The sequence below is a fragment of the Streptomyces sp. ISL-1 genome (assembly GCF_018614585.1).
GTDB lineage: Bacteria > Actinomycetota > Actinomycetes > Streptomycetales > Streptomycetaceae > Streptomyces > Streptomyces maoxianensis.
The window spans coordinates 230686-287658 of sequence record NZ_JAGGOI010000007.1; the positions used below are offsets into that span (position 1 = coordinate 230686).

At 70.3% G+C, this 56973-nt stretch carries 52 protein-coding genes and 2 pseudogenes (1 of these 54 only partly in view); 29 read left to right on the top strand and 25 right to left on the bottom strand.

The genetic code is table 11. The features are described from left to right. The 11 genes from J7E87_RS06385 to J7E87_RS06435 all read left to right on the top strand — a co-directional run. A protein-coding gene (locus J7E87_RS06385; protein ID WP_215090798.1) for a carbohydrate ABC transporter permease crosses the window boundary here: on the top strand, positions 1–363 show its end. It extends 561 nt beyond the left edge of the window; 363 of the gene's 924 nt are visible here — the last part of the coding sequence; the start codon falls outside the window, past its left edge; its stop codon occupies positions 361–363. Between the two features lies 1 nt (position 364). Further along, positions 365–1282, top strand: a complete 918-nt coding sequence (locus J7E87_RS06390) for a carbohydrate ABC transporter permease (protein WP_215090800.1) — start codon at positions 365–367, stop codon at positions 1280–1282. 98 nt (positions 1283–1380) lie between these two features. Further along, positions 1381–1932, top strand: a complete 552-nt coding sequence (locus J7E87_RS06395; protein ID WP_215090802.1) for a MarR family winged helix-turn-helix transcriptional regulator — start codon at positions 1381–1383, stop codon at positions 1930–1932. Positions 1933–1934: 2 nt separating this feature from the next. Continuing rightward, complete coding sequence (locus J7E87_RS06400) at positions 1935–2387, top strand: hypothetical protein (protein WP_215090804.1); 453 nt, start codon at positions 1935–1937, stop codon at positions 2385–2387. Positions 2388–2598: 211 nt separating this feature from the next. Continuing rightward, on the top strand, positions 2599–3798 hold the full coding sequence (locus J7E87_RS06405) for an ROK family transcriptional regulator (RefSeq protein WP_215090806.1): 1200 nt from the start codon (positions 2599–2601) through the stop codon (positions 3796–3798). A 121-nt stretch (positions 3799–3919) separates the two neighbouring features. After that, positions 3920–5032, top strand: a complete 1113-nt coding sequence (locus J7E87_RS06410; RefSeq protein WP_215090808.1) for a substrate-binding domain-containing protein — start codon at positions 3920–3922, stop codon at positions 5030–5032. A 185-nt stretch (positions 5033–5217) separates the two neighbouring features. Continuing rightward, positions 5218–6006 carry an ATP-binding cassette domain-containing protein gene (locus J7E87_RS06415; protein WP_215090810.1) on the top strand — a complete coding sequence of 263 codons (789 nt, stop codon included), beginning with the start codon at positions 5218–5220 and terminating at the stop codon, positions 6004–6006. Beyond that, complete coding sequence (locus tag J7E87_RS06420) at positions 6003–7283, top strand: sugar ABC transporter permease (protein WP_215090812.1); 1281 nt, start codon at positions 6003–6005, stop codon at positions 7281–7283. Before J7E87_RS06415 ends, J7E87_RS06420 begins: the two co-directional genes overlap by 4 nt. A gap of 183 nt (positions 7284–7466) precedes the next feature. Continuing rightward, the gene (gene dxs / locus J7E87_RS06425) at positions 7467–9413 is read left to right on the top strand and encodes a 1-deoxy-D-xylulose-5-phosphate synthase (protein ID WP_215090814.1); all 1947 of its coding nucleotides are present in this window, start codon (positions 7467–7469) and stop codon (positions 9411–9413) included. A gap of 158 nt (positions 9414–9571) precedes the next feature. Continuing rightward, positions 9572–11086: an amino acid permease gene (locus J7E87_RS06430; RefSeq protein ID WP_308312867.1), complete on the top strand. Its 1515-nt coding sequence runs from the start codon at positions 9572–9574 to the stop codon at positions 11084–11086. 103 nt (positions 11087–11189) lie between these two features. After that, complete coding sequence (locus J7E87_RS06435; RefSeq protein ID WP_215090818.1) at positions 11190–12686, top strand: glycosyltransferase family 39 protein; 1497 nt, start codon at positions 11190–11192, stop codon at positions 12684–12686. Here the strand turns inward: J7E87_RS06435 and J7E87_RS06440 are convergent. Beyond that, positions 12662–13048, bottom strand: coding sequence for an NTP pyrophosphohydrolase (locus J7E87_RS06440; RefSeq protein ID WP_215090820.1), 387 nt, complete (start codon positions 13046–13048; stop codon positions 12662–12664). The genes J7E87_RS06435 and J7E87_RS06440 overlap by 25 nt on opposite strands. A gap of 113 nt (positions 13049–13161) precedes the next feature. Here J7E87_RS06440 and J7E87_RS06445 point away from each other — a divergent pair, with 113 nt between their 5' ends. Then, a complete protein-coding gene (locus tag J7E87_RS06445; protein WP_251017017.1) occupies positions 13162–14313 on the top strand; it encodes a hypothetical protein in 1152 nt (383 codons plus the stop codon). 118 nt (positions 14314–14431) lie between these two features. On the opposite strand, the gene J7E87_RS06450 is transcribed toward J7E87_RS06445, so the two are convergent. The 5 genes from J7E87_RS06450 to J7E87_RS06470 form a co-directional block, all read right to left on the bottom strand. Beyond that, entirely contained in the window at positions 14432–16558 is a 2127-nt protein-coding gene (locus J7E87_RS06450; protein ID WP_215090822.1) for a 3-hydroxyacyl-CoA dehydrogenase NAD-binding domain-containing protein, read from the bottom strand. Next, a complete protein-coding gene (locus J7E87_RS06455; protein ID WP_215090824.1) occupies positions 16555–17775 on the bottom strand; it encodes an acetyl-CoA C-acyltransferase in 1221 nt (406 codons plus the stop codon). The genes J7E87_RS06450 and J7E87_RS06455 overlap by 4 nt, the downstream gene beginning before the upstream one ends. Before the next feature lie 269 nt (positions 17776–18044). Continuing rightward, positions 18045–19319, bottom strand: a complete 1275-nt coding sequence (locus tag J7E87_RS06460; RefSeq protein ID WP_215090825.1) for a ribonuclease D — start codon at positions 19317–19319, stop codon at positions 18045–18047. A gap of 78 nt (positions 19320–19397) precedes the next feature. After that, on the bottom strand, positions 19398–20060 hold the full coding sequence (locus J7E87_RS06465; RefSeq protein ID WP_215090828.1) for a response regulator transcription factor: 663 nt from the start codon (positions 20058–20060) through the stop codon (positions 19398–19400). Positions 20061–20870: 810 nt separating this feature from the next. After that, positions 20871–21542 carry a DUF3000 domain-containing protein gene (locus tag J7E87_RS06470; protein ID WP_215090830.1) on the bottom strand — a complete coding sequence of 224 codons (672 nt, stop codon included), beginning with the start codon at positions 21540–21542 and terminating at the stop codon, positions 20871–20873. 197 nt (positions 21543–21739) lie between these two features. Between J7E87_RS06470 and hemE the strand changes: the two genes are divergently transcribed. Beyond that, positions 21740–22747: a uroporphyrinogen decarboxylase gene (gene hemE / locus J7E87_RS06475; RefSeq protein WP_215091277.1), complete on the top strand. Its 1008-nt coding sequence runs from the start codon at positions 21740–21742 to the stop codon at positions 22745–22747. Positions 22748–22783: 36 nt separating this feature from the next. Then, positions 22784–23902, top strand: coding sequence for an acyltransferase (locus J7E87_RS06480; protein ID WP_251017018.1), 1119 nt, complete (start codon positions 22784–22786; stop codon positions 23900–23902). A 36-nt stretch (positions 23903–23938) separates the two neighbouring features. On the opposite strand, the gene J7E87_RS06485 is transcribed toward J7E87_RS06480, so the two are convergent. Further along, positions 23939–25321 (bottom strand): FAD-dependent oxidoreductase, encoded by a 1383-nt coding sequence (locus J7E87_RS06485; RefSeq protein WP_215090832.1) that lies wholly within the window; start codon positions 25319–25321, stop codon positions 23939–23941. Positions 25322–25349: 28 nt separating this feature from the next. Beyond that, complete coding sequence (locus tag J7E87_RS06490) at positions 25350–26303, bottom strand: DUF4349 domain-containing protein (RefSeq protein ID WP_215090834.1); 954 nt, start codon at positions 26301–26303, stop codon at positions 25350–25352. A gap of 129 nt (positions 26304–26432) precedes the next feature. Here J7E87_RS06490 and hemG point away from each other — a divergent pair, with 129 nt between their 5' ends. After that, a complete protein-coding gene (gene hemG, locus J7E87_RS06495; protein ID WP_215090836.1) occupies positions 26433–27854 on the top strand; it encodes a protoporphyrinogen oxidase in 1422 nt (473 codons plus the stop codon). Between the two features lie 4 nt (positions 27855–27858). Continuing rightward, on the top strand, positions 27859–28578 hold the full coding sequence (hemQ, locus tag J7E87_RS06500; RefSeq protein ID WP_215090838.1) for a hydrogen peroxide-dependent heme synthase: 720 nt from the start codon (positions 27859–27861) through the stop codon (positions 28576–28578). A 72-nt stretch (positions 28579–28650) separates the two neighbouring features. On the opposite strand, the gene J7E87_RS06505 is transcribed toward hemQ, so the two are convergent. The 7 genes from J7E87_RS06505 to J7E87_RS06535 all read right to left on the bottom strand — a co-directional run bounded on the left by J7E87_RS06505 (position 28651) and on the right by J7E87_RS06535 (position 36283). Further along, positions 28651–30279: an alpha/beta hydrolase gene (locus J7E87_RS06505; protein ID WP_215090840.1), complete on the bottom strand. Its 1629-nt coding sequence runs from the start codon at positions 30277–30279 to the stop codon at positions 28651–28653. A gap of 100 nt (positions 30280–30379) precedes the next feature. Then, positions 30380–31138, bottom strand: coding sequence for a TIGR04222 domain-containing membrane protein (locus J7E87_RS06510; RefSeq protein WP_215090843.1), 759 nt, complete (start codon positions 31136–31138; stop codon positions 30380–30382). Between the two features lie 64 nt (positions 31139–31202). Further along, positions 31203–31958 carry a DUF4142 domain-containing protein gene (locus tag J7E87_RS06515; protein ID WP_215090845.1) on the bottom strand — a complete coding sequence of 252 codons (756 nt, stop codon included), beginning with the start codon at positions 31956–31958 and terminating at the stop codon, positions 31203–31205. A gap of 169 nt (positions 31959–32127) precedes the next feature. Next, positions 32128–33120, bottom strand: a complete 993-nt coding sequence (locus tag J7E87_RS06520) for a TIGR04222 domain-containing membrane protein (protein ID WP_215090847.1) — start codon at positions 33118–33120, stop codon at positions 32128–32130. Positions 33121–33125: 5 nt separating this feature from the next. Beyond that, positions 33126–34478 (bottom strand): DUF692 domain-containing protein, encoded by a 1353-nt coding sequence (locus J7E87_RS06525; RefSeq protein WP_215090849.1) that lies wholly within the window; start codon positions 34476–34478, stop codon positions 33126–33128. A gap of 171 nt (positions 34479–34649) precedes the next feature. After that, complete coding sequence (locus J7E87_RS06530) at positions 34650–35414, bottom strand: DUF4142 domain-containing protein (protein ID WP_215090851.1); 765 nt, start codon at positions 35412–35414, stop codon at positions 34650–34652. A gap of 104 nt (positions 35415–35518) precedes the next feature. Further along, entirely contained in the window at positions 35519–36283 is a 765-nt protein-coding gene (locus J7E87_RS06535) for an aminoacyl-tRNA hydrolase (RefSeq protein WP_215090854.1), read from the bottom strand. 80 nt (positions 36284–36363) lie between these two features. On the opposite strand from J7E87_RS06535, the gene J7E87_RS06540 reads away from it, so the two are divergent. Together J7E87_RS06540 and J7E87_RS06545 are read left to right on the top strand one after the other, a co-directional pair. Further along, positions 36364–37041 carry an AIM24 family protein gene (locus J7E87_RS06540; RefSeq protein ID WP_215090856.1) on the top strand — a complete coding sequence of 226 codons (678 nt, stop codon included), beginning with the start codon at positions 36364–36366 and terminating at the stop codon, positions 37039–37041. A 42-nt stretch (positions 37042–37083) separates the two neighbouring features. Further along, positions 37084–37278 (top strand): hypothetical protein, encoded by a 195-nt coding sequence (locus J7E87_RS06545; protein WP_215090858.1) that lies wholly within the window; start codon positions 37084–37086, stop codon positions 37276–37278. A 9-nt stretch (positions 37279–37287) separates the two neighbouring features. On the opposite strand, the gene J7E87_RS06550 is transcribed toward J7E87_RS06545, so the two are convergent. After that, complete coding sequence (locus tag J7E87_RS06550; RefSeq protein WP_374195148.1) at positions 37288–38079, bottom strand: polysaccharide deacetylase family protein; 792 nt, start codon at positions 38077–38079, stop codon at positions 37288–37290. 210 nt (positions 38080–38289) lie between these two features. Here J7E87_RS06550 and J7E87_RS06555 point away from each other — a divergent pair, with 210 nt between their 5' ends. Next, entirely contained in the window at positions 38290–39747 is a 1458-nt protein-coding gene (locus J7E87_RS06555; RefSeq protein WP_215090860.1) for a S1 family peptidase, read from the top strand. 76 nt (positions 39748–39823) lie between these two features. Here J7E87_RS06555 and J7E87_RS06560 read toward each other — a convergent pair whose 3' ends face one another. Then, positions 39824–40321 (bottom strand): MarR family winged helix-turn-helix transcriptional regulator, encoded by a 498-nt coding sequence (locus tag J7E87_RS06560; protein ID WP_215090862.1) that lies wholly within the window; start codon positions 40319–40321, stop codon positions 39824–39826. 109 nt (positions 40322–40430) lie between these two features. On the opposite strand from J7E87_RS06560, the gene J7E87_RS06565 reads away from it, so the two are divergent. Further along, complete coding sequence (locus J7E87_RS06565) at positions 40431–40844, top strand: organic hydroperoxide resistance protein (RefSeq protein ID WP_215090864.1); 414 nt, start codon at positions 40431–40433, stop codon at positions 40842–40844. Between the two features lie 94 nt (positions 40845–40938). Here J7E87_RS06565 and J7E87_RS06570 read toward each other — a convergent pair whose 3' ends face one another. From J7E87_RS06570 to zapE, 4 genes and pseudogenes are all read right to left on the bottom strand, one after another. Beyond that, positions 40939–42342 (bottom strand): nucleobase:cation symporter-2 family protein, encoded by a 1404-nt coding sequence (locus tag J7E87_RS06570; RefSeq protein ID WP_215090866.1) that lies wholly within the window; start codon positions 42340–42342, stop codon positions 40939–40941. A gap of 84 nt (positions 42343–42426) precedes the next feature. Then, positions 42427–42573: pseudogene (locus tag J7E87_RS06575) on the bottom strand (alkaline phosphatase PhoX); the annotation flags it as partial. Between the two features lie 240 nt (positions 42574–42813). Further along, a complete protein-coding gene (locus J7E87_RS06580; RefSeq protein ID WP_215090868.1) occupies positions 42814–43239 on the bottom strand; it encodes an OsmC family protein in 426 nt (141 codons plus the stop codon). Positions 43240–43281: 42 nt separating this feature from the next. Next, positions 43282–44391 (bottom strand): cell division protein ZapE, encoded by a 1110-nt coding sequence (gene zapE, locus J7E87_RS06585; protein ID WP_251017019.1) that lies wholly within the window; start codon positions 44389–44391, stop codon positions 43282–43284. Between zapE and J7E87_RS06590 the strand changes: the two genes are divergently transcribed. The 5 genes and pseudogenes from J7E87_RS06590 to J7E87_RS36390 all read left to right on the top strand — a co-directional run. After that, positions 44390–45226 carry a pyrimidine reductase family protein gene (locus J7E87_RS06590; RefSeq protein ID WP_215090872.1) on the top strand — a complete coding sequence of 279 codons (837 nt, stop codon included), beginning with the start codon at positions 44390–44392 and terminating at the stop codon, positions 45224–45226. The two genes, zapE and J7E87_RS06590, sit on opposite strands and share 2 nt — an antisense overlap. A gap of 118 nt (positions 45227–45344) precedes the next feature. Beyond that, on the top strand, positions 45345–45815 hold the full coding sequence (locus tag J7E87_RS06595) for an indole-3-glycerol phosphate synthase (protein ID WP_215090874.1): 471 nt from the start codon (positions 45345–45347) through the stop codon (positions 45813–45815). A 93-nt stretch (positions 45816–45908) separates the two neighbouring features. After that, entirely contained in the window at positions 45909–47318 is a 1410-nt protein-coding gene (murC, locus tag J7E87_RS06600) for a UDP-N-acetylmuramate--L-alanine ligase (RefSeq protein WP_215090876.1), read from the top strand. Positions 47319–47331: 13 nt separating this feature from the next. Continuing rightward, positions 47332–47739: a peptide-methionine (R)-S-oxide reductase MsrB gene (gene msrB / locus J7E87_RS06605; protein ID WP_215090878.1), complete on the top strand. Its 408-nt coding sequence runs from the start codon at positions 47332–47334 to the stop codon at positions 47737–47739. Positions 47740–47854: 115 nt separating this feature from the next. Continuing rightward, positions 47855–47986, top strand: a pseudogene (locus J7E87_RS36390) (transcriptional regulator); the annotation flags it as partial. A gap of 167 nt (positions 47987–48153) precedes the next feature. Here the strand turns inward: J7E87_RS36390 and J7E87_RS06610 are convergent. Next, positions 48154–48540 carry a VOC family protein gene (locus J7E87_RS06610; RefSeq protein WP_215090880.1) on the bottom strand — a complete coding sequence of 129 codons (387 nt, stop codon included), beginning with the start codon at positions 48538–48540 and terminating at the stop codon, positions 48154–48156. A gap of 56 nt (positions 48541–48596) precedes the next feature. On the opposite strand from J7E87_RS06610, the gene J7E87_RS06615 reads away from it, so the two are divergent. The 3 genes from J7E87_RS06615 to J7E87_RS06625 all read left to right on the top strand — a co-directional run bounded on the left by J7E87_RS06615 (position 48597) and on the right by J7E87_RS06625 (position 51451). After that, on the top strand, positions 48597–49238 hold the full coding sequence (locus J7E87_RS06615; RefSeq protein WP_374195149.1) for a nucleoside/nucleotide kinase family protein: 642 nt from the start codon (positions 48597–48599) through the stop codon (positions 49236–49238). Between the two features lie 100 nt (positions 49239–49338). After that, positions 49339–50292, top strand: a complete 954-nt coding sequence (locus tag J7E87_RS06620; protein WP_215090883.1) for a hypothetical protein — start codon at positions 49339–49341, stop codon at positions 50290–50292. Positions 50293–50329: 37 nt separating this feature from the next. After that, positions 50330–51451 (top strand): aminopeptidase P family protein, encoded by a 1122-nt coding sequence (locus tag J7E87_RS06625; RefSeq protein WP_215090886.1) that lies wholly within the window; start codon positions 50330–50332, stop codon positions 51449–51451. Positions 51452–51482: 31 nt separating this feature from the next. Here the strand turns inward: J7E87_RS06625 and J7E87_RS06630 are convergent, their stop codons facing one another. Together J7E87_RS06630 and treZ are read right to left on the bottom strand one after the other, a co-directional pair. Beyond that, complete coding sequence (locus J7E87_RS06630) at positions 51483–52487, bottom strand: aldo/keto reductase (protein WP_215090887.1); 1005 nt, start codon at positions 52485–52487, stop codon at positions 51483–51485. 43 nt (positions 52488–52530) lie between these two features. Next, positions 52531–54276, bottom strand: coding sequence for a malto-oligosyltrehalose trehalohydrolase (treZ, locus tag J7E87_RS06635; RefSeq protein ID WP_215090889.1), 1746 nt, complete (start codon positions 54274–54276; stop codon positions 52531–52533). Positions 54277–54366: 90 nt separating this feature from the next. On the opposite strand from treZ, the gene J7E87_RS06640 reads away from it, so the two are divergent. Next, positions 54367–55728, top strand: a complete 1362-nt coding sequence (locus tag J7E87_RS06640; RefSeq protein WP_215090891.1) for a GH1 family beta-glucosidase — start codon at positions 54367–54369, stop codon at positions 55726–55728. 54 nt (positions 55729–55782) lie between these two features. Here the strand turns inward: J7E87_RS06640 and J7E87_RS06645 are convergent, their stop codons facing one another. Further along, entirely contained in the window at positions 55783–56679 is an 897-nt protein-coding gene (locus J7E87_RS06645; protein ID WP_215090893.1) for a GNAT family N-acetyltransferase, read from the bottom strand. Positions 56680–56973: the final 294 nt, after the last annotated feature.

Below are 56973 nucleotides of genomic sequence, written 5' to 3' on the forward strand. Positions count from 1 at the left end.
GCGGGCATGGCGTCCATTCCAAGGGACTTCTACGAGGCGGCGCTGCTGGACGGCGCGAACCGGTTCACCACCTTCTTCCGGATCACCCTGCCGCTGCTGTGGGACACCGTGCAGTCGGGCTGGGTCTACATGGGAATCCTGGCCCTGGGCGCGGAGTCCTTCGCGGTCGTCCAGATCATGACTGTGGGTCCCGGTGGACCCGACTACTCGACGACGGTGCTCACGCTGTACGTCTACCAAACGGCGTTCCGCGACGGCCAGGCGGCATACGCGACAACGATCGGTGTCGCCCTGCTCGTCGTCACGCTGGCCTTCGCGGCCGTCGTGATGCGGCTCGGTCGGCGCGAGCGGCTGGAGTTCTGACATGAAGACGACTGACACACCGCCCGCCGGCATCGCCGAGGACCGCCCGCAGGTGGTGAAGACGACGATCCCGCCCGCCAGGAAGAAGAAGACTGAGGGGGGCGTCCTCAACGTCTTCTCGCACGGTGTGCTCGTCATCTGGGCGATCATGGTCGTGCTGCCGCTGCTCTGGGCGGTGATGACCTCGTTCAAGACCGACAAGGCCATCTTCACCTCGCCGTGGTCCCTGCCCGACTCGCTGCACTTCGAGAACTGGTCGCGCGCCTGGAGCCAGGCGCACATGAGCGACTATTTCCTCAACACCGTTCTGGTGGTGGGCGGTTCGCTGGTCGGCACGCTGCTGTTCGGCTCGATGGCCGCGTACGTCCTGGCACGCTTCGACTTCCCCGGGAACCGCTTCATCTACTTCCTCTTCATCGGAGGAATGAGTTTCCCCATCATGCTGGCGCTGGTGCCGCTGTTCTACGTACTGAACAACGTCGCCCTGCTGAACACGCTGCACGGCCTGATCCTGGTGTACATCGCCTACTCGCTGCCGTTCACCGTCTTCTTCCTCACCGCCTTCTTCCGTACGCTGCCGAGCTCGGTGGCCGAGGCGGCGCTGATCGACGGGGCCTCGCACACCCGGACGTTCTTCCAGGTGATGCTGCCGATGGCGAAGCCGGGACTGATCAGCGTCGCCATCTTCAACTTTCTCGGGCAGTGGAACCAGTACATGCTGCCGACCGTGCTCAACACCGACCCGGAGAAGAAGGTGCTCTCCCAGGGCCTTGTCGAACTGGCCGTCAGCCAGGGCTACAAGGGCGACTGGTCCGGTCTCTTCGCCGGCCTGGTGATGGCGATGCTGCCGGTGCTCGCGGCGTACATCATCTTCCAGCGGCAGGTGGTCGCCGGTCTGACCGCGGGCGCGCTGAAGTAGGAGCCGCCACGACGAAACCCCGGTCCCCTCTCGCGAGGGCCGGGGTTTCATTTTCCATAACAGTAGCCATGTACATAGTAGCTATGTACTGTATTTTCATGAGCGCGACATACGAGGGCCCCACGCCCGGCTTCCTGGTCTGGCGACTGTCGATGAAGTGGCGGGTCGCCGTGGACCGGGCCGTCGTGCCGCTGGGCCTGACCCACGCGCAGTACTCGCTGGTCGCGTCACTGTTGGGTATGGAGCGCTCGGGAGTTCGGCCCAGCCAGCGACAGCTCGCCGACCACACCGGCCTCGAACCGCTCTATGTGTCGAAGCTGGCCCGCGCCCTGGAGGCAGCCGGTCTGGTCGAGCGCGCCCCGGACCCCGCCGACACGCGCGCGGTCCAGCTGTCGCTCACCGCCCATGGGCGTGCGGTCACCCGGCGCGCGATCACCGTCGTCCAGCGGCTCCTCGATCAGCTTCTGGAGCCGATGGGCGGTCTGGACGGGCCGCGTACTGAAGTGCTCACGCGCGAACTGGCGATCCTGCTCGACACACCACTCGACACACCACTCGATATACCACCCGTCGACATACCTCCCCACTCACCCCACTCACCCGACTCGCCCGACCAGGTCGGCTCACCGGACTTCCCGACAGAGGAGTAGTCATGTCCACCGCACCCACCCTCAACGGCCAGGTCATAGGCCAGGCCCACTACGCGACCCGGGCCGTGCTGGAAGGCACGCTGGCCCGGACCGGCATCACGTTCCTTCAGGTGGTGGCGCTCAACGTCACCGCGGACAACGGCGGCGCCGTCGAGCGCGACCGGCTGGTCGGCCGGATGACCGGCACGCTGAAGATCGACGAGCCGGCGGTACTGGCGACGATCGCCGAGCTGAGATCCGCCGGGCTGCTGGAAGCCCTGCCCGCCGAGGCCGGCGAGGACGCTCGCGTCGGATTCACGGACGAGGGCCTGGCGCTGCACGGCCGTATCGCCGCCGCCGTCGCCGAGATCACCGAGCGGCTCTACGGTGATCTCCCCGCCGACGACCTGGCGACCGCGGGCCGCCTGTTGTCCCTGGTCACGGCCCGTGCCAACGCCGAGCTGGCGGGAACCTAGGCGCCTGAAAACGCCCCTGTGCCGACCGGTGCCCCGACTGTTCCCCTGCCTTGCTCATCCGTGGTTGCCCCGCTCAAGGTCTTGACGGAATAAGGCCCGAGAGTTGAGCTTAGAGTTCACAAGTTGGAGAAACGTCGGGGCCGCTTCGCTGTGGCACCCGGCCGGGGGCGGCCGTCGCGCCGCCCACCGGGGGTCAGGAGTGGATGAGTCAATGGAGACTCCGGGGTCGCAGACATCTCTGCACCGGGCCAACCTGGAGCGAGTCGTGCGCGCCGTACGTATGGCGGGCTCGCTCACGCAGGCGGAGATCGCGAGGAGCACAGGGCTCTCCGCGGCAACGGTCTCCAATATCGTTCGCGAACTGAAGGACGGCGGAACCGTCGAGGTCACCCCCACCTCGGCCGGCGGTCGCCGGGCCCGCAGCGTCGCTCTCAGCGGCGACGCGGGCATCGTCATCGGCGTCGACTTCGGCCACACCCATCTACGCGTCGCCATCGGCAACCTCGCCCACCAGGTGCTCGCCGAGGAGTCCGAGCCGCTCGACGTGGACGCCTCGTCTGCGCAGGGCTTCGACCGGGCCGAACAACTGGTCAACCGGCTCATCGCGGCGACCGGGATAGGCCAGGACAAGGTGATCGGGGTCGGTCTCGGCGTACCGGGCCCCATCGATGTGGAGTCCGGCACCCTCGGCTCCACCTCGATCCTGCCGGGCTGGACCGGGATCAACCCCAAAGAGGAGCTCTCCGGGCGGCTCGGCGTGCCTGTGTACGTCGACAACGACGCCAACCTCGGCGCCCTGGGCGAGCTGGTCTGGGGCAGCGGCCGCGGGGTCCGGGATCTCGCGTACATCAAGGTCGCCAGCGGCGTCGGCGCCGGTCTGGTGATCGACGGCCAGATCTACCGCGGCCCGGGCGGTACGGCCGGCGAGATCGGCCACATCACGCTGGACGAGGCGGGGCCGGTCTGCCGCTGTGGCAACCGCGGCTGCCTGGAGACGTTCGCCGCCGCCCGCTACGTACTGCCGCTGCTGCAGTCCAGTCACGGACCCGATCTGACCATGGAGCGCGTGGTGCAGCTGGCGCGCGAGGGCGACCCCGGCTGCCGCCGTGTCGTCGCCGACGTGGGACGGCACATCGGCAGCGGCGTGGCCAATCTGTGCAACCTGCTCAACCCCAGTCGCGTCGTGCTGGGCGGAAATCTCGCGGAAGCGGGAGAATTGGTCCTCGGACCGATCCGGGAGTCGGTCTCCCGTTACGCGATTCCCAGCGCGGCGCGTCAGCTGTCCGTCCTTCCGGGGGCGCTCGGAGCGCGTGCCGAAGTGCTGGGCTCGCTTGCCTTGGTACTCAGCGAAATGGGCGATTCGACCCTTCTGGACAGCCCGCTCCCTGCCGGAGCACCTGCCTTCACTTAGATAACGAATGGCACCGTTGTCATCTCGTTAAGGATTTACTCCTTGACGCTGGCAGCGGGGCCGAGTTGACTTCCAGCCACCTCGGCCGCAACGACGCGGCCTCGTCAGGGAGGTTTCGAGAATGAACATGCGTATGCGTCGTGCCGCCGTTGCCGTAGCAGCCACCACGATGGCTGTTTCCCTCGCCGCGTGTGGCAGCGCCAAGGAGTCCGGCGACCAGACCAAGGAGACCGGCGCCGGTAAGGGCGACGCGATCAAGATCGGTCTGCTGCTGCCGGAGAACCAGACGGCGCGCTACGAGAAGTTCGACAAGCCGCTCATCGAGAAGAAGATCAGCGAGCTGACCAACGGCAAGGCCGAGGTGATCTACGCCAACGCCAAGCAGGACGCGACGCTGCAGAACCAGCAGGTCGACACGATGATCACCAACAAGGTGAACGCTCTGATCGTCGACGCTGTGGACTCCAAGGCCATCGCCGGCTCGGTCAAGAAGGCCAAGGAGGCGGGCATCCCGGTCGTCGCCTTCGACCGCCTGGCCGAGGGTCCGATCGACGCCTACACCTCGTTCGACAACGAGGAAGTCGGCCACGTCCAGGGCAAGGCGCTGCTCGAGGCCCTTGGCGCCAAGGCCAAGGACGGCCAGATAGTCATGATGAACGGCGCCGTCACCGACCCGAACGCGGCCCTGTTCAAGAAGGGCGCGCACGCCGAGCTCGACGGCAAGGTGAACATCGGCAAGGAGTACGACACCAAGGAGTGGAAGCCGGAGAACGCCAACGCCAACATGGAGGCCGCGATCTCGGCCCTCGGCAAGGACAAGATCATCGGCGTCTACTCCGCCAACGACGGCATGGCGGGCGGCATCATCACCGCCCTGAAGGCCGGCGGCTTCGCCAAGCTCCCGCCGGTCACCGGCCAGGACGCCGAGCTCGCCGGTGTGCAGCGGATCGTCGCGGGTGAGCAGTTCGCGAGCGTCTACAAGCCGTACGCCCCGGAGGCCGCTGCCGCCGCCGAGATGGCCGTCGCGCTCGCCAAGGGCGAGAAGCTCGACTCCATCGCCAAGGAGAAGGTCGACAGCCCCACCAACAAGGGCATCCCGACGGTGCTGGTCCCGGTTGTCTCGCTGACCAAGGCCAACATCAATGACACGGTCATCAAGGACGGCGTGTACACGGTCGCCGAGATCTGCACCCCGAAGTACAAGGCCGCCTGCGACGCACTCGGTCTGAAGTAAGTCCCCCAAGCCTTACGGGACTTAACCTCCCTGGAAGCGTGTACCGGCGCTCCGCCCCTCATCCGGCCCCCGCCATCGGGGGCGGGGCGCCGTACAGGAACGCTTCTGCCCTTCTGTTCGCTTCTGCTCAACCCACCGCGCCCGTTCCCCGGTGCGGTATCCCCGCCGGTCAGGCGGCGAAGGAGATGGTTCACGTGTCCGCTACGCCCGTGCTGGCGTTGCGCGGGGTCTCCAAGCGATTCGGTGCCGTCCAGGCGCTCACCGATGTAGAGCTTGAGGTCCACGGCGGCGAGGTGGTCGCCCTCGTAGGCGACAACGGCGCCGGAAAGTCCACGCTGGTCAAGACGATCGCCGGCGTGCATCCCATCGATGAAGGCGTCATCGAGTGGGAAGGCAGGTCCGTATCGATCGACAGGCCGCACGACGCCCAGAACCTGGGCATCGCGACCGTCTACCAGGACCTCGCGCTGTGCGACAACATCGATGTCGTCGGCAACCTCTACCTCGGCCGGGAGATCCGCAAGCGCGGCATCCTCAACGAGGTCGAGATGGAGCGCCGCGCCCGCGAGCTGCTCGACACGCTGTCGATCCGCATTCCCAGCGTGCGCATCCCGATCGCCTCGCTCTCCGGCGGCCAGCGCCAGACCGTGGCCATCGCCCGGTCCATGCTCGGTGAGCCGCAGCTCGTCATCCTCGACGAGCCCACCGCCGCCCTCGGCGTCGAGCAGACCGCCCAGGTCCTCGACCTCGTCGAGCGGCTGCGCGAGCGCGGCCACGCGGTAATCCTCATCAGCCACAACATGGCCGATGTGAAGGCCGTCGCGGACAAGGTGGCAGTCCTCCGGCTCGGCCGGAACAACGGCGTCTTCGACGTCAAGGTCACCTCGCAGGAAGAGATCATCTCCGCCATCACCGGCGCCACGGACAACGCTGTGACCCGGCGTGCGGCGCGCACCACGGAGGTTCAGAAGTGAACACCGAAAAGACCTCCACTCCGCCCGTGGTCAACCCCGAGGCCGCTCACGACGCGGTCACCGCGGTCGACCCCCGGCTGCTGGTCCGCGAGCAGGGCTTCGCCGGATACCTCACGGAGTTCAAGCGCAAGCTGCACTCCGGTGACCTGGGCTCGATCCCGGTGATCATCGGCCTGGTCATCATCGCCGTTGTCTTCCAGAGCCTGAACTCGAACTTCCTCTCCGCGCAGAACCTCAGCAACATCGCGGTGACGATGGTCGCCACCGGCATGATGGCCGTCGGCATCATCTTCGTGCTGCTGCTCGGCGAGATCGACCTGTCGGTCGGCTCGGTCAGCGGCGTCGCCGGAGCAATCGCCGCCGTCCTGAGCGTCACCCACGGCGTCAACGAGTGGCTCGCCGTGATCATCGCGATCGTCAGCGGCGCGGTCATCGGCGCGCTCCACGGCTTCTTCTTCGCCCGGATCGGCGCACCCGCGTTCGCCGTCACTCTGGCCGGCCTGCTCTTCTGGCTGGGCTTCATGCTCCAGCTCCTCGGCGACCAGGGCACGATCAACCTGGACGGCGAAGGCGTGATCGGCAAGCTGACCACGTACTACTTCACGGACGTGGCGGCCGCCTACGGCCTCGCGGCGGTCGCGGTGGCCGCGTTCTTCCTCTCGGCCTTCTTCGACGCGCGCCGCCGTGAGGCCGCCGGCGTCCCGTCCCGGCCGCTCGTCGACATCGTCGTGCGTACGGTTCTGCTCGCCGTGGTGGCCTTCGCCGCCGCGGCCATGTTCAACCAGTACAAGGGCCTGCCGCTGGCGCTGGTCCTCTTCCTGGTGGTGCTGGTCGCGACGGACTTCGTGCTCCGGCGCACCACGTACGGCCGCAAGATCTTCGCGCTCGGCGGCAGCGTCGAGGCCTCCCGCCGCGCCGGTATCAACGTCACGGCGGTCCGGATCTCGGTCTTCTCGATCGCGGGCACCTTCGCCGCCATCGGCGGTCTGTTCTGGGCGTCCAAGATCGCGGCGGCCAACCAGAGCGCCGGCGCCGGTGACCTCCTGATGAACGTCATCGCGGCGGCCGTCATCGGCGGCACCAGCCTGTTCGGCGGACGCGGCAGGACCTGGAACGCGCTGCTCGGCGTCATGGTGATCGTCTCGATCCAGTACGGACTCGCGCTGGAAGGCATCGCCACCCCGATCCAGTACATGATCACCGGTGGTGTGCTGCTGGCGACCGTGGTGATCGACTCCCTCACCCGCAAGACACAGAAGACCGCGGGCCGCGCCTGACCGCGGCTGCGTAGGAGTGCCCGGCGCCGTTCGCGGTGCCGGGCACCTCTGCGTATGCCTGCAGCTCTGCGTGTTCACCCGAATGCGTGATGTAGATCGCACCGCCCGGCGACCGGCGCCGCAGCCGGAACATTAGACTCGACGAACCGGCAAGCTAGACCGTTCAACTGCAAGGAGGCACGGGTGGCGCTGCTGACCCGCATTACGGGACCGCGCGATCTGGACCGGCTCAGCCCGGAGCAGCTGGACCAGCTGGCTGCCGAGATCCGGATCTTCCTGGTGGACGCCGTCTCCAAGACCGGCGGTCATCTCGGTCCCAATCTGGGCGTGGTCGAGCTGACCATCGCACTGCACCGTGTCTTCGACTCCCCGAAGGACAAGGTCCTCTGGGACACCGGCCACCAGAGCTATGTCCACAAGCTGCTGACCGGCCGTCAGGACTTCTCCAGGCTCAAGATGAAGGGCGGCCTCTCCGGCTACCCCGCGCGTGCCGAGTCCGAGCACGACATCATCGAGAACTCCCACGCATCGACCGTCCTCGGCTGGGCCGACGGCCTCGCCAAGGCCAACGAGGTGCTGAAGAAGGACGACCACGTCGTCGCCGTCATCGGCGACGGAGCCCTCACCGGCGGCATGGCCTGGGAGGCGTTGAACAACATCGCGGCCGCCAAGGACCGCCCTCTGGTGATCGTCGTCAACGACAACGAGCGCTCCTACGCCCCCACCATCGGCGGCCTCGCCAACCACCTGGCCACCCTGCGCACCACCGATGGCTACGAGCGGTTCCTGGCCCGCGGCAAGGACATCCTGGAGCGCACCCCCGTCGTCGGGAAGCCGCTCTACGAGACCCTGCACGGCGCCAAGAAGGGCCTCAAGGACTTCATCGCCCCGCAGGGCATGTTCGAGGACCTGGGCCTCAAGTACGTCGGCCCCATCGACGGTCACGACATCGAGGCCCTCGAGTCCGCCCTCGCCCGCGCCAAGCGCTTCGGCGGCCCCGTCATCGTCCACTGCCTCACCGAGAAGGGCCGCGGCTACCAGCCGGCCCTGCAGGACGAGGCGGACCGCTTCCACGCCGTCGGCAAGATCCACCCCGACACCGGCCTGCCGATTGCCAGCTCCGGCCTCGACTGGACCTCGGTCTTCGGCGAGGAGATGGTCGAACTCGGCAAGGAGCGCGAGGACATCGTCGCGATCACCGCGGCGATGCTGCAGCCGGTGGGCCTCGACAGGTTCGCCAAGGCCTTCCCGGACCGCGTCTACGACGTCGGCATCGCCGAGCAGCACGGCGCGGTCTCCGCCGCCGGCCTCGCCACCGGCGGACTGCACCCCGTCTTCGCCGTGTACGCCACCTTCCTCAACCGCGCCTTCGACCAGGTGCTGATGGACGTCGCCCTGCACAAGTGCGGCGTGACGTTCGTACTCGACCGGGCGGGCGTCACCGGCACCGACGGCGCCTCGCACAACGGCATGTGGGACATGTCGATCCTGCAGTGCGTGCCCGGCTTGCGGATCGCCGCCCCGCGCGATGCCGACCAGGTCCGCGCCCAGCTGCGCGAGGCCGTCGAAGTCGACGACGCGCCGACCGTGGTGCGCTTCTCCAAGGGTGCGGTCGGCCCGGCCGTGAAGGCTCTGGGCAGGGTCGGCGGCATGGACATCCTGCGCGACGCGGGCACCGACCTCCCCCATCGCCCTGCGGGCATGGGAGGCGCCCCCGTGGACGTCCTCCTTGTCTCCGTCGGCGCGCTCGCGCCGATGTGCCTGGAGATCGCCGATCTCCTCGACGCCCAGGGCATCACGACCACCGTCGTCGACCCACGCTGGGTCAAGCCGGTCGACGAGGCCCTCGCGCCGCTCGCCGAGCAGCATCGCGTCGTCGTCACCGTCGAGGACAACAGCCGTGCGGGCGGCGTCGGTTCGGCCGTCGCCCAGGCCCTGCGCGACGCGGGCGTGGACGTACCGCTGCGCGACTTCGGCATCCCGCCGCGCTTCCTGGACCATGCCTCCCGCAAGGAGGTCATGGCGGAAATCGGCCTGACCGCGCCGGACATCGCCCGCCAGGTCACCGGGCTCGTCTCCAGGCTGGACGGCCGGTACGACAGTGAAGCGGTGGAACCCGCCCGCGACTGATCCCTCTCGCCGCTGATCCGTGTCGCCGATGGGCCGGCCGGTCACCCTGTATGGGTGGTCCGACCGGCCCATTCGCGTGAAATCCACCCGTACGGAGCTGTTCCGGGCCGCCGATGTCCCAATCATGGCGTTCACGACGAGTGCGTGGAGGTGCGCCGGTGAGTACGCAGCAGGACACAGGCCCGGACAAAGACGGGCTGTTCCGGACCAAGACGGTCGAACAGTCGATCCGCGACACCGAGGAGCCCGAGCACGCGCTGAAGAAGTCCCTGTCCGCATGGGATCTGACGGTCTTTGGCGTCGGCGTCATCATCGGTACCGGCATCTTCGTCCTCACCGGCATCGCGGCCCGGAACAACGCCGGACCCGCCACCGCCCTCTCCTTCGTGGCCGCGGGCATCGTCTGCGCCCTCGCGGCGCTCTGCTACGCCGAGTTCGCGTCCACGGTGCCGGTGGCCGGCTCGGCGTACACCTTCTCCTACGCTTCGATCGGGGAACTGCCCGCCTGGATCATCGGCTGGGACCTGGTCCTCGAATTCGCTCTCGGCACCGCCGTGGTGGCGGTCGGCTGGTCCGGGTACGTGCGCAACCTCATGAGCACCAACCTCGGCTGGGACATGCCCGTCGCGCTGTCCGGGCCCGACGAAGGAGGACACTTCGACCTGCTGGCCTTCCTGCTCGTCCTGGTGCTGACCGCCATCCTGGTCGTCGGGACGAAGCTCTCGGCCCGGATCACCGCGATCGTGGTCGCCATCAAGGTCACCGTCGTGCTGATGGTCATCATCGCGGGCCTGTTCTTCATCAAGGCCGACAACTACTCTCCGTTCATTCCCCCGGCCGAGCCGCAGCCCGTCGGCAGTGGCCTCCACGCGCCGCTGATCCAGGTGCTCTTCGGATTCGATCCCACCAACTTCGGCGTCATGGGCATCTTCACCGCGGCCTCTCTCGTCTTCTTCGCCTTCATCGGCTTCGATGTCGTGGCCACGGCCGCCGAGGAGACCCGGAACCCTCAGCGGGACATGCCGCGCGGCATCCTCGGCTCGCTGCTTGTCTGCACGGTGCTCTACGTGGCCGTGACGCTGGTGGTCACCGGCATGCAGTACTACAAGGAGATGTCGGCGACCGCCCCGCTCGCCGAAGCCTTCAAGTCCGTGGACCAGCCCTTCTTCGCGGGTGCCATCAGCCTTGGCGCGGCCGTCGGCCTCATCACCGTCTCCATGATCCTTCTGCTCGGCCAGACCCGGGTGTTCTTCGCGATGAGCCGTGACGGACTGCTGCCGCGCTTCTTCTCCATCACCCACCCGAAGTTCCGCACCCCCTACCGGGCGACCGTTGTGCTCGGTGTGGTGATCGCCGTCATCGCGGGCTTCACCAGCCTCGAGAAGCTCGCGGAACTGGTCAACATCGGAACACTCTTCGCCTTCGTCGTCGTGGCGCTCGGCGTCATCGTCCTCCGCCGCACCCGGCCCGACCTGCACCGCGCCTTCCGCACCCCCTGGGTGCCGGTGATCCCGATCCTGTCGATTGCGGCGTCGCTCTGGCTCATGCTCAACCTGCCGACCGAGACGTGGTTGCGGTTCGCCATCTGGATGGCGCTGGGCTTCGTGGTGTACTTCGTGTACGGGCGCGGGCACAGCCGCCTGGGCCGCGAGGGCAGCAAGGCCGAGTACTAGGGCGTGTGTTAAGAGTCCCGCCTGCCCCGCAGTCCCGCCGCGACGGGACTGCGGGGCAGGAAACTGTGCCGCTCCGGGTGAGCCCGGAGCCCGAAAGGCAGGCATGCCCGTCGAGCCGCCGTCATCGCTACGGCATGTATCCGCACAGTCGTTGCCCCGTCAGCGAGGCCGTGCCCCCTCCGCCGTTCCCGCGCCCGGCTACTGGCGGCGGCTGCTCCCGGCGCTGGCGGTGCTCGCCCTCGTCACCCGCATCCCCTCCTTCGGACGCCGGCTGTGGAACCCGGACGAGGGCTATCTCGCCGTCCAGGCACGGATACTGGCCGACGGGGGAGCGCTGTACGACACGGTGGTCGACCGCAAACCGCCGCTGCTGCCCCTGCTGTACCAGGCCTCGTTCGCGGTGTTCGGCGACGAATCCCTGCGCTCCGTCAAGGTCCTGGCGGTCGTCGCCCAACTGATCACCGCCGCCCTGCTCGCGGGCATCGCCCGCCGCCGCTGGGGCGACCGGGCCGGACGCACCGCGGGGGTCCTCTATCTGCTGGTCTCCATCGGCCTCAACCCACAGGACGCGCAGGCGGCCACCTTCGAGGTCTTCATGCTGCCGTTCACCGCGGCCGCCCTCTGGTGCGCGGACCGGGGCCGCTGGGGCGCGGCCGGCCTCGCGGTGGCGGGGGCCTTCCTCACCAAACAGACCGGCGGAGCAGTCCTGGTCCCCGTCCTGTGGCTGCTCTGGCAGACGTCACCCACCCGAACAGCGCTGCTGCGTACGGGAGTCGGCTTCGGCCTCCCGGTGCTCTGCGCCGCCTGGCTGACCACTCCGTACGGCTTTGTGTTCTGGACGGTGACAGGCTCGGGTGCGTACGCCTCCTTCACCGGCTCCGAACTTCACGTCCTGTTCCGGGCCTTGGCCAACACCGCTCTGCTCGGCTGCGCCTGCGCCGGGCTGATCCCGCCGATCGTGCGGGTGCTGCGCATCGCCAGGACGGGCGTCGGCGACCTGTGGCTGTGGCTGGCGGCTTCGGCGGGCGCCGTGCTGCTCGGCTTCCACTTCTTCGGTCACTACTACCTGCAACTGATCCCGCCGCTGGCCCTGTTGGCGACCGCAGCGCTGCAGATCCTGCCCCGCGACCGGCTCGCTTCGGCGCTGCTCACCTCGGCCTGCGGGTGCGCGCTGTTCCTCGCCTGGGGGATGCTGGCGCCGCGTCCGGAGCTGGCCCATGCGGAGCGGATCGCCGCGGCCGTACAGGCCCGTACAGGCCCGTCGGAGTCGGTTCTGGTGTGGGGGATACACCCCGAGACCTACTGGCTTGCCGACCGGGCACCCGCCAGCCGGTATCTGACCGCCGGTCTGCTCACCAACTACAGCGGCGGGCGCAACGGTCCGCAGGTCGGTGAGAAGTACGCGATGGCGGGCACCTGGCCGGTCTTCGCCGGGGAGATGCGGACCCGCAGACCGGCCCTGATCGTGGACGACTCCCGCGGCAAACCGTTCGCCCCCGAGAGGGTCCCCACCCTGCACAGGCTGCTGTCCCGGGACTATGAGGCGCTGCCCGACGAGGTCGACGGCGCGGTGCTCTACGTACGCTCGCGACGGGGCTGAACCGTCCGCGGTCCCACGGTCTCGCAGCCGTGCGCCTCGACCCGCCGTCTGAGCTCCCGGTCGGCCGTGACAACGACGCAGGGCGCGCCCGCCGGACGCTCGGACGCCAGCTCCACGACTTCGTCGTCCCCGCTGCCGGGCGCGGACACGACCCGCACGTGGGGCACGCTCTTCACTCCGCGGGCGGCCCCCTCCACCACGAGCACCAACTCGACGGGACCGGGATGCCCGGGGACCCCGGCTTCCGCGACACCGACCAGCTGGTCCCGCAGGCGTTCGGCCGCCCCGCGGCGGTCGCGCCACCAGCCGTCGGGCACTGAACCGACCACGTTCGCCGCATCGACGATCACAAGCGTTCGCATCAGAAATCCCCAAAAATTCGGCGACTCGATGGGTGTTATTGTCGCAGCACTTCATGGAGCGTTGTCTTTGGCCGCTCAGTGCGGTTCTCGTCAGGAAAGGTGGCCGGTGAGCCATGGCGTTGGGGCCTGCGCGAAGAACGAAGCAGCAGGCGGACAGGGTTCGCGAGGTTCCCGGCGCACAGCGGGACCACGCACCGGTCAGCACTGCGGAAGACGGCAGTCCGACGGCCACCGGCTGGCTGCTGCGCGGCAAGGACGACCGGCTCACGGCGTACGCACCCACCTCAGCCGGTGTGCTCCGGTGGACCGAGAACCGGCCCGCCGGGCCCGAGTGGTCCGGCCCCGAGTTGGTGGCCCCGGCCCACGGTCTGCTGCCCTACCTCTCCTTCGCGCAGGGATCCGACGGCTATGTGCACCTCTTCGGCCTGCGGCAGACCCCGGCGGGCGGTGACGAGGTCCACACGGACGTCGTCCACGCGATCCAGTACCAGACGGGCCGTCCGGTGAAGGACTGGCAGCCGCTGGGCACGCCGTATCCGAACGACTGGAAGCTCGCCGGGCAGATAGGCCGTCCGGCGCCGGTCGTGGACGGGGCGGGCAATGTCCATGTATTCGTACGCAACGCAGGCGGCGGGGTGTGCGCTCGCAGCCAGCTCTTCTCCGGAGCCTGGCGGCCGTGGGCCGATCTCAAGGGCAGCGGAGCCCACGGCAGGCTCGCTGTCGCCGCGACCGGCAGCGGCCGCGCGGAGATTCTTGCGCCCGCGCGGGGCGGCATCATGCACTGGCTGCAGGACGGCGACGAGCCCCTGTTCACCAGGGACGAGGACATCCCCGCGCAGGTCCTGGACGGTTCCGTATCGGGTGTGGCGACCGGCGATGACCGGCTCACGTTCTTCTGGCGCGACGAGAAGTCCGCCGAGGTGCACGCCTGGCGTCAGGACAGCGTGCCCGAGCCGCTGGGAGGCGGGACGGGCGCCGGACCGGTGGCCGTGCTGCGGGCCTCCGTGGACGGCCACGACTGCACGCTCATGGCGCAGCGCGACGCCGACGGACGGCCCGCTCTCGCCGCGTATCCGACGGAGGACGAGTCCGCCGGTGCGGTCTGGACCGGCACCGGAGAAGCGTGCGTGGGCGCCCCCGCACTGGCTATGGATGCCGACGGCCGCGTCGTGCTCGCCGCGTTCGCCCCGGACGGCAGCCTCCGGATCACCCGGCAGAAGACGACGGAGTCCGGTCTGGCCATGGAGGCATGGACCCGGATCTGACGGCTGTGCGCCGAAGCCTCGACAAGCCTCGACAATCGACAAGCCTCGACAACGCAGACTGCCCCGGCACCGAAGGACGGTGCCGGGGCAGTTGCTTGCTGCTTGTCCGTGACAGGCGTTACGCCGGGACGCTCGCCACGCCCTGCGCCAGGAACGGCTTGCCGTTCACGCGCTCGGAGACACCCTCGCGGTCCAGGTACGGCGTGATGCCGCCCAGGTGGAAGGGCCAGCCGGCGCCCGTGATCAGGCAGAGGTCGATGTCCTGCGCCTCGGCGACGACACCCTCCTCCAGCATCAGCCCGATCTCCTGCGCCACCGCGTCCAGGACGCGGTTACGGGTCTGCTCCTCGGTGAGGACGGTGTCGCCCTGCTTGAGGAGGGCGGCGACCTCCGGGTCCAGCTCCGGCTTGCCGGAATCGTAGACGTAGAAGCCACGCTTGCCGGCCTTGACCACCGCGGCCAGGTTCTCGGAGACCGTGAAGCGGTCCGGGAAGGACCGGTTGAGGGTCTCGGAGACATGCAGACCGATCGCCGGGCCGACCAGCTCCAGGAGCACCAGCGGGGACATCGGCAGTCCGAGCGGCTCGATGGCCTTCTCGGCGGTGGCCACCGGGGTGCCCTCGTCGATGACGTTCTGGATCTCGCCCATGAAGCGGGTCAGGATGCGGTTCACGACGAACGCCGGGGCGTCCTTCGTCAGTACGGCCGTCTTCTTCAGCTTCTTAACCACACCGAACGCCGTCGCGAGCGACGCGTCGTCGGTCTGCTCACCGCGGACGATCTCCAGGAGCGGCAGGATCGCCACCGGGTTGAAGAAGTGGAAGCCGACTACCCGCTCGGGGTGCTTCAGCTTCGACGCCATCTCGGAGACCGAGAGCGAGGAGGTGTTGGTGGCGAGGATCGCGTGCGCCGGGGCGACCGCCTCGACCTCCGCGAACACCTGCTGCTTGACGCCCATCTCCTCGAAGACGGCCTCGATGATGAAGTCGGCGTCGGCGAAGCCCTCGGCCTTGTCCAGTACACCGGAGACCAGGCCCTTGAGGCGATTGGCCTTGTCCTGGTTGATGCGGCCCTTGCCGAGCAGCTTCTCGATCTCGGCGTGGACGTAGCCCACACCCTTGTCGACGCGCTCCTGGTCGATGTCGGTCAGCACGACCGGTACCTCGAGGCGGCGCAGGAAGAGAAGCGCCAGCTGCGAGGCCATCAGGCCCGCGCCGACGACGCCGACCTTGGTGACCGGGCGGGCCAGCGACTTGTCCGGCGCACCGGCCGGGCGCTTGCCGCGCTTCTGGACCAGGTTGAAGGCGTAGATGCCGGAGCGCAGCTCGCCGCCCATGATCAGGTCCGCGAGAGCGATGTCCTCGGCGTCGAAGCCCGCCTGCAGGTCACCGCTCTTGGCCGCCTCGATGATCTCCAGCGCGCGGTAGGCGGCCGGGGCCGCGCCGTGCACCTTGGAGTCGGCGATGAAGCGGCCGCGTGCGACGGCCTGGTCCCAGGCCTCGCCGCGGTCGATCTCCGCGCGCTCGACGGCGATCTCGCCCTTGAGGACGGACGCGGTCCAGATGAGGGACTGCTCCAGGAAGTCCGCGCCCTCGAAGATCGCGTCGGCGATCCCGAGTTCGTAGACCTGGACGCCCTTGAGCTGCTTGTTCTGGTTGAGCGAGTTCTCGATGATCACCGAGACCGCGCGGTCCGCGCCGATCAGGTTCGGAAGCAGCGCGCAGCCGCCCCAGCCCGGGACGAGACCGAGGAAGACCTCGGGCAGCGAGAAGGCGGGGATCGCCTGGGAGACGGTGCGGTACGAGCAGTGCAGACCGACCTCGACACCGCCGCCCATCGCCGCGCCGTTGTAGTACGCGAACGTCGGGACCGCGAGCCCGGACAGCCGCTTGAATACGTCGTGGCCGCCCTTGCCGATCGCCAGCGCGTCCTCGTGGCGCTTCAGCAGCTCCACGCCCTTGAGGTCGGCGCCGACCGCGAAGATGAACGGCTTGCCGGTGATGCCGACGCCGACGATCGTGCCCTCGGACGCTTCCTTCTCGACCTGGTCCACGGCGGCGTTGAGGTTCGCCAGCGACTGCGGCCCGAAGGTGGTCGGCTTGGTGTGGTCCAGGCCGTTGTCCAGCGTGATGAGCGCGAACTTGCCCGCCGCGCCGGGGAGGTCGAGGTGGCGCACATGCGCCTGCGTGACGACCTCGTCCGGGAACAGCTCGGCCGCGCCCTTCAGGAGTTCAGCGGTACTCACTTGTTGCCTCCGTCGAAGTGCGGGTTCTCCCAGATGACCGTCGCGCCCATGCCGAAGCCGACGCACATGGTGGTCAGGCCGTAGCGGACGTGCGGCTGCTCCTCGAACTGCCGGGCCAGCTGCGTCATCAGGCGTACGCCGGAGGAGGCCAGCGGGTGGCCGTAGGCGATGGCGCCGCCGTACTGGTTGACGCGCGCGTCGTCGTCCGCGATGCCGTAGTGCTCGAGGAAGGCCAGCACCTGGACGGCGAAGGCCTCGTTGATCTCGAACAGGCCGATGTCGTCGATCGACAGGTCCGCCTTGGCCAGCGCCTTCTCGGTCGACGGGATCGGGCCGTAGCCCATGACCTCGGGCTCGACACCGGCGTACGCGAACGAGACGAGCCGCATCTTGACCGGCAGGCCCAGCTCGCGAGCGACGTCCTCGGAGGCGAGGAGGGAGGCGGTGGCACCGTCGTTGAGACCGGCGGCGTTTCCGGCGGTGACCCGGCCGTGCGCGCGGAACGGCGTCTTCAGCCCGGCCAGCGACTCCAGGGTGGTGCCCGGACGCATCGGCTCGTCGGCGGTGGCAAGGCCCCAGCCGGTCTCGCCTGCTTCAGCGTTGGTACGACGCACGGAGACCGGCACCAGGTCCTGCTGGATCTTGCCGTTGGCGTACGCCTTCGCGGCCTTCTCCTGCGAGCGCACGGCGTACTCGTCGGCGCGCTGCTTGGTGATGGTGGGGTAGCGGTCGTGCAGGTTCTCGGCGGTCATGCCCATGAAAAGGGCGGACTCGTCGACGAGCTTCTCGCTCACGAACCGCGGGTTCGGGTCGACGCCCTCGCCCATCGGGTGACGGCCCATGTGCTCGACACCGCCGGCCACGACGATGTCGTACGCGCCGAAGGCGATGGAGCCGGCGGTCGCCGTCACGGCGGTCATCGCGCCCGCACACATGCGGTCGATGGAGTAGCCGGGGACGGACTGCGGCAGACCCGCGAGGATGCCGGCGGTGCGGCCGAGGGTGAGGCCCTGGTCGCCGATCTGCGTGGTGGCGGCGATCGCCACCTCGTCGATGCGGGCGGGGTCGAGGTCCGGGTTGCGGCGCAGCAGCTCCCGGATCGCCTTCACAACGAGATCGTCGGCACGGGTCTCGTGGTAAATGCCCTTCGGGCCCGCCTTGCCGAACGGGGTGCGGACGCCGTCGACGAAGACGACATCCCTGACGGTACGAGGCACGATGGCTCTCCTCCAGGGTGCGGGGTGGCACTGCTGCGGGCACGCGCCTAAGCGCGCGCTTCCTCCCTCATGCTACTTGCGGGTAACCACCCTGCCCACCCCCTGCGGCGGGAGCGGCGAACGTCACACGAGGCCGCGTCCCGGCGCTCGCCCCCGGCCCTGCTCCTCAAACGGCCGGAGGGGCTGAATGTTCAGCCCCTCCGGCGATTGAGGGCACTCCCCCTATGCCCCGGTTCGGGAAGGGGCGGGGGCAAAGCCTCCAGCAAGCGTCAGTCCGTCGCGGTCAGCGCGCTCGTCAGCAGCGGCGCCACCTGCTCGATCTGCCATGGGCGCGCCCCGTACCCGGCCAGCGCCTCGGACACCGCGGCCACCGTGGGCTCGGCCGGCGGCTCCCAGCAGACCCGGCGCACCGAGTCAGGGGTGATCAGGTTCTCCTGCGGCAGATTGAGCTCCTCCGCGAGCGCCGAGACCGCCGCGCGCGCAGCGGAGAGCCGGGCCGCGGCCGCCGGGTCCTTGTCCGCCCACGAACGCGGCGGGGGCGGGCCGTTCAGCGGCTGGCCCGGCTGCGGGAGCTCGGCGTCGGGCAGTGCCTTGGCTCGGTCGACCGCCGTCTGCCACTGCTCGAGCTGCCGCCGTCCCATCCGGTGGCCGAAACCGGGCAGCGCGGTGAGCGCCTGCACGTTCTCCGGCACGGCGAGGGCCGCCTCGACGATCGCCGAGTCGCTCAGCACCTTGCCCGGCGAAACATCGCGCCGCTGTGCCACCTTGTCGCGGGCTGTCCACAACTCCCGTACGACCGCCATCTGACGGCGGCGGCGCACCTTGTGCATCCCGGACGTACGACGCCAGGGGTCCTTGCGCGGGGGAGCGGGCGGAGCCGACGCGATCGCCTCGAACTCCTGCCAGGCCCACTCCAGCTTTCCCTGCCGGTCCAGTTCCTTCTCCAGCGCGTCGCGCAGATCGACCAGCAGCTCCACATCGAGCGCGGCATAGCGCAGCCACGGCTCGGGCAGCGGGCGGGTCGACCAGTCCACCGCGGAGTGGCCCTTCTCCAGCGCGTAGCCGAGGACGGACTCGACCATCGCGCCGAGGCCGACCCGGGGGAAGCCCGCGAGCCGCCCGGCCAGTTCCGTGTCGAAGAGCCGGGTGGGGATCATGCCTATTTCGCGCAGGCAGGGGAGGTCCTGGGTGGCCGCGTGCAGAATCCACTCCGTACCGGCCAGGGCCTCGCCGAGCCCGGAGAGGTCGGGGCAGCCGACCGGATCGATCAGCGCACTGCCCGCGCCTTCGCGGCGCAGCTGTACGAGATAGGCCCGCTGGCCGTAGCGGTAGCCGGACGCGCGCTCGGCGTCGACGGCGACGGGGCCGGATCCCCTGGCGAACGCGGCGATCACTTCGGCGAGTGCCGTCTCGTCGGCGACCACGGGCGGAATGCCTTCGCGGGGCTCCAGCAAGGGGATCGGCGCCGGTTCGACGTCGTCCGGGGGAGCGCCCCCGGTGGTTCGCAGTGCGGTCTCTGCTGCGGTCTCTTGGGCGTCGGTCACGTGTCAAGGGTATCTGTCAACGGAGAGCGCCCGCCGACGGAACGTTCCGTCGGCGGGCGCGAAGAATTTATGGAGCGGTCAGTGGATGATGCCGGTCCGCAGGGCGACGGCCACCATTCCGGCCCGATCACCCGTGCCCAGCTTGCGTGCGATACGGGCGAGGTGGCTTTTGACGGTCAGCGCGGACAGGCCCATCGAGACGCCGATCGCCTTGTTGGACTGGCCTTCCGCGACCAGGCGGAGCACCTCGACCTCACGGCCGGAGAGCTCGCGGTAGCCGCCCGGGTGGCTCGGGGCGCCCGGGGGGCGGCGGTGCATCCGGCCGGCCACGGCGCCGATGGGGGCGGCGCCGGGTCGGGTCGGGTGCCCGATGTTCGTACGTGTGCCGGTGACGACATAGCCCTTGACGCCGCCCGCGAGGGCGTTGCGGACGGCACCGATGTCGTCGGCGGCGGAGAGGGCGAGGCCATTGGGCCAGCCCGCGGCTCGGGTCTCGGACAGGAGGGTCAGCCCGGAACCGTCGGGCAGGTGGACGTCGGCAACGCAGATGTCGCGCGGGTTGCCGACGCGGGGACGGGCCTCCGCGATGGACGACGCTTCGATGACGTCACGCACTCCGAGGGCCCACAGGTGGCGGGTGACGGTGGAGCGGACGCGCGGGTCGGCCACGACGACCATGGCCGTCGGCTTGTTCGGGCGGTAGGCGACCAGGCTTGCGGGCTGCTCGAGAAGAACGGACACCAGGCCTCCTGGGAAGGTGCGGAACGGTGCCGGCTCGGGGGGAAGAAGCCGGGGCGGACCGTGCAGTTAGGGTCACAGACCTCTTCGGCACCGAACCCGTCCGCCTTTAGACAATGATCACGATTTAGTGAGTAACAATTGGGGCAATTCGGACGGGTGATCGATCATCCTACGAGCGAACTGACCGGGGAGGGGGCGTGTGCGTCCGGACGCATATCACGCTCCGACTGCCGGGCCGGGGGGCTCGCCGACGCGTCCCGCGTGTCAGGCCGGCGGCTGCGGCTCGGAGTGCGTCCGTGCGCTCGATCTGCCGGGCCCGGCTGCCGTGGTGTGCCTGAGCGTCAGTCTCGCGGCTGCGGCTCGGAGTGCGTTCGCGCTGAGCCCGCGGGGCGTGGGCTGCCCCGGCGTGTCCCGCGGGTCAGCCTGGCGGCTGCGGCCCGGCCGAGCGCTCGGGGGCGCGATCTGCCCCGGCGTGTCCCGCGCTTCAGTCTCGCGGCTGCGGTCCCCAGCACGTTTCGCGGTAAGCCTCCTCCCGATCCGTGCCCGGTCTTCCGTACGCGGTCCGGATGCATCCCGTGCTCGAACTGTCGGCCACGGTCCCGGCGGTCCTGTGCACGATCTTCCGGCCACGGTCCCGGCGGTCCTGTGCACGAACTGTCGGCCACGGTCCCGGCGGTCCTGTGCACGATCTCTCGGGCACGGTCCGGCGGTCCCGTGCACGTTCCTCCGGGCGCGTGCGCGCCAAGTCTCCCGCGCCCGCTCCGGGCAACTCCCGTGCTCAGTCTCCCTGGTGTCGCCCTGCGCGCGCCGTCACGGCTGCTGCGGGCCCCGCCGCTGTGGAAGCGAGACGACGCCCGTCGCCGCGTCCACCGGACCGGACGGCGACGGCGGCAGCCCGGCGACCTGGCAGAGCAGATCGCACCAGGCCGCGAGATGTGCCGCCGAGTCCGGAACGCCGTCCAGACCCTCGCGCGGGGTCCACGACGCGCGGATCTCGATCTGCGTCGCCGGCCGCCGGTCGGAGAGTCCACCGAAATAGTGAGAACCCGCGCGGGTGACGGTCCCGCTCGCCTCCCCGTACGAAAGCCCGCGCGCCTCCAGCGCGCCCGTCAGCCACGACCAGCAGACCTCGGGCAGGAGCGGATCGGCCGCCATCTCCGGCTCCAGCTCGGCGCGTACCAGCGTCACCAGCCGGAAGGTGCCCTGCCAGGCGTCATGACCGGCCGGATCGTGCAGCAGCACAAGCCGGCCGTCCGCCAGGTCGTCGTCGCCGTCGACGACCGCCGCCTCCAGCGCGTAGGCATGCGGCGCCAGCCGCTGCGGCGGGCGCGTCGGGTCCGCTTCGATCTCGGGGCGCAGCCGCGCGGCCCGCAGCGCTTCGACCGCCAGCCGGAACGCGCGCGGGACGGCATCCCCCTCCGCGCTGTCCTCGTCGTCAGCGCTGTTGGAATGATCGGAAAAATGTCCCTGAGCCGCAGCCATGCGGGGAAGAGTAGGCGGAACGGGGGCTTCGCGCAGGTAGGGACACCCGACCCGGAGCGGCCACTTCAGGTGTACGTGCGAAGATTCTGGGCGTGAGTGCCAATGACCTTCCCCTCGCTCGAGGCTTCGCCCGAGCTGGGGATGCCCCATCCTCGGGCCAGCCGACGCAGACAAACGCGGTCGAAGAATCAGCCTTTCTGAAGGCGTGCAGGCGTGAGCCGGTGCCGCACACGCCGGTCTGGTTCATGCGACAGGCGGGGCGCTCACTGCCCGAGTACCTGAAGGTCCGCGAGGGCATCGGGATGCTCGAGTCCTGCATGCGGCCCGAGCTCGTCGCCGAGATCACGCTGCAGCCGGTACGCCGTCACAAGGTCGACGCGGCGATCTACTTCAGCGACATCGTCGTACCGCTCAAGGCCATCGGCATCGACCTCGACATCAAGCCGGGCGTCGGCCCGGTCGTCGCCGAGCCGATCCGCACCCGCGCCGCCCTGGCACGGCTGCGCGACCTCACGCCCGAGGACGTCTGGTACGTCACCGAGGCGATCGGGCTGCTCACCGGCGAGCTCGGGGCCACCCCGCTCATCGGCTTCGCCGGCGCGCCCTTCACGCTCGCGAGCTACCTCGTCGAGGGCGGGCCCTCGCGCAACCACGAGCACACCAAGGCCCTGATGTACGGCGACCCGCAGCTGTGGGCCGACCTGCTCGACCGGCTCGCGGAGATCACCTCGGCCTTCCTCAAGGTGCAGATCGAGGCCGGTGCCTCGGCGGTGCAGCTCTTCGACTCGTGGGTGGGCGCGCTCGCCCCCGCCGACTACCGGCGCTCGGTGATGCCGGCCTCCGCCAAGGTGCTCGACGCGGTGGCCTCGTACGGCGTGCCGCGAATCCACTTCGGCGTCGGCACCGGCGAACTCCTCGGCCTGATGGGCGAGGCGGGCGCGGACGTCGTCGGCGTCGACTGGCGGGTGCCGCTGGACGAGGCCGCGCGCCGGGTCGGCCCGGGCAAGGCGCTCCAGGGCAACCTCGACCCGGCAGTCCTGTTCTCCACGCAGGAGGCGGTCCGGACGAAGACCCGCGAGGTGCTGGACGCCGCCGCGGGCCTGGAAGGCCATGTGTTCAACCTGGGTCACGGCGTGCTTCCGACGACCGACCCCGACGCCCTGACCCACCTCGTGGAGTACGTGCACGCGCAGACCGCGCGCTGAGGGGAAGAACCCTTGCTTGTTCAAGACCCCCCGGCGTTGACGCTGCCGCGTGCGTCGCCCACCACGACGCCCCAGCGTGCCGGCCGGATATCCGCGCTCGACGGCCTGCGGCTGCTGGCCGCGCTGATGGTGGTGGCCTACCACTACACGGCGCTCTACGGAGGCTGGACGACCCGCGGGGAAGTGCACTTCCCCGCGGCGTTCCCCTTCACCGCCTACGGCTGGCTGGGTGTGGAGTTCTTCTTCCTGATCAGCGGCTTCGTCATCTGCATGAGCTGCTGGGGCAGGTCGCTGGGGGACTTCTTCGTATCCCGGGTGAGCCGGCTGTACCCCGCGTACTGGTTCGCCGTCCTGGCCACCACCGCCGTACTGCTGCTCATACCAGGTGGCCAGAATCCGCTGCCCGTGGCGGACGTGCTGACCAACCTCACCATGCTTCAGGTGCCGCTCGGCGTCCCCAAGGTCGACGGGGTGTACTGGACGCTCTTCGCCGAGCTGCGCTTCTATCTCCTGTTCGCGCTGATGGCGTGGTGGGGGCTGACCTACCGACGCGTGCTGGCCTTCTGCTGCGTCTGGGCCGCGGCGGGCATGCTCTTTGCCAAGTCAGGCGATTCGGTGCTCCAGCTGCTGATCATGCCGGACTACTGCTGGTACTTCATCGCCGGAATGGCCTTCTTCCTGATGTACCGCTTCGGGCCCAACCTGATGCTCACCGGCGTTGTGCTGCTGTGCTTCGGAGCTGCCCTGCCCTCCGCGCACGACACCTGGAGCCGAAGCCTCGGCTACTTCAAGCAGAGCATTCCCTTCTGGCCGGTCGTCGCCGTACTTGCCGTCTGTTTCGGGGCGATGGCCCTGGTCGCGACCGGGAAGCTGGGCTGGATGAAGTGGCGCTGGCTCCCGTATGCCGGGGCGGTCACCTACCCGCTCTACCTGCTGCACCAGGGCATCGGCTGGGAACTCATCAGAGCCGTGGGGGACCGGCTGCCGCCGTACACCGTGCTCGCGTTGGTGACCGGCGGCATGCTGGTGGCCTCCTGGCTGGTGCACCTGCTGATCGAACGACCGGTGACCCGCCTGCTGCGCCGCCGGCTCTCCGGCGCGCTGTCCGAGGCGGTCGCGCGGGGCGAGGGGCGGCTGGGCCCGGCCCGGCGCTGAACCGGAGGCGGGTGCGGTGCCCCGGCCCTGAGGTCTCTACCGGGAGCCCGCCTCGCGGACCGCCGTCGTCGCCTTTCGCGCCGCCACAAGCACCGGGTCCCAGACCGGGGAGAACGGCGGGGCGTAGCCGAGATCCAGGGTCGTCATCTGCTCCACCGTCATCCCCGCGGTCAAGGCGACGGCGGCGATGTCGACGCGCTTGGCCGCGCCCTCGCGGCCGACGATCTGGACGCCGAGGAGCCGGCCCGTACGGCGTTCCGCGAGCATCTTCACCGTCATCCGCGAGGCGTCGGGGTAGTAGCCGGCGCTGCTCGTCGACTCGATCGTGGCCGTGACGTACTGCAGGCCGACCGCGCGGGCGTCCTTCTCGCGCAGGCCGGTGCGGGCGATCTCCAGATCGCAGACCTTGCTGACCGCCGTGCCGACGACGCCGGGGAAGGTCGCGTACCCGCCGCCCGCGTTCGTGCCGATGATCTGGCCGTGCTTGTTGGCGTGCGTGCCCAGCGCGATATGGCGCTCGCGGCCGGAGACCAGGTCGAGCACCTCCACACAGTCACCGCCGGCCCAGATGTTCTCGTAGCCGCGCACCCGCATCGCGAGATCGGTGAGCAGTCCGTCGTACGCACCGAGCGGCAGACCCGCGGCGCGGGCGAGGGTGGTCTCCGGCTCGACGCCGATGCCGAGGATCACCACGTCCGCCGGGTACTCCGCGTTCTCGGTCGCGACGGCGCGGACCCGGCCGTCCCCGCCCGTGAGGATCTTGGTGACCCCGGCGCCGTTCACCGTCGTGATGCCCATCGAGTCCATGGCGGCGTGGACCAGGCGGCCCATGTCGGGATCGAGGGTGGCCATCGGCTGCTCGCCGCGATTGAGGACCGTCACCTCGTAGCCGCGCTTGAGCATCGCCTCCGCCATCTCGACGCCGATGTAGCCGGCTCCCATCACGACCGCGCGCCGCCCACTGGTGCGCGCCAGCGTGTCCAGCAGGGCCTGGCCGTCGTCGAGGGTCTGCACGCCGTGGACGCCCGGCGCGTCGACGCCCGGCAGCGGCGGCCGGACCGGCCGGGCGCCGGTCGCGATCACCAGCTTGTCGAAGCCCGTCCGCGACTCGGCGCCGCTCTCCAGGTCACGGGAGCGAACCCGCCCGCCCGCGACGTCGATCTCCGTCACCTGCGTACGCATCCGCAGCTCGATGCCGCGCTCCCGGTGCTCGGCCGGTGTACGGGCGATCAGGTCGTCGCGCTCGGGCACATCACCGCCGACCCAGTACGGAATCCCGCATGCCGAGAACGAGCTGAAGTGGCCGCGCTCGAACGCGACGATCTCCAGCTCGTCCGGGCCCTTGAGCCTGCGTGCCTGCGATGCGGCGGACATGCCCGCCGCATCGCCCCCGATGACCACCAGTCGCTCCATTGCCATGGGGACACGCTACGGCGCGGGCGGCCGTTCAGTCCTGGCCGGGACCCGGGCCGGCGCCGGCCGCGGGAGCGGGCGCGGCCACCGCGGGCTCAGCCACCGGCCGCCTGGCGAGCCGCGGCCGCAGCACCCAGCGCCACAGCGCGTACAGCACACCGAGGACCGCGGCGAACGGAGCCACCGCGCCCACCGCCACCGCGATCCACCGCCCCGTGGCCACGAGCGCGTCCCAGCCGCCGCCGAGCGCGTCCAGGAAGCTCGGGTCGTCGTCCTTCTCCTTCTGCCCCTTGTCCTCCTTCTCGGAGAGGACCAAGGTGATGGTCGCCAGGGTCGTACGGTCCTTGAGCGCGGCATGCTGGGCGAGCAGCGACTCCAACTGGGCCTGGCGGCTGCTCAGTTGACCCTCCAGCGTGACCACATCGCTGAGTTTCTCGGCCCGGTCCATCAGCGCCCGCACGCGCGCGACGCTCGCCCGCTGCGTCGCGATGCGGCTCTCCACGTCGACGACCTGGTCGGTGACGTCCTTGGCGTCCGCCTTGCGGGAGAGCAACTTTCCGGCGCCCGCCAGCTCCGCCAGGACCGCGTCGTACTTCTCCTGCGGGACGCGCAGGACGACGCGCGAAGCCACATGGGTGTCGTCGATCCGCTCGGTGCTCTCGTTGGAGACATGCCCGCCGGCGCTCGCGGTGGTCCCACGGGCCGCGGCGAGGGCCTTCGGGGCGTCCTCGACCTCCACAGCGAGCTCCGCGGTGCGGATGATGTGGGTCGGCGCCAGGGCGACCGGGTCCTTCGGTTTCGTCTGCTCGGCGCCGGACGACTGCCGGTCGGACTCGTAGCCGGCGCCGGCGCCGGCGTCCTGCGCCGCGGGTTTCGCGATGCCCCCGGCCTTGTCGTCTCCGCTGGACGCGGAGTCGATCCCACTGCATCCCGCAAGAGCGAGTGAAGCAGTGAGAAACAGTGCAGCGACCGTACGGCGTGCACGCATGTCAGCCCCCCAGGGACGGGTGATGAGTCTTGCCCGTTCGACGGACGAGGCCGCGGTGCGGGTTGCCCTTTTCCGGTTCCGAAGCGGTCACGGTCGGGACTCGGTAAGGGATTTGAGAGAGTGGGGGACATGGACACACGTACGGGTCATGTCGTCGTCATCGGTGGCGGCATCGCCGGTCTCGCCGCCGCGCACCGGCTCATCGAGTCGGGGGCGCGCGTCACTCTCCTGGAGGCCACCGACCGCCTCGGCGGCAAGCTCCAGGCGGGCGAGATCGAGGGCGCCCCCGTCGATCTCGGCGCCGAGTCGATGCTCGCCCGCCGCCCCGAAGCGGTCGAACTGGCCCGTGCCGTCGGCCTCGCCGACCGGCTTCAACCGCCCGCCACCGCCTCCGCCTCGGTGTGGACGCGCGATGCGCTGCGCCCGATGCCCAAGGGCCATGTGATGGGCGTGCCGGGCGACCCGGCGGCGCTCGCGGGACTGCTCTCGGCGGAGGGCATCGCCCGTATCGAGCGGGAACGCGACCTCGCGCCGGCGGAGCTCGGTGACGATGTCGCGGTCGGCGCGTACGTCGCCGAGCGCCTCGGCCGCGAGGTCGTGGACCGGCTGGTGGAGCCGCTGCTCGGCGGGGTGTACGCGGGTGACGCGTACCGCATCTCGATGCGCGCCGCCGTCCCCCAGCTCTTCGAGGCGGCGAAGACCCATGACTCGCTGCTCGCAGCCGTACGCGATGTCCAGGCGACGGCCGCCGGGCAGCAGGCCGCCGGGCCGGTCTTCATGGGCATCGAGGGCGGAGTGGGGCAGCTGCCGCGCGCCGTCGCCGACGTCGTACGCGCGGGGGGCGGCGAGATTCTCATGGAGACGCCCGTCCTCGGGCTGACCCGTAGGGCCGACGGCTGGCAGATCCGCACCGACCAGCGCGTCATCGCCGCCGACGGCGTGGTGCTCGCGGCCCCCGCCTGGTCCGCGTCCGCGCTGCTCGCCGCCGAATCCCCGGCCGCCGCCGCGGAGCTCGGACGCATCGAGTACGCCTCGATGGCGCTGGTGACCATGGCCTTCCGGCGTACGGACCTGGCCGGCATGCCGGAAGGCAGCGGCTTCCTGGTGCCGCCCGTGGACGGCCGCACGATCAAGGCGTCCACCTTCTCCACCCGCAAGTGGGGGTGGGTCGACAAGGGTTCCCCCGGCCTCTTTGTGCTGCGCACCTCGATCGGACGCTACGGCGAGGAGGAACACCTGCACCGCGAGGACGCCGAGCTCGTCGACGTATCCCTGCGCGACCTGGGCGAAGCCACCGGACTCGCGGCCCGGCCCGTCGCCACCGAGGTGACCCGGTGGATCGGCGGACTGCCGCAGTACCCCGTGGGGCATCTCGCGCGGGTCGACCGGATCCGCGACGAGGTCGCCAAACTGCCCGGCCTCAGGGTCTGCGGGGCGGCCTACGACGGCGTCGGTATCCCCGCCTGCATCGCCAGTGCCCGGCGCGCGGCCGACGAGATCCTCGCCACGCCCACCCTGGCGCGGGGCACTGATCGCGGCGCGGGAGAATAGCCCTATGAGTGCGCCCGAAAAGATTCCGAACGCAGGCAAGAAGGCCAAGGACCTCAATGAGGTCATCCGGTACACGCTGTGGTCCGTCTTCAAACTGCGCGATGTGCTCCCCGGTGACGCGGACCGTGCCGGCTACGCCGACGAGGTCCAGGAGCTGTTCGACCAGCTCGCCGCCAAGGACGTCACCGTGCGCGGCACGTACGACGTGTCCGGGCTCCGCGCCGACGCCGACGTCATGATCTGGTGGCACGCCGAGACCGCGGACGAGCTGCAGGAGGCGTACAACCTCTTCCGCCGTACCAGGCTCGGCCGCGCGCTGGAGCCGGTCTGGTCGAACATGGCGCTGCACCGCCCCGCCGAGTTCAACAAGTCGCACATCCCGGCCTTCCTGGCCGACGAGACGGCACGCAACTATGTCTCGGTCTACCCCTTCGTGCGCTCCTACGACTGGTACCTGCTGCCCGACGAGGACCGCCGCAGGATGCTCGCCGACCACGGCAAGATGGCCCGCGGCTACCCGGACGTCCGCGCCAACACGGTGGCGTCGTTCTCGCTCGGCGACTACGAGTGGCTGCTCGCCTTCGAGGCCGACGAGCTCTACCGCATCGTCGACCTGATGCGTCATCTGCGCGCCTCCGAGGCGCGTATGTACGTCCGCGAAGAGGTCCCGTTCTACACGGGCCGCCGCAAGTCGGTCGCGGAGCTGGTGGCGGGGCTCGCGTAAAGCGGGCTCGGTCACAAAGCCCGATGGCCGGGTCCGCGTGATGCGGACCCGGCCGACCCCCGACCCGGAAGATCAGACGACGTGCGGCAGCCGCGGGGTTGCCGCGTGCCGTTCCAGCGACACCGGGTCCGGCTCCGGGTGCGGCGCGCACGATGCGCGCCGCACCGGCGTCTCGCCGTGCAGCAGGTAGTTCTCCAGGTAGGCGTTGACGCACTGGTTGTTGCCGCCGCCGATGCCGTGTGTGCCGGCGTCCTCCTCGGTGATCAGCACGGAGCCTTTCAGCCGCCGCTGCAGTTCACGCGCCCCTTCGTACGGCGTCGCCGCGTCCCGCTCGGCGGCCAGGATGAGCGTCGGCGGCAGCGCACCCCGCTTGGTACGCACGTCCAGCGGCTGCTGCCGGGGCGCCGGCCAGTAGGCGCACGGCAGGTTCATCCAGACGTTGTCCCAGGTCTCGAAGGGCGCGATGCGCGCGAGCTTGGTGTTGTCGCGGTCCCACACCTCCCAGTCGGTGGGCCAGGGTGCGTCATTGCACTCGACCGCGGTGTACACGGCGTTGCCGTTCTCCGCCTTGTCCGCCTGCTCCGGCCGCGGCGCGGCCTGCTCGACCAGCGGCTTCTCGTCGCCCTTCAGATACGCGGCCAGCGCGCCGGCGCGAAGCGGCCAGTAGTCGTCGTGGTAGCCGGTCGCCAGGAATGCCGCGTGGAGCTGGCCGGGGCCGACTTTGCCGCCCGCCGGCTCCAGGGCGAGCTGGGCGCGTGCCTGCTCGTAACTCCTTGCCACCTCCTCGGGCGTGGCGCCCAGATGGTACGTCTGGTCGTGCTTGGCGACCCAGGCCCGGAAGTCCGCCCAGCGGCTCTCGAAGGCGAACGACTGGGCGAGGTTGCTGCGGTACCAGATCCGGCCCGGGTCCGGGTTGACCGCCGAGTCGAAGACCATGCGGCGCACATGGGAGGGGAAGAGGGTCGCGTACAGCGCGCCGAAGTACGTGCCGTACGAGGCGCCCATGAAGGTCAGCTGTGGCTGGCGCAGCGCCGCCCGCAGCACATCCAGGTCGCGGGCGTTGTTCAGCGAGGTGTAGTGCCGCAGCGCCGGGCCCGCGTTGCGAGCGCAGCCCTGCGCATACGCCTGCGCCTGCGCGATCCGCTCCTTCTTGTACGAGGGGGAGGGGTGCACCGGCGCCAGGGTGGGCGCCCTGGTGAAGTCGGCCGAGTCCTGGCAGGACAGCGGGGCGGAGCGGCCGACCCCGCGCGGGGAGTAACCGACGATGTCGTACGCCTGGGCGATCCGCTTCCACTCGGGGAGCTCGGCGGCCAGCGGGAAGTACATGCTGGAGGCGCCGGGGCCACCGGGGTTGTAGACGAACGCGCCCTGGTGCTCGGCCGGCTTGCCGCTCGCCTTCACGCGGCTGACGGTCAGGGAGATCTGCCGGCCCAGGGGATCGGCGTAGTCGAGCGGGACTTTGACCGTGCCGCACTGGATGGGGGAGGGCAGCATCTCGGCCTTGGGGCAGTGTCCGAAGGAGATCCCGGCGGCGGCCGCGCGCTCGGCGGCGACGGTCGTGCCGTACGACTCGGCTTCGGCGGTCGTGCCGTACGACTCGGCTTCGGCGGTGGTGGTGCCGCCTGCCGGGGCGATGGCCAGCGCGGAGATGACCAAGGAACTGAGGCTCGTGACGGCCCCGTACATCGCAACTGCTCGCATCGCGTTCCCTTCGTGCGGAAGGCGGCCGTGAGGCCACGGGACGAAAGGGATCCTTGGTGGGGCAATTGACGATGTAAAGGACCAATGTTCGGTGTCGGGGTCAATGACTCCGATGCGCCATGCGGTGGCTCCTCAGCGCCGCCCGCAGGTCCGGATCGTCGAGCGCGCCGACGCCGTGCACGGCGACGGCGGTGAGCGTGTCCTTGGTGGAGAGCGCGCCGAGGAGACGCCGGCCGTCGGGCGAGGCCCAACGCGTGTACGGATGCACCTCGATCCGCGCGATGGCCAGACAGCCCAGGGTGAGCAGGAGGGGGAGCGCGAACCAGGCGAGGACCGGGCCGCTCCCGCCCTGCTCCTGAGGGAGCGTCAGAACAGTGGCGGCCGCCAGCGCGACGGTGAGCACGGTCGCGCCCTGGACGGCCCGCACGGCGGCGGCGACGCCCGATCTGGCCGCGTCCGGGACGGCGAGGCCGGCGCTGACGAGCCGGTCGGCCAGGGCCCGCACCGCGTCGGCGGCGGACGCGGCGGCCCGCACCGCTGCTGTCCGGGCCTGGCCCGCGGGTCCTATCGCGCCGATGACCGAGCGCTCCAGGTCGTCCTCGCCCTCCGGGTCGACGACCGTGGCCCAGCCGGTGCGCGCGAGCAGCAGTCTGCGGCCGCGGTGCATCGAGACGAGCGTGAGCTCCGTGACCCGGTGCGGGCCGCCGGCCAGGAAGGCGGCCTCGTACAGGCTCAACTCCCCCTTCGCGCTTGTTCCTTCGGGTACGGGGCGAGCGGCTTCGACGGCGGCGAGGCAGAGCCGGCCGCAGCTGATGCCCGCCGCGGCCCAGGCCACCAGTAGGAAGAGGACCCAGAACATGGCCGAGTTCTACGCGAGACGGCCGCCGTCGCGCCATGGGTTGTTCACGATACGGAACGTGGCGTTATCGGTTCGTGACGTCGGCGCGGGGGCGGGAGGCCGCGGGCGGCAGCGGGAACGACGGTGCAGGGGTGGGGGTGACGGGATCCGCGGGCGGCGGTGTCACGCCCGGGGCGGGCGGCGGCGGTCCGGTGGGACTCGCGGTCGCCGTCGCGGCGGAGTCGTCGGCGATGGCGTCGTAGTCGACCAGGCCGGTCGCCTCCAGGACCTTGATGTGGTCGAGGACAGTGGTGTTGGCGTCGTTCGCGAGTTCGCGCACCAGGGTGTTGCGGGTGCTGTTGCGGATGTCGGCGACGAGGGAGAAGACCTTGCCGTGGGCGCGGCGAAGGATGTTGGCGAACTTGGTCTCGTACTCCCGGCCCCGGGCCTCGGTGAACTCCTTGAGCCAGCCCTGCTGTTGGGCGGTTGGCTGGTTCGGCAGCTCCATGCTGAGCCGGGCCGCGACCTCGCGGACGCGGGCGTCGAGATAGGTGTGGCCCTCGACGAGATGCTCGCCGGCCACCTTGACCGCGGTGGTGGGTGCGCGGCCGACGGCCTGCTGACCCGCGGGGAGCTCCCACAGCCCGGCGAGTCTGACCCGGACGACGAAGTCCCGGTCGGCGGCGGTGAGCGGGCCCCACTGTGTGGGGACGGAACCGGCTCTGAGGTTGGCCCGGCCCGTGCCGGAGCGGTCGTCGTACGACCAGATCGGGAAGAGGATCGCGGCGATGGTCGCCGTCAGGGCGACGACGACCAGGCCGGTGCCGGTGAGGGAACGCATGGGGCCTCCTGCGTGCGGTCCAGCACGCTAGTCGGCCCCGGCGTGATCCTGTGGGGTGTTGCGGGAAGTGTGAGGTGGGCGGTCCGGCAAGAGGCTTGAGGCGGTGTCGCGGTGGCCTTGCGGTGGCCTTGCGCGGGGGAGGGTTTGCGGTTGCCTTGCCTTGCGGCGGTCAGGAGCTGCTGCTGCCGCCTCCGCAACTGGAGCCGCCCGAGGATCCGCCGCAGCTGGAACCTCCTGACGACCCACCGCAGCTGGAGCCGCCGGACGAACCACCGCAGCTCGATCCCCCGCCCGATCCACCGCCTGTGCCGCAACTGGAGCTGCCGCAGCCGGATCCCGGGCTCGACCCGGCGCACCACACCGCCGCAGAGCCCGAGTAGGACGACGAGTAGCTGTCCGTGCGGGCCACCGGGATCCTGGCCGCCGCGGTCAGCTGTGCCTGGAGCGCCGGATCCGGCACTCCGCGCAGACCCCGCGCCGCGACGAGATGAGCCGCCGAGTACACCTGGGCGTAGTGCGCCAGGTACGAGCGCAGGGCGTGCTGCCCGGCCGTGGTGATCCGCCGCCGGGCGCGGCCCCCCATCATCAACCCGATCACGATGCCCGCGATCAGGGCCGGCAGAACCATCGCGATGAACGGCGGGCCAAAGTCCGCCGGTGCGTCGTCCTGGACGAAGCTGAAGATGGTCAGACCGAAGGAGATGGGCAGCCCGACGAAGCAGAGGAAGCCCTGGGTGTAGCCCCACACCGTCAGCCCCCGGTTCAGCCCGGGCGGCGTCATCAGCCCGCGGGCGGCGAGTCCGTCGCCGATCTCCTGCACGGCGGGGTGACGCATCACCGCGAGGCGCACGGTGTGCAGCGCGCCGCTCGGGGCGGCGGCCAGCTGCTCGAACACCGCCCGCTCCACCGGGTCGTGGGCGAGGGCATGTCGTACGGAGACGATGCCCGGGCCGCCGATGACCAGCCGGCCGTCCGCGTGCATGGCGGCGAGCGCGGCGTCGGCGACGCGGGCGGGTCCGCCGCCGAGGAAGGCCGCCTCGTAGACGTGGTGGATCTGTCCGGCGCCGGCCGGGTGGCGGGGCCGGGACGCGGAGGCCCGGACGATCAGCGCGGCGGACGAGGCTCCGATGGCGAGGTACACGAAAACGGCGAGAAGAACCATGCCGCTCACCGCCTGACGAGCGCGGCGCGGGCCGCACGGACGAGCCGGGTGCCCCGGCGCGGTGGATGGGCTGCGGCGCGCTCCTCCCACCAACAGGTGAGCAGGCGGCGGGTGTTGTCGTCATCGGGACGCCCGGCGACGAGCAGCTGCTCGGCGAAGTCGAGGGCGTCGCGGCGGTAACCGGCGTGCATGGGGCGGCCCTTGGCGTACGCGAGAAACGCGGGGCGGTAACCGTCGCCGAGGATCTCGGGCAGCTCCGGGGCGACCTTGGCCACGACGTCGGCGCGCTTGGCGGCCAGCGCGCGGCTCTGGACGTGCAGGCGCTGTGAGTCGAAGCCTTCGGGAGCGGGGGTGCCGGCGACGAGAGCGGAAAGAAGGGCGGCTTGTGAGAGCGCGACGCCCTCGCGGGCGTCGGGTGAGCCGCTCTCCGTCGGCGCGTGCACCACCGGGGCGGTGTGCGGCCGGGCGGGCGCGCCCGCGATCCGGGGCCGGGCGCCCGGCCCTTCTGGCACGCGGGCTTCTCCGCCCCGAACGCCCCGCTGCCCCGCTACCCTCCCTCGGATCGTCGTCAACTCCGCCGCCAGCTCCTCCTCGGCCGGGAAGTCGTCGTCGCGCTCCAGCAGCACCCCGGGCGGGGACACCCGTGCCCGCAGGTCCGAGAGGATGTCCAGGATCGGCTCCGTGACCGGGTGCGCGTGGGTGTCGTGCCAGATGCCGTCGCGTTCGGTGCCGCCCGCCACGTGGACGTACGCGATCGCCTCGACCGGGAGTTCGTCGAGTGCCGTCGCCGGGTTCTCGCCGCGGTTGACATGGTTCGTGTGGAGGTTGGCCACGTCGATCAGGAGGCCCACGCCCGTCCGCTCGACCAGCTCCGCCAGGAACTGGCCCTCCGTGAGCTCCTCGCCGGGCCAGCAGATCAGCGCCGCGATGTTCTCCAGTGCCAGCGGCACCGGCAGGGAGTCCTGTGCGATGCGGACGTTCTCGCAGAGCACCTTCAGTGCGTCCCAGGTGCGCGGCACCGGCAGCAGGTGGCCCGCCTCCAGCTGCGGGGACGCGGTGAGCACGCCGCCTGCCCGTACGAACGCGATGTGTTCGGTGACCAGGGGCGCGCCCAGCGCGGTCGCCCGCTCCGCCAGGTCCGCGAGCCGCTGGGCGGAGGGGCGGTCCGCGCCGCCCAGGCCCAGTGAGACGCCGTGCGGGACGATCCGCGTGCCGCGTGAGCGCAGCCGGCTCAGCGCGGCGGGCAGATGGCCCGGGCAGATGTTCTCCGCGACGACCTCGACCCAGTCGACGCCTGGCAGCTCCTCCACCGCGTCAGCGATTTCCGGACGCCAGCCGATGCCGATACCGAGTTCCATCGGTTTCCCCCTCCTCTGCGCCGTTTGACGGTGCGTGCAGAGCTCATGGCCCCGTCGGACAGCGGCGAACCCAGAGGAGGGGACGTTCAGAGCTTGATTTGAGGTTCCGGCGCGGCTGCGGCGGTCCCGGCCGGTTGCGGCGGTCCCGGAAAGGATCCGGGACCGCCGGCGTTACGGACGGTTCGTGTTGATCGCCGTCGGCGGTCCCGGCTGCGTGGACGGCCGCGAGGTGAAGGACTGGTCCTGTCCGGACGGCGACGCCGGCACCGGCTGCGGCGGCAGGTTGCCGTTCGGCGGCGGCGGACCCGTCGGGCTGGCCGTCGCCCCGCCCGCCGCCTCGTTGGCGATCGCGTCGAAGTCGACCATCCCGGTCCCCTCCAGCATGGTGATGTGGTCCAGCACCGTCTGGTTCGCGTCGCTCGCCAGCTGACGTATCAGCGTGTTCCGGGTGGTGTGCCGGACCTGCGCGATGGCCGAGAAGACCTTGCCGTGCGCGTTGCGCAGGAGATTGGCGAACTTCCGCTCGTACTCCTGCCCGCTCGCCGCCGACAGCTCCCGCAGCCACGCCTGCTGCTGCTCGGTCGGCTGGTTCGGCAGCTCGACGCCCAGCTTCGCCGCCACATCGCGCGCCCGCTTGTCGAGGTCGGTGTGGCCCACCACGAGGTGGTCGCCCGCGTCCTTGATCGCCTTGCTGGGCGCGCGCTCGATCGCCTGCTGCCCGGCGGGCAGCTCCCATAGCCCGGCCAGCCTGACCTTCACCAGCAGATCGCGGTCCGCCGCGGACAGCGGACCCCACTGCGTCGCCACGCTCGAGGCGTTGAGATTGTCCTGACCGGTGCCGGAACGGTCCGCGTACGACCACATGGGGAACGCGAGTGCGCCTACCGTGGCGACCAGAGCCGCGATGATGAGAGCCGTCCCGTTGATGCGCCGCAACAAAGTGCCTCCAGAACCGATGAGTTTTGGCAACCAACCGCCAACCAAATAAGCGACAACCTACTCGGCGGTACTGAGAGGTACGTAGCGTGGGTCCCCAGCGTTCAACCGCGCAGCGAAGGATGATCGGCGACCACCGTGCACGACCCCGGAGCGATCTCCGTGAACCCGGCGTCCCGAACCACCGGCAGGCCGCTGACCGTGAGTTTCCGCCAGCGCGCGGGATCCGCGGTGCGCACGGAGAGCGGGAAACCGGCCTCGCGCCACGCCTTGCGGTCCGCCTCCGACAGCTCCCACCAGGCCAGTTGGGCGCCGTGTCCGGCCTGCGCCATCGCCTTGCCCGCCGACATGCCCACATCCGGGCTCAGCCACAGCACGGGGCCCGCGAGGTCGGGCGCGGCCGGCGGCTCGGGGTCGTCCAGATCCGTGCCCGAGACCTGGAGCTTGGCCAGCTCCTTGGGCCAGCCGTCCAGCGGGACGGGCGGAAAGACCCGTACCTCGGCGGTGTCGCCCGTCATCGTGATGCCGGGCAGCGCCCCGGCCTTGCGCCACTCCGCGCCGCGCGCCCGCCGCACCACCTTGCGGATCCGGGCGTCCTGCCAGTCCCGCATCGACTGCGCCCACTCGCCGTCGCCCGCCGACCGCTCGTCGCTCAGGATGTCGAGCACGGCGCGGGCCGCGGTTTCCAGCGCGTCGGTACGGGACGGGGGTTCGGCCTTCTCGATGCGCACCACCAGCGGAAGCACGAACTGCGGGGCTTCGTCGCGTGCGGTGTTCTCGTGCCGGAACGGACCCTCGGCGGGACTGTCGGCGGGACAGTCGGCGGGACTGTCGGCGAGACTGGCGGGGCGGGTTTCTTCGCTGCTCACACCGCAAGTCTGCCAGCGCTGCCGTCCTGGCCGGTCCGGGCTGTTGGCGGAACGGGTGCCTCCGGGACACGATGCACACCATGAAAAGTGATCTCTTCGCCACCGAGAACATGGCGCAGCCGGCCACCGTGCCCGGCATGACGCTGCAGAACGCCAAGTCGATCAAGTACGCCGTCAATGGCGAAATGCACGCGCGACAGGGATCGATGATCGCCTTCCGCGGCAATCTTCAGTTCGAGCGCAAGGGCCAGGGCATAGGCGGCATGCTCAAGCGCGCCGTCACCGGTGAGGGCCTGGCGCTGATGGCGGTGCGTGGCCAGGGCGAGGCATGGTTCGCCCACGAGGCCGCCAACTGCTTCATCGTCGACATCGACCAGGGCGACTCGCTCACCATCAACGGCCGCAACGTCCTGTGTTTCGACGCCACCCTCTCGTACGAGATCAAGACGGTGAAGGGCGCCGGCATGTCCGGCGGCGGTCTCTTCAACAGCCTCTTCACCGGCTACGGAAAGCTCGGCGTCATCTGCGAGGGCAACCCCATCGTGATACCCGTCACCGCCGCGCAGCCGGTGTACGTCGACACGGACGCGGTCGTCGGCTGGAGCGCCCAGCTGAACACCTCCCTGCACCGCTCCCAGTCCGTGGGCTCGATGATCCGCGGCGGCTCGGGCGAGGCGGTCCAGCTGATGCTCCAGGGCGAGGGATTCGTGATCGTACGACCCAGCGAGCTCACGCCGCAGAAGGCGTCGGCCAGCTGAGACCGCGATGTGGCGCGGGCGGCGCCGGTTAACCTCGGACGTATGGACGAGTCGAACGGGTCGCACGAGCCGTACTGCGGGCCGCCGGCCCCCGCGCCGAGGGAGGCCGACGGCCCGCGCTTTGCCAACTGCGTGCTGTGCCGGAAGCCGACGGAGTATCCGGAGTCGGTCAAGGGCCCAACGCTCTGCCCGGTATGCGAATGGCAGGAGGCCCAGCGCACCGCGTGCTCCGGCTGAGTCCTGTTCCTAGCCGCGCATGAGGTCGGAGACCTTCACAAAGCGGTAGCCGCGCCGCCGCAGCTCGGGGACGATCCGGCGGACCGCCTGCTCGGTGACGGGGGCCGCGCTGCGCGTGCAGTGCATCACCACCAGGGACCCCGGCCGCACTCCCGCGAGCACCTGCTCGGCCACCGCGTCCGCGTTCGTCGCGAAGGCGTCGCCACTGACGACGTCCCACTGGACAGCGGTCACCTTCGCCGGAGCGATGGCGCGCAGGGCCGCGTCGTTGTAACAGCCGCCGGGGAAGCGGAAGTACGGCACCACTTTGCGCACCCCGGCCTTCTTGAACGCGGCGAAGGCCCGGTCCAACTCGGTCCGCATGTCGTTCTTGGCGACCACCGGCAGGCCGTAGCAGGGGGATTTGAAGGCGTAGTGGCTGTACGAGTGGTTGGCGACCTCGAAGAGCGGGTCGCTGCCGATCGACTTCGCCTGGCCGGGGTACTCCTCGGCCCAGCGGCCTGTCATGAAGACCGTCGACGGTACTTTCAGTTTCCGCAGCGAGGCGATCAGAGCGGGGTTGTCGAAGTGCTCGCCGCGGGCGGCTCGCGGCCCCTGATCGGCCGTCATGTCGGCGTCGAAGGTGAGCGCGACAGTCTTGGACTTCGCTCTTGGTGCGCGCTCGAAAACGGGCGTCAGGGCGGGAGTCTTCTCTTCGGCCTTGTCGACCGGCTTCCCGGGCCTGGGCGAGACGGGCGCGGCCGTCCTGCCGGGAGAGGCCTTCTCCGAACCGTTGTCACAGCCGACGAGCAGGGTGCCCATGGCGGCTACGGCCATGAGTCTTCGTACGAAAGTTGTCACTGGCGGAAGCTATCCGATCGAGCGCCGACGACCTCGATGACAGGCCGTCAGAAAACTTGTTCCGCACGGTGGATGAGTACAACTCGCGCCCCATCCGTATCAAAGGCCGGACGCGTCCCCCGGTTTCCGATCGGCAACCGGACTCCGTACCCCCCTTCAGGAGGCGACGAGTTGAGTCACAGGCGAATACCCAAGCGGAAGGCCATTCTCGCGGGAGCTGGGGCGGTGGGAATCGCCGCAGCGGCCATCCTGCTGCCCCACGCCAACGCTTCGCAGTCGGAATCCGACTCCGAGGCGCGGTCGGCCCCCAGGACGATGAGCGCCGCATCGGCCGCGGAGCTCGTCTCCGAACTGGGCGAGAAGCTTGGCGAGGCCTACGGCGGCGCGTACTACGACGCCGAGAAGCAGCAGGTCGTCGTCAACGTGGTGGGCAGCAACAACAACGTCGTTGTCGAGGTCAAAAAGGCCGGCGCCGTGGCGCGGAGTGTCCAGAACAGCACGGGCGAACTCAAGTCCGCCGCGAGCACCTTGGCCGACAAGGCCACCATCCCGGGAACGGCGTGGGCCGTCGACCCGAAGAGCAACCAGATCCTCGTCACGGCGGACCGCACGGTCTCGGGCGAGCGGTGGGACAGACTGGAGACGACCGTAAAGTCCCTGGGCACGGGCATGGCCCGGATCCAGAAGTCCGCCGGCGAGTTCAAGCCCTTCGTGGAGGGTGGCGACGCCATCTTCGGCGGCGGCGCGCGCTGCTCGCTCGGCTTCAATGTCACCACTCAGGACGGCAGTCCCGGCTTCCTGACCGCGGGCCACTGCGGTGTCGCCGCCGAGCAGTGGTCGGAGGAAGCGAACGGCGAGCCCATCGGCACGGTCGAGGCGGCGACGTTCCCCGGCGACGGTGACTTCGCGCTCGTCACGTACGACGACCCGGCGACGCAAGCCGCGAGCGAGGTCGATCTGGGCAACGGACAGACCGTGCCGATCACGCAGGCGGCCGACGCGGCGGTCGGCCAGGCAGTGTTCCGTATGGGCAGCACCACCGGGCTGAAGGACGGCGCGGTCACCGGCCTCGACGCCACCGTGAATTACCCGGAGGGCACGGTCACCGGGCTCATCCAGACCGATGTCTGCGCCGAGCCGGGCGACAGCGGCGGTTCGCTCTTCACCCAGGACGGGAACGCGATCGGCCTCACCTCGGGCGGCAGCGGAGACTGCACCGCGGGCGGCGAGACGTTCTTCCAGCCCGTGACGACGGCCTTGGCCGCGGTCGGCGCCCAGATCGGCGACGGCGGCGCGGCCGACGGTGGCGCGGCGAACGGTGGCGCTGAGGCCGACGGCGGTGCGGCTGGTGACGGCGGCGCTGAGGCCGACGGTGGCGCGGAAGCCGACGGCGGTGCTCAGGCGAACGGCGGTGCTGAGGCCGACGGTGGCGCGGCTGGTGACGGTGGCGCTCAGGCCGACGGTGGCGCGGCTGGTGACGGTGGCGCTCAGGCCGACGGTGGCGCGGCTGGTGACGGCGGCGCTGAGGCCGACGGCGGTGCGGCAGGTGACGGTGGCGCGGCTGGTGACGGCGGCGCGGCCGACGACATCGGCGGCGACGCGCACGACGGCCTCGGTCAGACCGGCTGACGCCTCCACGTAAAGGCCCCGGGTGTCGGCGGATGCCCGGGGCCACAGCCCTGCCCGGCCATCAGTGACCGGGACCTCAGCCGTCGGCGGCCGCGCAGTCGGCCGCGTCCGGGTCCGCGGTGTCCAGCCTCGCGGTCAGCGCGTTGAGATCGTCGCGCAGTCGGCGGATGCGCTCCAGGGGCATCCCGGTGGCCGCCGCGATCCGGCGCGGTACATCGAGCGCCTGCTCGCGGAGCGCGGCGCCCTCGGCCGTGGGGCGGACGGTGACCGAGCGCTCGTCCTCCGGGCTGCGCCTGCGCTCCACGTAACCCGCCGCCTCAAGGCGCTTGAGCAGCGGTGACAGGGTGCCCGAGTCCAGCCTCAGATACTCGCCGATCCGCTTCACCGGCAGCTCGCCGTGCTCCCAGAGCACCAGCATCACCAGGTACTGCGGGTAGGTGAGGTTCAGATCCTTCAGCGCGGTCCGGTAGACGCCGTTGAAGGCGCGGGACGCGGCGTGCAGCGAGAAGCAGATCTGGTTGTCGAGGCGCAGGAAGTCCTCGTCCGGCACGGTCGTCAACGTCGTCTTCTCCATGGAGTCAGCATACCCGATCGTCGTTCGTACGCCATTTAGTTGCGCACAACTAAATTGCGTGCCACTATCGTGCTCAACGGTTCCCCACAGACGAAGAGGGATGCAACTCATGGACGCGATCTACACCGCTGTCGCCACCGCCAACGGCCGCGAGGGCCGCGCCGTCAGCTCCGACGGCCAGGTCGATCTGCCGTTGGCCCACCCCAAGGCCCTTGGCGGCAACGGCGAGGGGACCAACCCCGAGCAGCTCTTCGCCGCCGGTTACGCCGCCTGTTTCGCGAGCGCCATGGGTGTCATCGGCCGTATGGAGAAGATCGACGTCAAGGACGTCTCGGTGACGGCCGAGGTCAGCATCGGCAAGGACACCGACGGCGGCTTCGCACTCTCCGTCGTCATGCGCGCGGAGCTGCCCGATCACCTCCAGGGCGAGGCGGGCCGCGACCTCCTGGAGAAGACCCACGCCTTCTGCCCCTACTCCAAGGCGACTCGCGGCAACCTGCCGGTCGAGCTCGTCATCGAGTAGTCACGCGGCCCGGGGGCGGGCCCGCGGGCGAATCCGGGCGGCTGCCCGCAGGTCGGTCAAGGCCGGGCCTGCGGGCAGCCGCTTGCGCGTTCCGTCATGTCGAAGTCGCCGCTTCCTTGCTTCCTTCCCCGCCACCGCGCGCGTCTTCCCGGTCCGGTCCGCCGACTCGATCGTGCGACGGATCGGCCGCGCCCGGGAGCGTGGTGTGGTGGAAGAGGAGATTCAGCGCGAACGCGGTCACCGCGGCGCTGGTGATGCCGCTGCCGGTGATGATCTGCGCCCAGGACGGGAAACCGTCGTAGATGCCGTCGGCGACCTCCGGCAGCAGGCCAACGCCCAGTGAGACCGACGCGATGGTCATGTTGTGGCCGTCGCCGAGGTCGACGCGGCGCAGCGTATTGATGCCGACCATCGTGACCGTGGCGAACAGCACGAGCCCCGCGGCGCCGACGACGGGCCCCGGCAGCGCGGCGACCACCTCGCCCAGCTTGGGCACCAGGCCGAGCGCGATCAGAATGCCGCCCGCCACCGCGGTGACGTACCGGCTTACGACCTTCGTCATGCCGATCAGCCCGACGTTCTGGCTGAAGACGGTGTCCATGAAGGAGTTCATCGCCCCGCCGAGGACACCGGAGAGACCGTCGGCGGCCAGGCCCCGCGCCAAGTCCTTGTCGCTGACCGGCCGTCCGGCCGCCTCGCCCACCGCGAGCATCGACGCCGTCGACTCGGTGAAGATCACCAGCATCACCACGCACATCGCGACGACGGCGGTCGGCGGAAACTGCGGGGCACCGAAGTGGAACGGCGCTGCCAGCCCCAGCCAGTTCGCGCCCGAGACTCCGGAGAAGTCGGTCAGATCCATCGGTACGGCCGCCAGCGTGCCGAAGACCAGCGCGAGCAGGACTCCTATCTGCCCCAGATAGCCGCGGGCGAACCTGGCGAAGATCACGATGAATGCCAGCACCCCGCCCGCCAGGGCGAGTCGGGAACCCGATGCGTAGTCGGCGGCCTTCGGGTCATTGCCGGTGATCAGCCCGGCGGCGACGCCGATCAGGGAGAGCCCGATGACCGTGATCACCGTCCCGCTCACCAGTGGCGGGAAGAACCGCACCAGCCGCGCGAACGGCACGGCGATCAGCAGTCCGAAGAAGCCGGCCGCGAGCATGGAGCCGTACACGGCCTGCATGCCGTACTCCTGCTCGATCAGGATCATCGGGGTCACCCCGGCGAACGTCGCGCCGGTGACGATGGGGAGCCTGATGCCGAGTATCTTGCCGATGCCCAGGCTCTGGACCAGCGTGACCAGACCCGCGACGAGCAGATCCGCGTTGATGAGCAGGGCGATGGCCGAGGAGTCCAGACCGGCCGCCGCGCCGAAGACCAGCGGCACGGTGACACAGCCGGTGTACATGATCAGCACATGCTGGATACCCAGCGCGGCCAGCCGGGCGGCCGGCGGCCGGCGGTCGACGGGGTGGCGGGACACTGCGGCATCCATGGGCAGACCTTCCGGTGCGGGGACTGCCCGGCATTGACGCAGGTGATCTTTTGCTGAGCACGGCGATCGCGTTACGCGCGTGTATCAGCGCCAGGGTTCACTCACCGCGAACGTCTTGCCGGACGTATAGCAATTGACGTACATGGTCTCCCCGTCCGGCGAGAAAGTAACTCGCGCGAACTCGCACCACTCCGGAGCCTTTGGCCTGCCGATGTTCTGCCGCCCACGCGCGTGGATGAGTTCTCAGCACGTGCCTGCGAAGGCGATCCCGGCGCTCAACGCACCGGCGTAGCCCCGGGATCTGACGGTGTGTCGCGGATACGAGGCAACTCCCTTGACGGGGCACCCTTCATGCCGAAGGCCAAGGAGGAGGACAGGAGATGTGACCCGCACGTGTGCACCACGCGTATTGCTCACACGTGAACCGTGCGGGCCACGGCGCCTCTATCCGTCGCTCAAAGGAACGTCGAGTCAGGCGAGCGAAGCGCTCAGCGTGATCGTCGTACCCGTCAGCGCCTGGCTGACCGGGCAGTTCGCCTTCGCGTCCTCGGCAGCCTTGACGAAGCCGGCCTCGTCGAGACCCTCCACCTCACCCTCCACCGTGAGGTGGATACCGGTGATGCCGGTGCCGGGCTGGAAGGTCACCTCCGCCTGGGTGTTCAGCCGGGTCGGCGGGGTGCCGGCCTGGGCGAGTCCGTGCGAGAGAGCCATGGAGAAGCAGCTGGAATGGGCGGCTGCGATCAGTTCCTCGGGACTGGTCTTGCCGTTTGCCTGCTCGGCACGCGACGGCCAGGAGACCGCATAGTCGCCGATGCCTGAGGAGTCGAAGGTCACGGTGCCCGTGCCCTCGGTGAGGTTGCCCTCCCAGACCGTGTGCGCCTGACGCTTGGTGGCCATGATGCGAATCCCCTCTACGAAAGGTGAGTTACGCACCCGAACCTACTGGTCCACCAAGCCCTTCGCGTCCCGAGCCAGCGCGGTGAGACGCGAGATCGCCCGGAAGTACTTCTTGCGGTAGCCGCCGTTCAGCATCTCTTCGCTGAACAGTCGGTCGAAAGGCATTCCCGAAGCGAGCACCGGAACCTCACGGTCGTACAGCCGGTCGGCGAGCACGACCAGCCGCAGCGCCGTCGACTGGTCCGCGATGGGCTGCACATCCGTGAGGCAGACGGCGCGCAGACCGTCGGCGAGCGCCCCGTACCGGCTCGGATGCACCTTCGCGAGGTGCTCCAGCAGACGCGGGAAGTCGTCCAGGGACGCGCCGTTGGTCGCGTACGCGGTCTTGGCGACCTGTTCCTCGGAGTACGGGGGAGGGGCCTTTGGCAGTCCGCGGTGGCGGTAGTCCTCGCCGTCGATGCGCAGCGGGCGGAAGTGCGCGGAGAGGCCCTGGATCTCGCGGAGGAAGTCGGCGGCGGCGAACCGGCCCTCGCCGAGCTTGCCGGGCAGTGTGTTCGAGGTGGCCGCCAGCGCCACGCCCGCGTCGACCAGCTTGCCGAGCAGCGTCGAAACGAGAACGGTGTCGCCCGGGTCGTCCAGCTCGAACTCGTCGATGCACAGCAGCCGGTGCCCGCTCAGGGTCCGCACGGTCTGCTGGAAGCCGAGCGCGCCGACGAGGTTCGTCAGCTCCACGAAGGTGCCGAAGGCCTTCAGTGACGGTTCCGCCGGGGTGGCGTGCCACAGGGAGGCGAGCAGATGCGTCTTGCCGACGCCGTAGCCGCCGTCGAGGTAGACGCCGCGCGGTCCGGTGGGCGCCGCGGGCTTCCTGGCGAACCACCTGCGCCGGCCCGAGCCGCTCGCGTGCGCCCCGCCGAGGCCCGCCGCGAACGAGGCGAGGACCGTGACCGCCTCGCTCTGGCTGGGCTGGTTCGGGTCGGGGACATACGTATCGAAGCGCACCGAGTCGAAGCGCGGCGGCGGCACCATCTCCGCGACCAGCCGGTCGGCGGGGACATGCGGCTCGCGGGCGCACAGGGACAGCGGGGCCGCTTCGGTTATGGCACTGGTCGACACAGTTCCCAACTGTAAGGGTCGTGCCAGACTGCACGGCATGCGACGTCTGCTCCCTGTGACCGACCAGACAGCCGCCGTGGACCGGGAGTGGTCCCTGGACGAGCTGGCCGAGGCCTATGCCTATCCGGCCGACGGGACCGTAGCCGGAACCGAGACCGGGAGCGGGCCCGGAGGCGGGACGGGTTCCGGAGGAGGCGTCCGTGCCACGGGCCGGGCCTGGCTGCGGGCGAACATGGTCTCCTCGCTGGACGGTGCCGCCCAGCACGAGGGCCGCTCGCAGGCCATCTCGTCCGACACCGACATGCGGATCTTCGGCACGCTGCGGGGGCTCGCCGATGCGGTGGTGGTGGGCGCGGAAACGGTACGCCTGGAGGGCTACCGCCCGGCCCGCGCCCGGGAGGCCTTCGCCGAGCGGCGGGCCGCTGCCGGTCAGAGCCCCGCGCCCGCGATCGCCGTGGTCAGCGCCTCGCTCGACCTCGACTACTCGCTCCCGCTGTTCGCCGAGCCGTTGGTCCCGACGATGGTGCTGACCGGGGCCGCCGCGCCCCCGGACCGTATCCGCGCGGCGGAGAAGGCGGGCGCCGAGGTGGTGATCGCCGGGGACGGGCCCGGGGTGGAGCCCGTCAGGGCGGTACGAGCACTGGCCGAGCGCGGTCTGGTGCGGTTGCTCACAGAGGGAGGGCCGAGGTTGCTGGGTCAATTCGTGGCGGCCGGGGTACTCGACGAGCTGTGCCTGACCCTGTCGCCGACGATGACGGCGGGGGACGCGCAGCGGATCGCGGGTGGACCGGCGCTGGCCGTTCCGGAGAGGTTCGCCCTCGCCTCTGTACTGGAGGAGGCGGGGTTCCTGTTCACCCGCTACCGTCACATCTGACAATTGGCGGAAGTCGTCGTTCCGGTTCGCGTCGGCCGGTGATCCGGCTGGGCGCACTTAGTCTCGCAAAACCCCGTGCGGGCACGGGGAAGGATGGTTTCCGCAGAAGGGCCCGGAAGTGTTCACAAGCGTATTGATGATCGAGAAGCCCCTGACGTCCGAAGACGTGGAATTCGTCACCACCCTGCACGGTGACGAGGCTGTCTCGTTCTTTGTACTGATGCAGCCCCGCGGCGACCAGGCCGACGTGCTGCTGCGGGCCATCGACGACGTGGCTATCGGCGAACTGAAGGAAGCCGTCCGCGAGGGCGAGGAGCCGGAGGGCCAGGATGCCAAGCCCCTCGCCGAGCGCGCCCTGGACCACTCGCTCGCCGCGCTGCGGGCCGCCGGCTGCGAGGCCGTGGGCCAGGTCGTCGAGGACCATCCGCTGGACAGGCTGAAGGCGGCCGTCGACGAGTCGAGCGCCGACGAAGTGATCGTGCTGACCGCGCCGCACTATGTGGAGGAGTTCTTCCACCGCGACTGGGCCTCCAGGGCCCGCCACAAGGTCGGCGTACCGGTGCTCAAGCTATTCGCGCACAGCGAATAGGGTGGACCCTCGCACATATCGCATATCGCGAGCACACCTCGCTCGCTGATCTCGCACGCTGATCCAGCTCGTACATCTTGGGGAGACACACGCATGGCACCCGCCGTCCCTAGCGCCATGGAACGCCCGCACTTCATCGGCATCGGCGGAGCCGGAATGTCGGGCATCGCGAAGATCCTCGCCCAGCGCGGCGCGAAGGTGGCGGGCAGCGACGCCAAGGAGTCGGCGACGGCCGAGGCCCTGCGGGCGCTGGGCGCCACCGTCCACATCGGGCATGCGGCCTCGCACCTCGCGGACGACGCGACCTGCGTGGTCGTCTCCAGTGCCATCCGCGCCGACAACCCCGAGCTGGCGCGCGCCGCCGAGCTGTCCATCCCGGTCGTGCACCGTTCCGACGCGCTGGCCTCGCTGATGACGGGCCTGCGCTCGATCGCCGTCGCCGGCACGCACGGCAAAACCACCACCACGTCGATGCTGGCCGTGGCCCTGACCGAGCTGGGCCTCGACCCCGCGTACGCCATCGGCGGCGACCTCGACGGACCGGGGACGAACGCCCGCCACGGCGAGGGCGACATCTTCGTGGCGGAGGCCGACGAGAGCGACCGCAGCTTCCAGAAGTACGACCCCGAGGTCGCGATCGTCCTCAATGTGGAGCTCGACCACCACGCCAACTACGCCTCGATGGACGAGATCTATGACTCCTTCGAGACGTTCGTCGGCAAGGTCGTCCCGGGCGGCACGCTGGTGGTCTCCGCCGACCAGCCCGGCGCCGTCGAGCTCACCTCCCGTATCCGCGACCTGTCCACGCTGAAGGTCGTCACCTACGGCGAGGCATCGTCCGCGGACGTCCGCGTCCACAAGGTCACCCCGCGCGGCCTCACCAGCGAGGTCACGGTCTTGCTGAACGGCAAGTTCCTCACCTTCATGGTCTCGGTCCCCGGCCGTCACTACGCGAACAACGCCGTGGCCGCACTCGCCGCCGGCGTCGCCCTCGGCATCCCGGCGCACAACCTCGCATCGGCGATCGGCAAGTACACCGGCGTCAAGCGCCGCCTCCAGCTCAAGGGCGAGGCCGCGGGCGTCCAGGTCATCGACTCGTACGCCCACCACCCGACGGAGATGACCGCCGACCTCGAAGCGATGCGCGGCGCGGCGACGGACGCCCGGCTGCTGGTCGTCTTCCAGCCGCACCTGTTCTCCCGCACCCAGGAACTCGGCACGGAGATGGGCCAGGCCCTCGCGCTGGCCGACGCGTCCGTGGTCCTCGACATCTACCCGGCCCGCGAAGACCCGATCCCGGGCATCACCAGCGCCCTGATCATCGACGCGGCGCGCGCGGCGGGCGCGGAAGTGACGGCCGTCCAGGACAAGGCGACCGTGCCCGACGTGGTCGCGGGAATGGCGAGGCCCGGTGATCTGGTTCTCACCATGGGCGCGGGCGACGTCACGGACCTCGGTCCGGACATCCTGAAGAAGCTCGACCCGGCCCGCCTGTCGAACTGAGGGAGCCGTTCTCATGTCGTACGACGTTGACAAGCCGGACGAGCAGTGGCGCGCGGAGCTGTCCCCCGCGGAGTACCAGGTACTGCGGAAGGCCGGCACGGAGCCCGCCTTCGTCGGTGAGTACACGGACACCAAGACGGAGGGCGTGTACTCCTGCCGGGCGTGCGGCGCCGAGCTCTTCCGCTCGGACACGAAGTTCGAGTCGCACTGCGGCTGGCCGAGCTTCTACGACCCGAAGGACACGGACGCGGTCGAGCTGATCGAGGACCGCTCGCACGGGATGGCGCGCACGGAGGTGCGGTGCGCGCGGTGCGGATCGCACCTTGGGCATGTGTTCGAGGGGGAGGGGTATCCGACCCCGACCGACCAGCGGTACTGCATCAACAGCATCTCGCTGCGGCTGACGGCTGACGAGGGCTGACGGCGGCCGACGAGGGCTGAGCGGGCGCGGCTCCCGAACGACGGGGCAGGTACCTCTTGCGGGGACACATCAGTGATTCCGGTCCTGCGGGTTAATGCTTGCATTAACTTCGCGGCCAGTATCGGCGATCGAGCATGGCGACGCGGACCGCACCGAAGTCGCGACCCTGCGGTCGTACGTGGAGGCGCTGGGTGGCAGGCTTCGGGTCGTGGCCGACTTCGGGGACACGAATAACACGGTTGCCTGAGCCCTCCAGGTGGCGCGGCAGAGGAGTCTCCGCCTCCCGTGCGGCGCCCGAGGCGAGCCGGACGTCCTCGCCGTGGGCGGCCGTTCCAGGTCGAAGTTGAAGGCGAACGCCGCGAGTTCGGCGAGGCGCTGCCGCCGGTGCAGGGCATGTCCGTCATGCGGCCGGAGTTACCTGGGCTGCAGCAGGTCCCAGCGGTTGCCGTAGAGATCCTCGAAGACCGCGACCGAGCCGTAGCACTCGTGCCGCGGCTCCTCCAGGAAGCGCACGCCCGCCGCCGTCATCCTCGCGTGGTCGGCCGCGAAGTCCTCGGTGTGCAGGAAGAAGCCGACCCGGCCGCCCGTCTGCGCGCCCACACTGGCGCGCTGGCGCTCGTCCTTGGCGCGGGCCAGCAGCAGGGCGGTGGCGTCGCCCGACCCGCGCGGGCGGACCACCACCCAGCGACTGCCGTCCCCGCGGTCGGTGTCCTCGACCAGCTCGAAGCCGAGCGCGCCGGTGTAGAAGGCGATGGCCTCGTCGTAGTCACGGACGACAAGGGTGACCAGGGCGATGTACATGCGCTCAAGTTATACGTATGACGAAGATCGTTCAACACGATGGAACAATGCGGACCATGCATGCGCCGCCACCCCCTTCGTACCCACCGCACGTCCTGTACCGCGCCCGCGCCCTCGCCGTCCCCGGACGTCGCCTCGTCCTCGGCATCGCGGGAGCCCCGGGCGCCGGTAAGTCGACCCTCGCCGCCCATCTCGTCGACGCCCTCGACGGACTCGCCGTCCTCGTACCCATGGACGGCTTCCACCTCGCCAAGGCCGAGCTCGAACGCCTCGGCCGGGCCGGCCGCAAGGGCGCCCCCGACACCTTCGACGCCGCCGGATACGCCGCGCTGCTCGCCCGGCTGCGCGCCCCCGCCCCGGACGGCACGGTCTACGCCCCCGCCTTCGACCGCGTCCTGGAGGAGCCGGTCGCCGGCAGCATCCCGGTCGCCCCCGACGTGCCGCTCATCGTCACCGAAGGGAACTACCTCCTCCACGACGAAGGCCCCTGGGCGCAGGTCCGTCCCCTCCTCGACGAGGTCTGGTACCTGGAGATCGACGACGCCGTGCGCGTACGCCGCCTTGTCGACCGGCATGTGCGGTTCGGCAAGCAACGGCAGTACGCCGAGCGCTGGGTCCACGACTCCGACGAGCCCAACGCCCGGCTGGTCGCCCGCGGCCGCAACCGCGCCGACTTCGTCGTCACGCAGTCCCCGTAGCCCCCGGGGCCCCGCACGCCCCAGCCCGTGGCGAATGAGCCGGACGGGGTCGGTACGCTCGAATCCCTGGCACGCTGGCGAACGAGCGAAGGCGGTTGACGTGGGGTTGTTCCGGCGAGGGCCGAAGCGTGACGGACGCGATGCACCCCGGGACCCCGAGTTCTCCTTCTTCTCGGCCGACGAGGGCACACGCTTCCGCGCCCAGGTGCGGGAAGCCTTCGCCGAATCGGGCCTGGAGGTGACCGTCTACGCCGACGTGGTGACCGACAGCGCGGGCCGCCAGTTCGGCCTCGCCAACCTCGCCGCCGTCTGCCACAACGACGACCGCGGGCCGCGGGCCTGGCCCGAACTCGTCCGCCAGCACGTCGGCATGGTGCTGCGCACCATGGACGCCCCCTCCGCGCTCGACACCCTGCCGACCGAACAGATCCGCGCCCAGCTCTACCCCCGCGTCGTCGGCCGCGACGGCTTCAACCCGGAGAACTTCGGCTACGCACGCCCCCTCGCCCCCGACCTGTACGAGATCATCGCGCTCGACCTCCCGGAGAGCGTCATGATGCTCACCGACGAGGCACTGGAACCCCTCGGCGACCTCCAGTACCTGCGCGACCAGGCGCTCTACAACCTCAGGGGACTGCCCGTCGAGGGACACGAGACCGTCAAGGACGCCGAGGGCATGCGCTTCGAAGTGGTCCTCGGCGACTCCTTCTACACCGCCAGCCGGGTCCTGGCGCTGGACAGCGTCGTACGGCAGGTCACCGGGGAACAGCTCACCGACGACGGCGCGCTGGTGGCCATGCCCTTCCGGCACCAGCTCGCCTTCCACGCCATCCACGACGCCGGGATGATCTCCGCCCTCGACGGCATGGCCTCCTTCGCGGCCTCCAGCTACGTCGACACCCCCGGCGCCATCAGCCCGTACGTCTACTGGTGGCGCCAGGGCACGCTCACCCAGCTCAGCGACCACGACGAGGACGGCGACGGCCTGCGCATCGTGATCGGCGACGAGTTCCAGGAACTCCTCGAGCGGCTGGTGGCCAAGGGCCAGGAATGAGCTCGCGCGCCGCACGGGCTGCGGGCAGGATGGCCCCATGCCCACGACGCCCGCGCCCTTCACCGCCGACGACTACCAGGCCCGGATGGTCCGCGCCGCCGACTCCGCAGCCGAGGCGGGGCTCGCCGGTGTGCTGGTCGCGCCCGGCCCCGACCTCACGTACCTCACCGGCTACCGGCCCGCGGTCACCGAACGGCTGACCCTCCTCGTCCTCGCCGCGGGCCGGGACCCCGTCCTCGTCGTCCCCACCCTGGAGGCACCGGACGCCGAGCGGGCCCCGGGCGCGGCCGCCCTGACCCTGCGGGACTGGACCGACGGCAAGGACCCGTACGGCGTCACCGCGCCGCTGCTCGATGCGGACGGCCGCTTCGGCATCAGCGACAACGCCTGGGCGATGCATCTGCTCGGCCTGCAGAAAGCGCTCCCGGGGACCTCGTACGCATCGCTCACCGAAGCGCTGCCGATGCTGCGGGCGGTCAAGGACGCGACCGAGCTGGAGCGGCTTGCCGAGGCCGGCGCGGCCGCCGACGCGACGTACGAGGAGATCCTCAAGGTCCGCTTCTCGGGGCGCAAGGAGACGGACGTCGCGGCTGATCTCGCCGCGCTGCTCAAGCACTTCGGCCACTCCCAGGTCGACTTCACCGTCGTCGGCTCGGGGCCGAACGGCGCCAATCCGCACCACGAGGCCGGTGACCGCACCATCGAGCACGGCGACATGGTCGTCCTCGACTTCGGCGGCCTCAAGCACGGCTACGGCTCCGACACCTCCCGCACCGTCCATGTCGGCGAGCCGGGCCCCGCCGAACGGCACGTCCACGACGTCGTACAGGAGGCGCAGCGGGCCGGGGTCGAGGCGGTGAAGCCGGGCGTGGCCTGCCAGGAGATCGACCGCGCCGCCCGCGAGATCATCGAGGAGGCCGGGTACGGAGACCTGTTCATCCACCGCACCGGCCACGGCATCGGCGTCACCACGCATGAACCGCCGTACATGATCGAGGGCGAGGGACGGCCGCTGGTGCCCGGGATGTGCTTCTCCGTCGAGCCGGGGATCTATCTCCCCGGGCGCTTCGGCGTCCGCATCGAGGACATCGTCACGGTCACCGAGGACGGCGGCCGCCGCCTGAACACCACCTCGCGCGAGATGGCGATCGTTGGGTAGCAGGGCCTGACCGCCCGTCAGCCGACAGTGCTCAGCGCGGGTCGTGATGGCTGTGGCGCGCCAGCATGTCGTAGGGATACGGCAGCGGGCGCGCGCTCGCCGCGTCCAGCTTCGCGGTCTGGTCCGCCGTCAGCTCCCAGCCGACCGCGCCCAGATTGTCCGTCAGCTGCTCGGCCGTGCGCGGCCCGATGATGGGCGCGGTCACCGCCGGCCGCTGTGCCAGCCAGCGCAGCGCGACCTGCGACGGCGTACGGCCCGCCTCGTCGGCGACCTCGTGGAGCGCGTCCAGCACGCGCCACGTTTCCTCGGTGTCCCGCTCGCGCCAGCCCTCGTTCCCCGACTGCTCCTGGAATCGGGCCTCCCGGGAGTCGGCCGGCACGGACCCCATACCGCGCCGGTACTTGCCGGTCAGCCAGCCGCCCGACAGCGGGCTCCACGCGATGACGCCGATGCCCTCGGCCTCGCACAGCGGCGCCAACTCCCACTCCAGCTCCCGGCGCAGCAGGTTGTAGAGCGGCTGAAGACACACATAGGGCTCCCACCCACGGTGCCGGGCCGTATCCAGAGAGCGCTGCAACTGTGAGGCGGACACATTGCTGGCGCCCACATAGCGGACCTTGCCGGCCTTCACCAAGGTGTCGAGCGTGGCGAGGGTCTCCTCGATCGGCGTCGTCGGATCCCACACATGCGTCTGGTAGAGGTCGATGTAGTCGGTGCCGAGCCGCCGCAGGCTCGCCTCCACCGCCGCCACGATGTGCTTGCGGCTCAGCCCGCCGTCGTTGGGGGCGTCGCCCATTCGCCCCCACACCTTGGTCGCGACGACCAGGTCGTCGCGCCTGCGCCCCTTGAGCCAGCGGCCCAGGATCTCCTCCGAGCCGCCGCGCCCGTACATGTCGGCGGTGTCGATGAAGGTGCCGCCCGCCTCGGTGAAGGCGTCGAGGACGCGATGTCCGCCCGCGTCGTCGGCGAAGCTCATCGTGCCGAGACACAGTTCGCTGACGCGCAGACCTGTCCTGCCCAGATTCCGTTGCTTCATAGCAGCGACAGTAGGAGCTCGAGTGTGCTCGAAGGCAAGGTTTTCAGTCGTCTGCCAGCACGACGCAGGACTCAGGTGGCAGGTGCAAAAGGCCGTCCGCGCCCGGCGCCTCGACCGGCTCCCAGGCGGCCAGCACCCGGCCGCGCCCGCCCAGCGGGATCGCGGCCGGATCCTTCGCGAGGTTGACCGCGACCCGCAGATCGCCGCGCCGGAAGGCCAGCCAGCGCGCCTGTTCGTCGTACGCCACTTTCACCGCGGCCAGATCGGGGTCGGCCAGATCGGGCTGCGTACGGCGCAGCGCGATCAGTTCGCGGTGCCAGGCCAGCAGCCGGGCGTGCGGCTCCCGCTCCCGTTCGGCCCGGTCCACACAGGAGTGCTCCCTGGTACCCGGATCCTGCGGGTCGGGGATCTGTTCGGCCGCCCAGCCGTGCGCCGCGAACTCCCGTCGCCTGCCGCTGCGTACGGCCTCGGCGAGCTCCGGATCGGGGTGGTCGGTGAAGAACTGCCAGGGCGTGCGGGCGCCCCACTCCTCGCCCATGAACAGCATCGGTGTGAAGGGTCCGGTCAGCACCAGCGCGGCCGCGCACGCCAGCAGCCCCGGGGAGAGGGCGGCCGAAAGCCGGTCGCCCAGCGCCCGGTTGCCGATCTGGTCATGGGTCTGCGCATAGCCGAGGAAGCGGTGTGCGGGGGTGCTCGTCACATCGACCGGACGGCCGTGCGTACGGCCGCGGAAGGCCGAATACGTGCCGTCGTGGAAGAAGACGCGGGTGAGGGTCTTGGCGAGGGCCGCGAGGGGAGCGGCGGCGAAGTCGGCGTAGTAGCCCTGGGACTCGCCGGTCAGCACAGTGTGCAGGGCGTGGTGGAAGTCGTCGTTCCACTGCGCGTGCAGACCGAGGCCGCCCGCCGCCCGCGGCCGCGTCGTCCGCGGGTCGCACAGATCCGACTCGGCGATCAGGAACAGCGGCCGCCCCGTCTCGGCGGAGACCGCGTCGACGGCGGTCGACAGCTCCTCGAGGAAGGTCAGCGCCCGGGTGTCGGCGAGGGCGTGCACCGCGTCCAGACGCAGGCCGTCCAGACGGTGATCGAGCAGCCAGGCCAGCGCGCTGCCCAGCAGATACGCACGGACCTCGTCGGATCCCGGGGCGTCGAGGTTGACGGCCGAACCCCACGGTGTGTGGTGGGTGGCGGTGAAGTATGGGCCGAAGGCGGGCAGATAATTCCCGGACGGGCCGAGATGGTTGTGGACCACGTCCAAAACCACCCCGAGGCCGTGCCCGTGTGCCGTGTCGACAAAGCGCTTGAGCGCCTCGGGCCCCCCGTACGGCTCGTGCACGGCCCACAGCGACACGCCCTCGTAGCCCCAGCCGTGCACCCCCGGGAAGGGGCACACCGGCATCAGCTCGATATGCGTGATCCCCAACTCGGCAAGCTCGCCCAGCCGTTCGGCCGCCGCGTCCAGGGTGCCCTCGGGGGTGTATGTGCCGACGTGCAGCTCGTACAGCACCGCGCCGCCGAGCCCACGCCCCGGCCATGCGTGCCGCCACTCGTACGCACCGTGGTCGACCACCGCGCTCAGCCCGTCCGGTCCGTCCGGCTGGCGCCGCGAGCGCGGATCGGGCAGCACGGGCCCGCCGTCCAGCGCGAAGCCGTACCGTGCGCCGCCGCCCGCGTCGGCCTCCGCGTGCCACCAGCCCGCCCGCCCATCGGCACGCGCCATCGGGCGCTCCTCGCCCTCCAGCCACAGCGTTACCCGTTCCTCGGCCTGCGGCGCCCACACCTCGAACAGCACTGGGGGTCCCCTCGTCGACTCTGCCGGCCTCCATCCTGGCAAGATCGGGGTCTAGAGTCAGTGACGTTGAGGCTATTAAGGTCACCAACCATGTCGATGCCGCCGCTGCCCGCGTTCCCGCCCGGCTTCCTCTGGGGCGCGTCCGCCTCCGCCTTCCAGACCGAGGGGGGCGCCGACACCGACGGCAAGGGCCCCTCCGGTTGGGACGCCTTCGCCGCCCGCGGCCGGATCAAGGACGGCGCCGACGCCTCACGCGGCACCGGCTTCCACGCCCGCTACCGCGAGGACGTCGCCCTGCTCGCCGGGCTCGGCGCGGACGCCTTCCGCTTCTCGGTCAGCTGGCCGCGCGTCGTCCCCGCCGGCAGCGGCCGGGTCAACGCCGCCGGGCTCGGCTTCTACGACCGGCTCGTCGACGCGCTGTGCGCCCACGGCATCACGCCCGCGCCCACCCTCTACCACTGGGACACTCCGCTACCGCTGGAGGAGGCGGGCGGCTGGCTCAATCGCGACACGGCGGCCCGGTTCGCCGAGTACGCGTCCGTTGTCGCCGAACGGCTCGCCGACCGCGTACCAATGTGGATCACCATCAACGAGCCGGCCGAGGTCACCCTGCTCGGCTACGCCCTCGGCGAGCACGCGCCCGGCAAACAGCTCCTCTTCGACGCGCTGCCCGCCGCCCACCACCAGCTGCTCGCCCATGGCCTCGCCGTCCAGGCACTGCGCGCGGCGGGCGCGGCGAACATCGGCATCGCCGTCTCCCACTCACCGGTGCGGACCGCGGGGACGAGCGAGGAGGACCGGTTCGCCGCGGAGTTGTACGACACGATCACCAACTGGATGTTCGCCGACCCGATCCTGACCGGCCGCTACCCGGACGAGAACTTCGCCGCCCTGATGCCCGGACCGGTCGCCGACGATCTCGCCGTGATCTCCGCACCGCTGGACTGGTACGGAGTGAACTACTACCACCCAATGCTCGTCGGCGCGCCGTCGAGCGACGCCCTCGGGGACTTCGCGGGCGTCGGCATGCCCGCCGAACTCCCCTTCGGGCTGCGGGACATCGAGAGCGAAGAGCGCACCGACTTCGGCTGGCCGGTCGTCCCCGACGGGCTGCGCGAGCTGCTCGTGCGGCTGAATGACCGGTTCGGCGACGGCCTGCCGCCGCTGTACATCACCGAGAACGGCTGCTCGTACGACGGTCTCGACGACCCTCGTCGTATCGCCTTCCTCGACGCCCATCTGCGCTCGCTGCACGCGGCGATCGACGCGGGAGTCGACGTACGTGGCTACTTCACCTGGTCGCTCACCGACAACATCGAGTGGGTTGAGGGCGCGTCCCAGCGCTTCGGCCTCGTCCACGTCGACTACGAGACGCTGGAGCGCACGCCGAAGGCGTCGTACGCCTGGTACCGGGACGCCATCGCCGCCCAGCGATCAGCGCCTCAGAGGTGAACTCACGCCATCGGCTCGGGGGTGTCCGGAGGTTACGGACACCCCCGAGCTCGCTCAATGCCGCGAACCGGGAAGGAAGTGGATCCGCTCCTGGATGACGGGATGCCCGGCCCTGGCGAAGTTCGCGGCCATCGGGAAGTTGCCCTGATCGGTGGCGCCCGCGATGAACTCCGCGCCCCGCTGGGCCAGGAGGTGCGTGCACTCCGTGAGCAGGTCGTACGCATAGCCGTTGCCGCGCTGCTCCGGCACGACGCCGATGAAGCCGACGCACGGGCCTGACGGATTGTGCGCAGGGACGTGGATGCCGGTCAGCTCGCCCTCCGGCGTGTACGCCAGCTGCCACCACTCGCGCGGCGACGGGCACCAGTGGAAGAAGTCCAGCTCCTCCTGCGCGGCCCGGTCCAGTCCGCCCTCGTCGATGGCGCGCAGCGCGTGTGTGTCGAGCGTGACGGAGTGGACGCGGCGCAGCACGTCGAGGATCACGGCGTCGTCGGGCTCGGGCCGGAACTCCAGCCGCCCGGGCCGCTCGGGCAGCCCGCACTCCGGCGTCCAGCGGTACTGGTACCGCTCCACCAGGACGTTCATTCCGGCCGCCGTCGCGGCCCGGATCCTGGCCTCTCCGGCTTCCAGGGTGGCCGGGTCGTCGCGCCAGCCGGCGGGCAGGATCAGTTCGTACTCGACCTGGAACGGGGAGGTGCGCAGCAGCTCGGCGCCCGCCTCCTCCTCGCCTTCGGCGACGTCGAACCAGTTGACGTTGACGGGGGATTCGTCCTCGGGGCCGCCCCACCAGGCGGCCCGCGCGACGGTCTTGCCGTCGCGCAGCGCGACCCGCTTCCAGTCGGGGCGATGCGTGGCACGGGCCAGCGCGCGGCCCACGCCGAGCGGGTCGGGCAGGGTGTCGAAAAGATGTGCGTCGCTCTCGGTGAGCGCGCGGATGACCAGTTCGGTCATGGGAGAAGCCTCCGGGAAGAAGGAGTGCGGCAATCGCTCCCGGTCAGACAGTGAACGCGCGGAGGACCGGGCGGGAGCGCGGGAGTCGTGTGGTCTGCACTGCTCTCGCCTCCTTCCGTCGGTGTGGCGTCGCGATCACGCTAGAGGGCTGGGTGGGGAGCCGTCCAGCGCTTTTCCCGGCTGCGACCGGACAGTGCCGGCCGCTCGACGGAATTAAAGCTTCCGCGCAGGTCAGCAATGTCCCGACACTGTTCGGGAAGGCCGCTTCATCTGGACACCCCGCGTCTTCGGCCC

Coding starts and splice junctions, on each gene's coding strand:
- J7E87_RS06485 (WP_215090832.1), bottom strand. CDS start 25,321: ATGGCAATGGAGCGACTGGTGGTCATCGGGGGCGATGCGGCGGGCATG.
- J7E87_RS06510 (WP_215090843.1), bottom strand. CDS start 31,138: ATGTTCTGGGTCCTCTTCCTACTGGTGGCCTGGGCCGCGGCGGGCATC.
- J7E87_RS06615 (WP_374195149.1), top strand. CDS start 48,597: ATGCATGCGCCGCCACCCCCTTCGTACCCACCGCACGTCCTGTACCGC.
- J7E87_RS06545 (WP_215090858.1), top strand. CDS start 37,084: ATGGACGAGTCGAACGGGTCGCACGAGCCGTACTGCGGGCCGCCGGCC.
- J7E87_RS06550 (WP_374195148.1), bottom strand. CDS start 38,079: ATGGGCACCCTGCTCGTCGGCTGTGACAACGGTTCGGAGAAGGCCTCT.
- J7E87_RS06520 (WP_215090847.1), bottom strand. CDS start 33,120: ATGGTTCTTCTCGCCGTTTTCGTGTACCTCGCCATCGGAGCCTCGTCC.
- J7E87_RS06440 (WP_215090820.1), bottom strand. CDS start 13,048: ATGCGAACGCTTGTGATCGTCGATGCGGCGAACGTGGTCGGTTCAGTG.
- zapE (WP_251017019.1), bottom strand. CDS start 44,391: ATGCCGTGCAGTCTGGCACGACCCTTACAGTTGGGAACTGTGTCGACC.
- hemQ (WP_215090838.1), top strand. CDS start 27,859: ATGAGTGCGCCCGAAAAGATTCCGAACGCAGGCAAGAAGGCCAAGGAC.
- J7E87_RS06445 (WP_251017017.1), top strand. CDS start 13,162: ATGGCGTTGGGGCCTGCGCGAAGAACGAAGCAGCAGGCGGACAGGGTT.
- J7E87_RS06625 (WP_215090886.1), top strand. CDS start 50,330: ATGCCCACGACGCCCGCGCCCTTCACCGCCGACGACTACCAGGCCCGG.
- J7E87_RS06410 (WP_215090808.1), top strand. CDS start 3,920: ATGAACATGCGTATGCGTCGTGCCGCCGTTGCCGTAGCAGCCACCACG.
- J7E87_RS06640 (WP_215090891.1), top strand. CDS start 54,367: ATGTCGATGCCGCCGCTGCCCGCGTTCCCGCCCGGCTTCCTCTGGGGC.
- J7E87_RS06390 (WP_215090800.1), top strand. CDS start 365: ATGAAGACGACTGACACACCGCCCGCCGGCATCGCCGAGGACCGCCCG.
- J7E87_RS06470 (WP_215090830.1), bottom strand. CDS start 21,542: ATGGCTGCGGCTCAGGGACATTTTTCCGATCATTCCAACAGCGCTGAC.
- J7E87_RS06560 (WP_215090862.1), bottom strand. CDS start 40,321: ATGGAGAAGACGACGTTGACGACCGTGCCGGACGAGGACTTCCTGCGC.
- J7E87_RS06515 (WP_215090845.1), bottom strand. CDS start 31,958: ATGCGTTCCCTCACCGGCACCGGCCTGGTCGTCGTCGCCCTGACGGCG.
- J7E87_RS06645 (WP_215090893.1), bottom strand. CDS start 56,679: ATGACCGAACTGGTCATCCGCGCGCTCACCGAGAGCGACGCACATCTT.
- J7E87_RS06590 (WP_215090872.1), top strand. CDS start 44,390: ATGCGACGTCTGCTCCCTGTGACCGACCAGACAGCCGCCGTGGACCGG.
- J7E87_RS06405 (WP_215090806.1), top strand. CDS start 2,599: ATGGAGACTCCGGGGTCGCAGACATCTCTGCACCGGGCCAACCTGGAG.
- msrB (WP_215090878.1), top strand. CDS start 47,332: ATGTCGTACGACGTTGACAAGCCGGACGAGCAGTGGCGCGCGGAGCTG.
- J7E87_RS06610 (WP_215090880.1), bottom strand. CDS start 48,540: ATGTACATCGCCCTGGTCACCCTTGTCGTCCGTGACTACGACGAGGCC.
- J7E87_RS06630 (WP_215090887.1), bottom strand. CDS start 52,487: ATGAAGCAACGGAATCTGGGCAGGACAGGTCTGCGCGTCAGCGAACTG.
- J7E87_RS06400 (WP_215090804.1), top strand. CDS start 1,935: ATGTCCACCGCACCCACCCTCAACGGCCAGGTCATAGGCCAGGCCCAC.
- J7E87_RS06525 (WP_215090849.1), bottom strand. CDS start 34,478: ATGGAACTCGGTATCGGCATCGGCTGGCGTCCGGAAATCGCTGACGCG.
- J7E87_RS06580 (WP_215090868.1), bottom strand. CDS start 43,239: ATGGCCACCAAGCGTCAGGCGCACACGGTCTGGGAGGGCAACCTCACC.
- J7E87_RS06435 (WP_215090818.1), top strand. CDS start 11,190: ATGCCCGTCGAGCCGCCGTCATCGCTACGGCATGTATCCGCACAGTCG.
- J7E87_RS06570 (WP_215090866.1), bottom strand. CDS start 42,342: ATGGATGCCGCAGTGTCCCGCCACCCCGTCGACCGCCGGCCGCCGGCC.
- J7E87_RS06490 (WP_215090834.1), bottom strand. CDS start 26,303: ATGCGTGCACGCCGTACGGTCGCTGCACTGTTTCTCACTGCTTCACTC.
- J7E87_RS06540 (WP_215090856.1), top strand. CDS start 36,364: ATGAAAAGTGATCTCTTCGCCACCGAGAACATGGCGCAGCCGGCCACC.
- J7E87_RS06415 (WP_215090810.1), top strand. CDS start 5,218: ATGGTTCACGTGTCCGCTACGCCCGTGCTGGCGTTGCGCGGGGTCTCC.
- hemG (WP_215090836.1), top strand. CDS start 26,433: ATGGACACACGTACGGGTCATGTCGTCGTCATCGGTGGCGGCATCGCC.
- J7E87_RS06505 (WP_215090840.1), bottom strand. CDS start 30,279: ATGCGAGCAGTTGCGATGTACGGGGCCGTCACGAGCCTCAGTTCCTTG.
- J7E87_RS06395 (WP_215090802.1), top strand. CDS start 1,381: ATGAGCGCGACATACGAGGGCCCCACGCCCGGCTTCCTGGTCTGGCGA.
- J7E87_RS06565 (WP_215090864.1), top strand. CDS start 40,431: ATGGACGCGATCTACACCGCTGTCGCCACCGCCAACGGCCGCGAGGGC.
- murC (WP_215090876.1), top strand. CDS start 45,909: ATGGCACCCGCCGTCCCTAGCGCCATGGAACGCCCGCACTTCATCGGC.